The organism is Kaistia geumhonensis, from assembly GCF_030815145.1.
GTDB classification, from domain to species: domain Bacteria; phylum Pseudomonadota; class Alphaproteobacteria; order Rhizobiales; family Kaistiaceae; genus Kaistia; species Kaistia geumhonensis.
This window is the reverse complement of record NZ_JAUSWJ010000001.1, coordinates 1-54113: the sequence shown is the minus strand read 5'-3', so window position 1 is coordinate 54113 and position 54113 is coordinate 1. Positions and strand designations below refer to the sequence as shown.

Annotated in this window: 62 protein-coding genes (1 of these 62 running past the window's edge); 10 read left to right on the top strand and 52 right to left on the bottom strand. The window is 66.7% G+C overall.

Annotation, left to right across the window (positions count from 1 at the left end):
• The 4 genes from glyA to QO015_RS00295 all read right to left on the bottom strand — a co-directional run.
• On the bottom strand, positions 1–438 hold the 5' end (the start) of the coding sequence (glyA, locus tag QO015_RS00310; protein WP_266282229.1) for a serine hydroxymethyltransferase. Its footprint begins 867 nt before the window's first position; the window shows 438 of its 1305 coding nt (coding positions 1–438); it begins with the start codon at positions 436–438; its stop codon lies off the left edge, out of view.
• Positions 439–566: 128 nt separating this feature from the next.
• Positions 567–1874 carry a L,D-transpeptidase family protein gene (locus tag QO015_RS00305; RefSeq protein ID WP_266282230.1) on the bottom strand — a complete coding sequence of 436 codons (1308 nt, stop codon included), beginning with the start codon at positions 1872–1874 and terminating at the stop codon, positions 567–569.
• 377 nt (positions 1875–2251) lie between these two features.
• Positions 2252–2764: a transcriptional regulator LdtR gene (gene ldtR / locus QO015_RS00300; protein ID WP_266282231.1), complete on the bottom strand. Its 513-nt coding sequence runs from the start codon at positions 2762–2764 to the stop codon at positions 2252–2254.
• Positions 2765–2942: 178 nt separating this feature from the next.
• Positions 2943–3365: a DUF6163 family protein gene (locus QO015_RS00295; protein ID WP_266282232.1), complete on the bottom strand. Its 423-nt coding sequence runs from the start codon at positions 3363–3365 to the stop codon at positions 2943–2945.
• Positions 3366–3631: 266 nt separating this feature from the next.
• Between QO015_RS00295 and QO015_RS00290 the strand changes: the two genes are divergently transcribed.
• The 4 genes from QO015_RS00290 to QO015_RS00275 are packed head-to-tail and all read left to right on the top strand — an operon-like array spanning position 3632 to position 8650.
• On the top strand, positions 3632–4936 hold the full coding sequence (locus QO015_RS00290; RefSeq protein WP_266282233.1) for a hemolysin family protein: 1305 nt from the start codon (positions 3632–3634) through the stop codon (positions 4934–4936).
• Positions 4937–4982: 46 nt separating this feature from the next.
• Complete coding sequence (gene hemB / locus QO015_RS00285) at positions 4983–6005, top strand: porphobilinogen synthase (protein ID WP_266282234.1); 1023 nt, start codon at positions 4983–4985, stop codon at positions 6003–6005.
• A 19-nt stretch (positions 6006–6024) separates the two neighbouring features.
• Entirely contained in the window at positions 6025–7386 is a 1362-nt protein-coding gene (locus QO015_RS00280; RefSeq protein WP_266282235.1) for a branched-chain amino acid ABC transporter permease, read from the top strand.
• Positions 7387–7405: 19 nt separating this feature from the next.
• A complete protein-coding gene (locus QO015_RS00275) occupies positions 7406–8650 on the top strand; it encodes a threonine ammonia-lyase (RefSeq protein ID WP_266282236.1) in 1245 nt (414 codons plus the stop codon).
• 24 nt (positions 8651–8674) lie between these two features.
• On the opposite strand, the gene QO015_RS00270 is transcribed toward QO015_RS00275, so the two are convergent.
• The 3 genes from QO015_RS00270 to QO015_RS00260 form a co-directional block, all read right to left on the bottom strand.
• Entirely contained in the window at positions 8675–10345 is a 1671-nt protein-coding gene (locus tag QO015_RS00270; protein WP_266282237.1) for a hypothetical protein, read from the bottom strand.
• A 148-nt stretch (positions 10346–10493) separates the two neighbouring features.
• A complete protein-coding gene (locus QO015_RS00265) occupies positions 10494–12179 on the bottom strand; it encodes a hypothetical protein (protein WP_266282238.1) in 1686 nt (561 codons plus the stop codon).
• 11 nt (positions 12180–12190) lie between these two features.
• The gene (locus tag QO015_RS00260; protein ID WP_266282239.1) at positions 12191–13168 is read right to left on the bottom strand and encodes a glycosyltransferase family 2 protein; all 978 of its coding nucleotides are present in this window, start codon (positions 13166–13168) and stop codon (positions 12191–12193) included.
• 176 nt (positions 13169–13344) lie between these two features.
• On the opposite strand from QO015_RS00260, the gene QO015_RS00255 reads away from it, so the two are divergent.
• Positions 13345–13845, top strand: a complete 501-nt coding sequence (locus QO015_RS00255; protein ID WP_266282240.1) for an RDD family protein — start codon at positions 13345–13347, stop codon at positions 13843–13845.
• Positions 13846–13925: 80 nt separating this feature from the next.
• Positions 13926–14678, top strand: a complete 753-nt coding sequence (locus tag QO015_RS00250) for an arginyltransferase (protein ID WP_266282241.1) — start codon at positions 13926–13928, stop codon at positions 14676–14678.
• A gap of 8 nt (positions 14679–14686) precedes the next feature.
• Here the strand turns inward: QO015_RS00250 and QO015_RS00245 are convergent, their stop codons facing one another.
• From QO015_RS00245 to QO015_RS00190, 12 genes are all read right to left on the bottom strand, one after another.
• A complete protein-coding gene (locus QO015_RS00245) occupies positions 14687–16867 on the bottom strand; it encodes an alginate lyase family protein (protein ID WP_266282242.1) in 2181 nt (726 codons plus the stop codon).
• Positions 16868–19123 (bottom strand): DNA topoisomerase IV subunit A, encoded by a 2256-nt coding sequence (gene parC / locus QO015_RS00240; protein ID WP_266282244.1) that lies wholly within the window; start codon positions 19121–19123, stop codon positions 16868–16870.
• A 130-nt stretch (positions 19124–19253) separates the two neighbouring features.
• Positions 19254–20084: a twin-arginine translocase subunit TatC gene (gene tatC / locus QO015_RS00235; protein WP_266282245.1), complete on the bottom strand. Its 831-nt coding sequence runs from the start codon at positions 20082–20084 to the stop codon at positions 19254–19256.
• The gene (gene tatB, locus QO015_RS00230; RefSeq protein WP_266282246.1) at positions 20081–21001 is read right to left on the bottom strand and encodes a Sec-independent protein translocase protein TatB; all 921 of its coding nucleotides are present in this window, start codon (positions 20999–21001) and stop codon (positions 20081–20083) included. The genes tatC and tatB overlap by 4 nt, the downstream gene beginning before the upstream one ends.
• Before the next feature lie 81 nt (positions 21002–21082).
• Positions 21083–21313, bottom strand: a complete 231-nt coding sequence (locus QO015_RS00225; protein ID WP_266282247.1) for a twin-arginine translocase TatA/TatE family subunit — start codon at positions 21311–21313, stop codon at positions 21083–21085.
• Positions 21314–21413: 100 nt separating this feature from the next.
• Positions 21414–22532 (bottom strand): ABC transporter ATP-binding protein, encoded by a 1119-nt coding sequence (locus QO015_RS00220; protein WP_266282248.1) that lies wholly within the window; start codon positions 22530–22532, stop codon positions 21414–21416.
• 57 nt (positions 22533–22589) lie between these two features.
• On the bottom strand, positions 22590–23264 hold the full coding sequence (scpB, locus tag QO015_RS00215; protein ID WP_266282250.1) for an SMC-Scp complex subunit ScpB: 675 nt from the start codon (positions 23262–23264) through the stop codon (positions 22590–22592).
• Entirely contained in the window at positions 23257–24075 is an 819-nt protein-coding gene (locus QO015_RS00210; protein WP_266282252.1) for a segregation and condensation protein A, read from the bottom strand. The genes scpB and QO015_RS00210 overlap by 8 nt, the downstream gene beginning before the upstream one ends.
• A 10-nt stretch (positions 24076–24085) precedes the next feature.
• Positions 24086–25144: a beta-N-acetylhexosaminidase gene (gene nagZ / locus QO015_RS00205; RefSeq protein WP_266282253.1), complete on the bottom strand. Its 1059-nt coding sequence runs from the start codon at positions 25142–25144 to the stop codon at positions 24086–24088.
• A 135-nt stretch (positions 25145–25279) separates the two neighbouring features.
• The gene (locus QO015_RS00200; protein WP_266282254.1) at positions 25280–26926 is read right to left on the bottom strand and encodes an SPOR domain-containing protein; all 1647 of its coding nucleotides are present in this window, start codon (positions 26924–26926) and stop codon (positions 25280–25282) included.
• A gap of 65 nt (positions 26927–26991) precedes the next feature.
• Positions 26992–28737 carry an arginine--tRNA ligase gene (gene argS / locus QO015_RS00195; RefSeq protein WP_266282255.1) on the bottom strand — a complete coding sequence of 582 codons (1746 nt, stop codon included), beginning with the start codon at positions 28735–28737 and terminating at the stop codon, positions 26992–26994.
• 45 nt (positions 28738–28782) lie between these two features.
• Complete coding sequence (locus tag QO015_RS00190; protein ID WP_266282257.1) at positions 28783–29994, bottom strand: deoxyguanosinetriphosphate triphosphohydrolase; 1212 nt, start codon at positions 29992–29994, stop codon at positions 28783–28785.
• Positions 29995–30090: 96 nt separating this feature from the next.
• On the opposite strand from QO015_RS00190, the gene erpA reads away from it, so the two are divergent.
• Positions 30091–30441, top strand: coding sequence for an iron-sulfur cluster insertion protein ErpA (gene erpA, locus QO015_RS00185; protein ID WP_266282259.1), 351 nt, complete (start codon positions 30091–30093; stop codon positions 30439–30441).
• A gap of 9 nt (positions 30442–30450) precedes the next feature.
• Here the strand turns inward: erpA and QO015_RS00180 are convergent, their stop codons facing one another.
• A complete protein-coding gene (locus QO015_RS00180) occupies positions 30451–31575 on the bottom strand; it encodes an AAA family ATPase (protein ID WP_266282260.1) in 1125 nt (374 codons plus the stop codon).
• Positions 31576–31582: 7 nt separating this feature from the next.
• Positions 31583–32695 carry an S-(hydroxymethyl)glutathione dehydrogenase/class III alcohol dehydrogenase gene (locus tag QO015_RS00175; protein ID WP_266282261.1) on the bottom strand — a complete coding sequence of 371 codons (1113 nt, stop codon included), beginning with the start codon at positions 32693–32695 and terminating at the stop codon, positions 31583–31585.
• Positions 32696–32858: 163 nt separating this feature from the next.
• Here QO015_RS00175 and QO015_RS00170 point away from each other — a divergent pair, with 163 nt between their 5' ends.
• Positions 32859–34340: a DHA2 family efflux MFS transporter permease subunit gene (locus tag QO015_RS00170; RefSeq protein ID WP_266282262.1), complete on the top strand. Its 1482-nt coding sequence runs from the start codon at positions 32859–32861 to the stop codon at positions 34338–34340.
• Positions 34341–34350: 10 nt separating this feature from the next.
• Here QO015_RS00170 and QO015_RS00165 read toward each other — a convergent pair whose 3' ends face one another.
• The 3 genes from QO015_RS00165 to QO015_RS00155 form a co-directional block, all read right to left on the bottom strand.
• Positions 34351–34971, bottom strand: coding sequence for a glutathione S-transferase family protein (locus tag QO015_RS00165; RefSeq protein WP_266282264.1), 621 nt, complete (start codon positions 34969–34971; stop codon positions 34351–34353).
• Positions 34972–35077: 106 nt separating this feature from the next.
• Positions 35078–36388, bottom strand: a complete 1311-nt coding sequence (locus QO015_RS00160; RefSeq protein ID WP_266282265.1) for a replication-associated recombination protein A — start codon at positions 36386–36388, stop codon at positions 35078–35080.
• 1 nt (position 36389) lies between these two features.
• On the bottom strand, positions 36390–37793 hold the full coding sequence (locus QO015_RS00155) for a Do family serine endopeptidase (protein ID WP_266282266.1): 1404 nt from the start codon (positions 37791–37793) through the stop codon (positions 36390–36392).
• 255 nt (positions 37794–38048) lie between these two features.
• Between QO015_RS00155 and QO015_RS00150 the strand changes: the two genes are divergently transcribed.
• Positions 38049–39062 carry a hypothetical protein gene (locus tag QO015_RS00150; RefSeq protein ID WP_266282268.1) on the top strand — a complete coding sequence of 338 codons (1014 nt, stop codon included), beginning with the start codon at positions 38049–38051 and terminating at the stop codon, positions 39060–39062.
• On the top strand, positions 39062–39781 hold the full coding sequence (locus QO015_RS00145; RefSeq protein ID WP_266282269.1) for a hypothetical protein: 720 nt from the start codon (positions 39062–39064) through the stop codon (positions 39779–39781). The genes QO015_RS00150 and QO015_RS00145 overlap by 1 nt, the downstream gene beginning before the upstream one ends.
• A gap of 89 nt (positions 39782–39870) precedes the next feature.
• Here the strand turns inward: QO015_RS00145 and rplQ are convergent, their stop codons facing one another.
• From rplQ to QO015_RS00005, 28 genes are all read right to left on the bottom strand, one after another.
• The gene (gene rplQ, locus QO015_RS00140) at positions 39871–40302 is read right to left on the bottom strand and encodes a 50S ribosomal protein L17 (RefSeq protein WP_266282270.1); all 432 of its coding nucleotides are present in this window, start codon (positions 40300–40302) and stop codon (positions 39871–39873) included.
• Between the two features lie 48 nt (positions 40303–40350).
• The gene (locus QO015_RS00135) at positions 40351–41367 is read right to left on the bottom strand and encodes a DNA-directed RNA polymerase subunit alpha (RefSeq protein ID WP_266282271.1); all 1017 of its coding nucleotides are present in this window, start codon (positions 41365–41367) and stop codon (positions 40351–40353) included.
• A gap of 124 nt (positions 41368–41491) precedes the next feature.
• Positions 41492–41881 (bottom strand): 30S ribosomal protein S11, encoded by a 390-nt coding sequence (gene rpsK, locus QO015_RS00130; protein ID WP_183397541.1) that lies wholly within the window; start codon positions 41879–41881, stop codon positions 41492–41494.
• A gap of 82 nt (positions 41882–41963) precedes the next feature.
• Positions 41964–42332 (bottom strand): 30S ribosomal protein S13, encoded by a 369-nt coding sequence (gene rpsM, locus QO015_RS00125; protein ID WP_266282276.1) that lies wholly within the window; start codon positions 42330–42332, stop codon positions 41964–41966.
• Between the two features lie 141 nt (positions 42333–42473).
• Positions 42474–43079, bottom strand: a complete 606-nt coding sequence (locus QO015_RS00120; RefSeq protein ID WP_266282278.1) for an adenylate kinase — start codon at positions 43077–43079, stop codon at positions 42474–42476.
• Positions 43076–44407, bottom strand: a complete 1332-nt coding sequence (gene secY / locus QO015_RS00115; RefSeq protein ID WP_266282280.1) for a preprotein translocase subunit SecY — start codon at positions 44405–44407, stop codon at positions 43076–43078. Before secY ends, QO015_RS00120 begins: the two co-directional genes overlap by 4 nt.
• A 114-nt stretch (positions 44408–44521) precedes the next feature.
• Positions 44522–45007, bottom strand: a complete 486-nt coding sequence (rplO, locus tag QO015_RS00110) for a 50S ribosomal protein L15 (RefSeq protein ID WP_266282282.1) — start codon at positions 45005–45007, stop codon at positions 44522–44524.
• Between the two features lie 20 nt (positions 45008–45027).
• Positions 45028–45219 carry a 50S ribosomal protein L30 gene (rpmD, locus tag QO015_RS00105; RefSeq protein WP_266282284.1) on the bottom strand — a complete coding sequence of 64 codons (192 nt, stop codon included), beginning with the start codon at positions 45217–45219 and terminating at the stop codon, positions 45028–45030.
• Positions 45220–45248: 29 nt separating this feature from the next.
• The gene (gene rpsE / locus QO015_RS00100; protein WP_266282286.1) at positions 45249–45797 is read right to left on the bottom strand and encodes a 30S ribosomal protein S5; all 549 of its coding nucleotides are present in this window, start codon (positions 45795–45797) and stop codon (positions 45249–45251) included.
• Positions 45798–45847: 50 nt separating this feature from the next.
• The gene (rplR, locus tag QO015_RS00095) at positions 45848–46204 is read right to left on the bottom strand and encodes a 50S ribosomal protein L18 (RefSeq protein WP_266282288.1); all 357 of its coding nucleotides are present in this window, start codon (positions 46202–46204) and stop codon (positions 45848–45850) included.
• Between the two features lie 12 nt (positions 46205–46216).
• Complete coding sequence (gene rplF / locus QO015_RS00090) at positions 46217–46750, bottom strand: 50S ribosomal protein L6 (protein WP_266282290.1); 534 nt, start codon at positions 46748–46750, stop codon at positions 46217–46219.
• Between the two features lie 40 nt (positions 46751–46790).
• Positions 46791–47189 (bottom strand): 30S ribosomal protein S8, encoded by a 399-nt coding sequence (gene rpsH / locus QO015_RS00085; RefSeq protein WP_266282292.1) that lies wholly within the window; start codon positions 47187–47189, stop codon positions 46791–46793.
• A 13-nt stretch (positions 47190–47202) separates the two neighbouring features.
• A complete protein-coding gene (gene rpsN, locus QO015_RS00080; RefSeq protein ID WP_266282294.1) occupies positions 47203–47508 on the bottom strand; it encodes a 30S ribosomal protein S14 in 306 nt (101 codons plus the stop codon).
• 25 nt (positions 47509–47533) lie between these two features.
• On the bottom strand, positions 47534–48091 hold the full coding sequence (gene rplE, locus QO015_RS00075; protein ID WP_266282296.1) for a 50S ribosomal protein L5: 558 nt from the start codon (positions 48089–48091) through the stop codon (positions 47534–47536).
• Positions 48084–48401, bottom strand: a complete 318-nt coding sequence (gene rplX, locus QO015_RS00070) for a 50S ribosomal protein L24 (RefSeq protein ID WP_266282298.1) — start codon at positions 48399–48401, stop codon at positions 48084–48086. Before rplX ends, rplE begins: the two co-directional genes overlap by 8 nt.
• Positions 48401–48769 (bottom strand): 50S ribosomal protein L14, encoded by a 369-nt coding sequence (gene rplN / locus QO015_RS00065; RefSeq protein WP_029075463.1) that lies wholly within the window; start codon positions 48767–48769, stop codon positions 48401–48403. The genes rplX and rplN overlap by 1 nt, the downstream gene beginning before the upstream one ends.
• A gap of 72 nt (positions 48770–48841) precedes the next feature.
• Positions 48842–49090: a 30S ribosomal protein S17 gene (gene rpsQ / locus QO015_RS00060; RefSeq protein ID WP_266282305.1), complete on the bottom strand. Its 249-nt coding sequence runs from the start codon at positions 49088–49090 to the stop codon at positions 48842–48844.
• Between the two features lie 10 nt (positions 49091–49100).
• Positions 49101–49301 carry a 50S ribosomal protein L29 gene (gene rpmC / locus QO015_RS00055; protein WP_266282307.1) on the bottom strand — a complete coding sequence of 67 codons (201 nt, stop codon included), beginning with the start codon at positions 49299–49301 and terminating at the stop codon, positions 49101–49103.
• A 26-nt stretch (positions 49302–49327) separates the two neighbouring features.
• A complete protein-coding gene (gene rplP / locus QO015_RS00050; protein WP_266282309.1) occupies positions 49328–49741 on the bottom strand; it encodes a 50S ribosomal protein L16 in 414 nt (137 codons plus the stop codon).
• 31 nt (positions 49742–49772) lie between these two features.
• A complete protein-coding gene (rpsC, locus tag QO015_RS00045; protein ID WP_266282311.1) occupies positions 49773–50486 on the bottom strand; it encodes a 30S ribosomal protein S3 in 714 nt (237 codons plus the stop codon).
• Positions 50486–50866 carry a 50S ribosomal protein L22 gene (gene rplV, locus QO015_RS00040; RefSeq protein WP_266282313.1) on the bottom strand — a complete coding sequence of 127 codons (381 nt, stop codon included), beginning with the start codon at positions 50864–50866 and terminating at the stop codon, positions 50486–50488. Before rplV ends, rpsC begins: the two co-directional genes overlap by 1 nt.
• 1 nt (position 50867) lies before the next feature.
• Entirely contained in the window at positions 50868–51146 is a 279-nt protein-coding gene (gene rpsS, locus QO015_RS00035) for a 30S ribosomal protein S19 (protein WP_266282315.1), read from the bottom strand.
• A gap of 12 nt (positions 51147–51158) precedes the next feature.
• Positions 51159–51995, bottom strand: a complete 837-nt coding sequence (rplB, locus tag QO015_RS00030; protein WP_266282317.1) for a 50S ribosomal protein L2 — start codon at positions 51993–51995, stop codon at positions 51159–51161.
• A 22-nt stretch (positions 51996–52017) separates the two neighbouring features.
• Positions 52018–52311: a 50S ribosomal protein L23 gene (locus QO015_RS00025; RefSeq protein ID WP_266282319.1), complete on the bottom strand. Its 294-nt coding sequence runs from the start codon at positions 52309–52311 to the stop codon at positions 52018–52020.
• Entirely contained in the window at positions 52308–52928 is a 621-nt protein-coding gene (gene rplD, locus QO015_RS00020; protein ID WP_266282321.1) for a 50S ribosomal protein L4, read from the bottom strand. The genes QO015_RS00025 and rplD overlap by 4 nt, the downstream gene beginning before the upstream one ends.
• Positions 52928–53632: a 50S ribosomal protein L3 gene (gene rplC, locus QO015_RS00015; protein WP_266282536.1), complete on the bottom strand. Its 705-nt coding sequence runs from the start codon at positions 53630–53632 to the stop codon at positions 52928–52930. Before rplC ends, rplD begins: the two co-directional genes overlap by 1 nt.
• 16 nt (positions 53633–53648) lie before the next feature.
• Complete coding sequence (gene rpsJ / locus QO015_RS00010) at positions 53649–53957, bottom strand: 30S ribosomal protein S10 (RefSeq protein WP_018184903.1); 309 nt, start codon at positions 53955–53957, stop codon at positions 53649–53651.
• Positions 53958–54019: 62 nt separating this feature from the next.
• On the bottom strand, positions 54020–54113 hold a 94-nt coding region (locus QO015_RS00005), incomplete at its 5' end, for an EF-Tu C-terminal domain-related protein (RefSeq protein WP_456077695.1).

Genomic DNA, 54113 nt, shown 5'->3' with positions numbered 1-54113 from the left:
GTTGACCGACGACCCGTGCGTCAGGTGTCCGCCCGCCGCGAGGTCGAGGCCCATGAAGGTGTCGCCCGGCTCCAGGAGCGCCAGGAAGACCGCCTGGTTCATCTGGCTGCCGGAATTCGGCTGCACATTGGCGAAGCCGGCGCCGAACAGCTTCTTGGCGCGCTCGATGGCCAGCGTCTCGGCGATGTCGACGAATTCACAGCCGCCGTAGTAGCGCTTGCCCGGATAACCCTCGGCATATTTGTTGGTCATGATCGAGCCCTGCGCCTCGAGCACGGCGCGGGACACGATGTTCTCGGAAGCGATCAGCTCGATATCGCCCTGCTGGCGACCGAGCTCCTTCGCGATCGCATCGGCAATCTCGGGATCGGACTCCGCGAGACTGCGATTGAAGAAGTCGGCCGTGGTGGCCGGGCGCGCGCTATCGATCAGCGACATGGCGATGTTCCTTCTCCTCGGGCAGGCGGAAAGGACGCGCCGCACCGGACGGCGGCACGTACCATATCATGCGGTCGGCGCCAAGGCGCCAACCTATCGATGGTGGGTGTGCGAAGGCGACGCGCGCCCTACTGCAACGCGATCTGGCCGACGCCGTCGCGGTTGTAGATGTCGTTGCGGAAATAGACCGCGCCGTCCGGGGTCGCCCAGGCGGTGATATATTCGAGATAGACCGGAATCTCGGGCTTCAGGTTCACGTCGACCCGCTCGCCGGTCTTGAAGATCTCGTCGATGCGCGAGCGCGGGAACTCCGGATTATCGCGCAGCAGCCAGGCGATGACCTGGCGAACATTCTGCACACGCACGCAACCCGACGAGTCGAAGCGCTCGACATTGCCGAAGATGTCCTTCAGCGGCGTGTCGTGCATGTAGACGTCCTCGTCGTTGTGGAACGAGATGCGCACGGTGCCCAGCGAGTTGAAATCGCCCGGATCCTGCCGGAAGAGATAGCCCTTGGTCGCCTGGTCGGTGTTCCAGTCGATCGCCGTGGGCGGCACCTCGATGCCGGCATTGTCGTAGATGCGGATATGCTTCTTGGTCAGGTAGTCCGGCTGCTTCTGCATCAGCGGGATCAGGTCCTTGCGGATGATCGAGGCCGGCACCGTCCAGTAGGGGTTGAAGCTGATGCGATAGATCTTGGAGTTAAGGATCGGCGTCTCGCGGTCGATCTTGCCGACCACCGCCGTGTGGCGCGAGATGACCCGCAGCCCTTCCACCACCTCGATCGAGGCGGCCGGCACGTTGACCATGACGTAGCGATCGCCGAGCGGGCCGGACATGGCCTTGAGGCGCACCAGATTGGTCTGAAGCTGCGCCAGGCGAACATCCGCCGGCACGTTCATCATGCCAACCGTCGCGAAGCCAAGCACACCGTCGGCCGGCAGCCCGTGCCGCGCCTGGAACCGGCGCAGGGCAGCATCGACATAGGAATCGAAGGTCTCGGACGAGGGAATGCCGGGCGCGAGATCGCCGGAGACCGTGAGGCGCTGGCGCAGGATCACCACGGCCGGATCGCGCATGCCGAGGCTCAGCTTCTGATCGCCCGGAACCTGCGGCCAGCCGCCGGCAGCGACGATTTCATTATAGCGAGCAATGGCACCCTCGACGGCCATCGAGGTCGATGGCGAGAGGATCGGCTCGCTGGTGCGCACCGAGGCGACGCCGCCCGTGCCGGCATCGAAACCGTCCGAAGCCTCCTGGAACGAGCTCTGCAGCATCTGCTGGATCGGATCGACGCCCTGCGCGAAGGCCGAGCCGGCGCCGAGCGCCGACACGGCCGCGCCACCGGCGAGGAATTTCAGCATGTTGCGCCGCGAAAGACCGCGCAGCCCGGAAGTCATGCCATCGAAGGAGGGACGCTTGGAGGAACCGCTCATCAGTCCGATCTCTTCATTGCTGGAACCGGCGCTGCGCCAGGGTTTCGAGGCGCCTGCCCCGCTCCGCACCGCGACATCGGTTCTCGCGGATCACCATCCGCTTTGCTGCACATGCTAACGCGAAAGCACGCCCGACGCGCGCCCCACATCGTTCCGGCTTCGTTTTCACGCCAGTATGGCGCTTTCATGTCACGGGTTCGGCCGGAAGCCCGAGGTTTCCGGCGATGATGGCGGCCGATGGTTACCGCCGGGTTCACGCGCTCCACGCGGTTCGGCAGTCGCGACCGGATGACGTCAGCGGACTGAAAAGGCGAAGGCCCCGCCGCTGTTGCGACGGAGCCTGCCGGCCTGACCCAGGGGTGGGGATATGGGAAACTTCAGAGCCGGTAGAGGATCTGGTCGGTCCAGAAGCGCTCGAGGCGGTGGAGCGACTTGTTGATCAGCTGGAAGTCGTCGATCGCGATGCCGCCGACCTGCTGGATCGAGCGGATGTGGCGCTCGTAGAGATTGCCGACGATGTTGGCGATCTCCTGGCCCTTCGGCGTCAGGCTGACTCGGACCGAGCGGCGGTCCATCCGCGAGCGCTGGTGGTGGATGTAGCCCATCTCGACCAGCTTCTTGAGATTGTAGGAGACGTTCGAGCCGAGATAATAGCCGCGCGAGCGAAGTTCTCCGGCCGTCAGCTCCGAGTCGCCGATGTTGAACAGCAACAGCGCCTGGACGCTGTTCACGTCGGAACGGCCCGAACGGTCGAACTCGTCCTTGATCACATCGAGAAGGCGGCGATGAAGCCGCTCGACCAGCGTCAGCGCCTCCATGTATAGGGGCTTCAGCTCAGCCGGGGTCTGCGGTTGATTGAGCGAATCCACTGTCCGCTTCGCGTTGATCATCTCGAGGCCTCTCTGTTTCGTGGCGAGTATTCTTCCCGCCTCATGAGAAGGGACCTTAAGCGGCCGATTTGAAGATCAGCTTAAACATCACACTTAACAGCCACTTACCTCGGATTTGGGCATTCGAGACGAGTTTTAGCGTTAAAGACTGGTGTCCCGGCGGGGTTCCCGCTGCCGCTCAATCGGCCCTCGCTGCCTGGCGGCGCTCCATGAAGACGAGGCCGAGAAACACCGCGAGCGCCAGCACATGGAAGCCGACGATGATCGGATCGACGCCGAAGGTCTCCGCGAACGCGGTGTGGATCGCGATCTCGAACACCGCCGCATAGACCCAGAGCACGTTCCCCCAGGCGACCCGCATCCACAGTCCGACGGCGGCGACGAGATCGACCACCGCCAGATGGACGGTGACGAAGCGCCAGGCCGTCGTCATGGTCTCGAACGACCAGCCCGCCTCGTCGAAGATTCCGGCGATGTAGAGCCACTGGCGCAGGCCGAGCAAAAGCAGCAGGGCCGCGATGCCCCGCAGATAGATGGTGAGCGCCAGCGCCCACGGATTGTCGGGCTCGCTCGGAAGCTGGGTCACCTCATGGTCCATCATCCGCGATCCCTCGCTGCTGGCTCGTGTCGCTCGCCCCTGCCCTCTCCGGATAGTTGACGGCGGCACCGCCGTCAAAGCCGTGCGACCGACGCTGCAGCGCACTGGCGGTGCGCGCGCGCCTCCGATATCATTGCGTTCATGTCCACGCTTTCGGCGATTGCCAGAATCCGTCCGGCCTCCTCCGGGGCCGCCCTGCCCGCTGCGCTCCGCGCAACAACCGGCGCGTCCCGCGCCGCGACGAACGGGCGCTGAGCGACGAGACAGCCATGCCCTGGGGCGATATCGCCATCATCGCGGTCCTGATCGCGTTCAATGCCTTCTTCGCCATGTCCGAGATTGCCGTCGTCTCGTCGCGCCCGGCGCGGCTTCAGTCGATGGCTGCCGAGGGCGTGCCCGGCGCCAGCGCGGCGCTTCGCCTGTCGGAAGATCCGACTGGCTTCCTCTCGGCGGTCCAGATCGGCATCACGCTGGTCGCCATTCTCTCCGGCGCCTTCGGCGAAGCCGAACTCGCGGCGCCGCTGCGCATCTTCCTTGCCGACGCCTTCCCGGCGCTCGGCGCGCGGGCGGATACGATCGCGACCGTGACGGTCGTCGTCGGCCTCGCCTATTTCTCGCTCATCTGCGGCGAGCTGGTGCCGAAGCGGCTCAGCCTCACCAATCCGGAGCGCATCGCCTGCATCGTGGCGCGGCCGGTGAGTCTCCTCGCCCGCATCGCGCACCCGATCGTCTTCTTCCTGCGCATCTCGACCAACACGGTCATGCGCCTGCTCGGCAAGAACGAGAACGACGAGCGCGGCGTCACCGAGGAAGAGGTGAAGACCCTCATCGCCGAAGGCACGGAGAGCGGCGTCTTCCACAAGGCCGAGCGCGAGATGATCGAGGGCGTCATCCGCGTCGCCGACCGCTCGGTGCGCTCCATCATGGTCCCGCGCCCCGACGTGCTCTGGCTCGACGCCGACGACACGCCGGAAAATGTCGCTAGAGAGATTCTCGAAGGCGGCCATTCGCGCTTCCCGGTCAGCCGCGGCGACATCGACGCCGTGATCGGCATCGTCCATGCCAAGGACCTCCTGGAGCAGCTTCGCAAGGGCGAGCCGATCGACCTCGCCGCCGTCGTGCGCGAGCCGCTCTATGTCGACGAGCGCATGCCGATCCTCAACATGCTCGATCGTTTCCGGACCTCGAACGTGCACATGGCGATCGTCCTCGACGAATACGGCACCTTCCAGGGCGTCGTGACGCCGATGGATATCCTGACCGCCATCGCCGGCGACCTGCCCGAGCGGGCCGGCGACGACGAGCCCGACGCCGTGCAGCGCGAGGACGGCTCCTGGCTGATCGACGGCAGCGCCACGATCGACGTCGTCGAGCGCGTCCTGGGGCTGAAGTCGCTGGCGAGCGACGAGGACTATGCGACCGTCGCCGGCTTCATGCTGCACAAGTTCGGACATATCCCGGCACCGGGCGAGCATTTCGCCCATGACGGCTGGTGCTTCGAGGTCGTCGACCTCGACGGGCGTCGCATCGACAAGGTGCTGGTCTACAGGATCGAGGCGAAGCCGGCCGCGTGAGCCGTCATCGCCGCGGCAGCAGCCGGCCGCGGAAAGGAACTTCATCATGACAAGTGAACAGCGCTTCCAGCGCCACGACATGGACGCCATCCTCGGCGGCCGGCGCATGCGCCGCAACCGCCGGGCCGACTGGACGCGCCGGCTGGTGCGCGAGACCGTCCTGACCGTCGACGACCTGATCTGGCCGATCTTCCTCGTCGACGGCGATGGCGTGCGCCAGCCTGTGCCCTCCATGCCCGGCGTCGAGCGCTATTCGGTCGACCAGGCCGTGATCGAAGCCGAGAAGGCCGCGGCGCTCGGCATTCCGGCGATTGCTCTCTTCCCCTTCACCGAACCGACGCTTCGCGATCTCTCCGGCTCCGAATCGCTCAATCCGGACAATCTCGTCTGCCGCGCCTGCCGTGCCATCAAGGCGGCGGTTCCCGAAATCGGTCTCATCACCGACGTGGCCCTCGACCCCTATACGAGCCATGGCCATGACGGCGTCATGGACGGGCATGTGATCCTCAATGACGAGAGCGTCGCCCTGCTGGTCCGCCAGGCGCTCAACCAGGCGGCGGCCGGCGCCGACGTCATCGCGCCCTCCGACATGATGGACGGTCGCGTCGGCGCGATCCGCGACAGCCTGGACACCGCCGGGTTCGACGACGTGCAGATCATGGCCTACTCGGCCAAATACGCCTCGGCCTTCTACGGCCCGTTCCGCGACGCCATCGGCACCTCGAAGACCCTCGTCGGCGACAAGCGCACCTATCAGATGGACTTCGCCAACAGCGACGAGGCGCTGCGCGAGGTCGAGCTCGACATCGCCGAAGGCGCCGACATGATCATGGTCAAGCCCGGCCTGCCCTATCTCGACATCGTCCGCCGCGTGAAGGACAATTTCGCCATGCCGACCTTCGCCTATCAGGTGTCGGGCGAATACGCGATGATCCGGGCCGCGGAGCAGAACGGCTGGATCGACGGCGAGAGGGCGATGGTGGAGAGCCTGTGGGCCTTCAAGCGGGCCGGAGCGGACGGCATCCTCACTTATTTCGCGCCCTTCGTCGCGCCGCTGCTGAAGCGCTGACAGCGAGGCGGCGGCGGGAATGCGGCGGATCGTTCTCGCAGCGCTCGCCATCGTCGCGGCGCTGGGGCTGGCCGCCTGCAGCGATGTCGACCGCCAGCAGTCGATCGTCTGCGTCGCCATCGCCACAGCGATCGGACCCGACGGCCGTCCCGTCACGATCCGTTCGGTCGAGCCACTGAGCGGCGCCACCAATGCCGTGCGCGTGATCTTCACCGCCGAGGGCGACCCGCGCACGCTCTTCGCGGATTGCGCGTTCGCCGGCGGGTCGTTCAGCGCGGGGCGAACCGACATCCTGGCGGTCCGCGGCTTTTCCGGGCGGATGCCGGAATGGCGGCTCGGCCTCCTGAAGCGCTGGTTTCTGGAACAGCCTGGCGCCGTGCAGGCGGCCGTGTCGGAAGCGGGATGGGCCCCGCCGCGCTACGCCCTCCTCCCGATCGCCCTGCCCGCCTGGGCGGGCTATGCCGTGCAGCAGGTCGTCAACGCCCTCAACGTCGCCGCCTTCTACGTGCCGCTGGCTCTCGCCTATGCGCTCATCTACGGCCTCGTCGGGCGCCTCAACATGGCCTTCGGCGATTTCGCGATGATCGGCGGCTTCGGCGCGGTCTTCGGCGTCGTGACGGCGGCGACCGCCCATGTGCCCTCGCTCGTCACCGTGATGCTGGTCTCCCTCGCCGCCTCGGTCTCGCTCACCGCCCTTTTCGGCTATCTGACGGCGCGTACCGTCGTGATGCCGCTCCTGGCGCGACCGCCCCGCGCCTTCATCGTCGCCACCGTCGGGCTCGGCATCGTCGTTTCCGAGGGGGTACGCATCGCGCAGGGATCGCGCGAGATCTGGCTGCAGCCGATGCTCGGCGATCAGGTGCTCATCGCGGCGGGCCCGTTCCCCGTGGTCGTGACGGTGATGCGGATCGTCATTCTCGCGATGTCCGCGCTCGCGGTCGTCTGGCTGTTCGCGATCCTCGCGCGGTCGGCCTTCGGCAGGGCCTGGCGCGCGGTCGCCGAAGACGCGCTCGCGGCGCGGCTGTTCGGCATCGATGTCGCGGCGGTGACCGGCGTCACCTTCATCCTCGCCTCCAGCCTCGCCTCGCTGTCCGGCTCGATCCTGGCGCTCGGCTATGGCGGCACATCCTTCTCGGCGGGGTTGATGCTCGGCCTCAAGGCGCTCATCGCCTGCCTGATCGGTGGCGGCACGCCCCGCGGGGCCCTTGTCGGCGCGCTGCTGCTCGCAGCCATCGAGACCGGCTGGGCGGCGGTCTTCGGGCCCGGCGAGCGCGACATCGCCGTGCTGGCCATCATCACGCTTCTCTTCCTGCTGCGACCTGACGGACTGTTCGGCCGCAGGGCTGCGCTTGAGGAGGGACGGCCGATCCGTCTATCGTGACGGGTGCCGGAGGGCAGTCATGCATGCGCCAGCAGAGACGGCCGACGCCGTCGCCATTCCCACCATCGACGACATCCGCGACGCCGCCCGCGCCATCGAGGGCAGCGTGCTCAGGACACCGTTCCTCCCGGCGCCCCGGCTCGGCCAGCTCACCGGCGCCGAGGTCTTCGTCAAATACGAGAATCTCCAGGTCACCTCCGCCTTCAAGGAGCGCGGCGCGCTGGTAAAGCTCCTTTCGCTCGATGACGACGAGCGGCGGGCCGGCGTCGTCGCCATGTCGGCCGGCAACCACGCCCAGGCGGTCGCCTATCACGCCGCGCGACTCGGCATTCCGGCGACCATCGTGATGCCGGCCACGACCCCCTTCGTGAAGATCGAGGCGACCCGCTCCTTCGGCGCCCGCGTCGTGGTCGAGGGCGAGACGCTCGCCGAGTCGCAGGCCGTCGCCGCGCGGATCGCCGAGACGACGGGCGCAGTCTGGGTGCATCCCTATGACGATCGCCATGTCATCGCGGGCCAGGGCACGGTCGCGCTTGAGATGATCGAGAGCGGCATCCCGCTGGACTGCCTGGTCGTGCCGGTCGGCGGCGGCGGGCTCATCGGCGGCATGGCGATCGCCGCCAAGGCGCTGTCGCCGCGGCTCGAGGTCATCGGCGTCGAGACCGAGCTCTACCCTTCGATGCGGGCGGCACTCGACGGGACTTCGCAGGAATGCGGCGGCAACTCGCTCGCCGAAGGCATCGCCGTCAAGAATGTCGGGCGGCTCACGCTCGCCATCGCCCGGCAGTTCGTCGATGACGTCCTGCTCGTGCCGGAAAGCGCCATCGAACGCGCGGTGAACGCCTATCTCACGCTGCAGAAGACCATGGCCGAGGGCGCGGGCGCGGCCGGGCTCGCCGCGCTCCTCGCCTATCCGGAGCGCTTTGCCGGCAAGCGCATCGGGCTCGTGCTCTGCGGCGGCAATATCGACCCGCGCCTCGCCGCCTCGATCATGGTCCGCGAGCTCGCCCGCGCCGGCAAGATCGTCGCCGTGCGCCTCACCATTCCCGACCGGCCAGGCGTGCTCGGCGACATCGCGGCGACCATCGGCGCCTGCGGCGGCAACATCCTCGAAGTGCACCACAACCGCACGCTGCTCTCGGTGCCGGCCAAGGGCGCGATCGTCGACGTCACCATCGAGACGCATGGGCCGGCGCATACCGACGAGATCGAGCGGGCGCTCGAGGCGCGCCACTACCGCGTCGACCGCCTCGCGGCGCCGTAGGCCCGTGGCGATGGCCCACGCGCGCTATGGCGAGCTGACAGGCTCGCAATGCGGCTTGACGAATAGCCAATAAGGCTTTTGCCGGTAGGTGCCGACCTCGATCCGCCTGACGCCAGGCTGGTTGCTGAGCCGATCGAAGATCTCGGGCACGAAGGCGGAGATGGGCGTCCAGGTGTTTCTCTGGCTCGCGCCGGGATCGACCATGAGCACGAGATCGGCGAGGTCGATGGTCGCCATCGCCTCGTCGAGGCTGCGTGCCAGAAAATTGTAGTCGGTCGAGAGCTGGATGCCGGCCTTGGCGAGCGACAGTTGCACGGTCTCCGGAGTCAGCGGATCGTAGTTGGTCACGGAGAGACTCATAGCCCTCGCCGAACAGCTGGGGCTGCCGAGCCATTCGTCGCGCCGGAGCGCGACGATGGCGTCTTTCACCTTCGGAAGGAGCCGATTCGCCTCCGAGCCCTCGTCCGCGCGCGGAAAATAGGCGCCGCCGAGCGGCAACGCCACGATCTCGACGGCGAGCACGATCGCGAGCGCGGCTCTGAGGCTCGTCCGCGCAAGCTCGGGCCGAAGCGCGAGCGCGGCCGAGACGAGCCGCACGAAGGCCGCCACCGCCGCCAGCAGGAATGGCAGATAGAAGAAGCTGCCCTGGAAGACGGTCTTCTCGCGGGACACGGACATCGCGACGAAGACGACGACGAGGGTGGCCGTATAGGGCAGCACGCCGCGCTTCCGATAGGCGGGGAAGCGCACATAGACGAGCAGATCGATGACGAGCACCCAGAGGCCGACGCGCCGGAAATGACCGAGGGCCTGGTGGCCGCCGGGGCCGAACAGGTGGTAGTTGAGGTGGAACCAGCGATCCCCGGGGGTCGTCCATATGTCGGCATCGGTGATCAGCACGTCGTAGATGTAGCTGACGGTCTCGCCCGCCAGCAGGATCGCGAAGGGCAGGAGCATCGCGGCATAGAGCGCCACGCTGATCAACGCGCTCCCGATGACTTTCAGCCGGTCCTCCCGCACCAGTGCGCCCTGCGCCACGAGCGTCGCGAGCACCGCGAAACCGAGCGCCGGAATCGTCAGCACCACGGCGCTCGGCTTCATGATGGTGGCGAAGGCGGCGAGCGCGACGATGCCGACACGCCGCCGGACCGTCACCTGCCTGAAATCGATGGTGCAGATCGCCCATAGCGCCAGGGCGAAGACCAGCCCGGCGGCCATGTCGGGCCGAAACTCCGTCACCATCGCATGCGCGACCGGAACGAAGGCGAGCGTCGCGACAAGGAGGACCCTGTCGAACAGCGAACCGAGCGGCCGGGTCAGATAGGTGATGACCACGAAATAAAGCGCCAGCACCCAGCCATTGGCCAGATAAGGCGAGACATCACTCGGCCCGAAGGCCCAGTAGCCCGCCATGGCCGTGAGCGTGCTGACGATCGCATGCGGGGCCAAATGCCAAAAGGATGCGACGACGGAGAAGAGCCCGTTGCCCGGCGCGAAAGCGAGCCGGATATAGGCATCGGCCAGGTAGATGACGTCGTCATAGGTCGGCTCGCTTGCGAACCGGCCGGTGCGCTGGCTGTAAGCGAGATTGGCGAGGAAGACGACCGCGAATATGGCGGCGAAGGGAAGACTGCGCAGGCTCGCGCGAACCAGGGAGGGCCCCTCATACGCCGCGGTCTCAGCGTGGTCTCGCAATCTCGCCGTCAGAGCTGGCAGTCCTCATTGTGATGGTAGCTTCGGAGGCCGTTGCTGGCGCCGACCCTAGGTGGCTCCGATCGGCGCTGCGATGCAGCATATCGCCGCGAATCGTGAGCCTGAGGCGACGCGGACGGGAAGGCCGCCTTCAATCGTGCTTCGCTGCCCCCTCTTGGGCGCAATTCCAATTGATGAAGAGCCAGTAAGGCGAGCCGTAGTAGGTACCGATCTGAACCTTTCGCGTGCCCTGTTTATCGCTCAAGTGCCGGAAGATGTCGGGAATCATTGTCGATATCCGGATGAAGGTGTTGGCATGTCTCGCCTCGACCGGATCGACCGTCAAGACGACATCGGCGTCGTCGACCGCCGTCAGTGCTTCGTCCAAGCTGCGGGGAAAATAGGCATTGAGAGTATCCATTCTGAGCCCCCCGCGCGCGACAGCGTATCGGATCGCGACCGCCGGGAAGGGATCGAGGCTAGTGACAAGCACCGACATCAGCCTGTCCCGACAAGCCGAGCTCGTCGACCACTCGTTCCTGTTCAGAGCAAAAAGCGCATTGGCCACCTTGGGCATCAGCACTGCGGACTCGTTCTGATCGCGATATCGGGGCGTGTAGGCCCCGACCAGCGGGAGCAACAGCACGGAGAGCGTTAGGCCGACGCCTAGTACCCCCCTGATTGCGGAGGGCGCTCCATCCGGCCAGCGTTTCCTGCCTTCGACCGACATGCGCACGAAGGCGTTTGCCCCAGCGAGCAGAAGGGGAAGATAGAAGTAGCTTCCCTGAAAGATCGTCTTCTCGTTGGACATCGACATGGCGCAATAGACGATCGCCAGAGTCGCATACAGCGGGAGGATCTTCCGTTGGCGGTAGGATCGGATGCGCGCATAGACTACGAGGTCGGACGCGACTAGGACGAAGGCCAGAGGTCCAAACGGACCGAGCGCCTTTGTGGCGCCCTCCCCGAACGAGTGATAAGTCCAGTGGAACCAGCGGTCGCCCGGCGTCGTCCAGATGTCCGCATTCGAGAAGAGCACCTGCTCGATATAGCCGACCGTCGGCGCTCCGAGCAGGATCGCGAAGGGAACCAGGGCAACAACATACAGCCCGAGACTGGTCAGCGCGCCACGAACCAGCCGCGACCTGTCTGCGGAGGAAAACAGCCCCTGCGCGACGACGCTGATAACGAAAGCGATCCCGATCCCTGGGATCGCGACGATGATGCCGCTCGGCTTGGCCACGGTCGCCGCGATCGCGATTGCCACCAGGACCAGCTTCGCCCTAAAGTCCATAATCCGGAAGTCGGCGGCGCAGGTAGCCATCAGCGCAACGCCGAAGAGTAGGCCAGCCACCATGTCGGGCCGGAACTCCGTGACCATCACATGGGAGACGGGCACGAAAGCGAGGATCGCCACGAAGAGAATGCGCGGAATCTGCGCCCCGAGTGGCCGGCTTACATAGGTCGCCACCGCGATGTAGAGGGCGAGCCCCCAGGCATTGGCAAGATAGGCAGAGACGGGCTCAGGTCCGAAGATCCAGAAACCCAGCATCGCCGTCAGCGTGGAGGTTGGCGCATGCGGCGGGTTACTCCAGAAGGAGTCGACGAGCGCGGAGAGCCCGTCGCCGGCTCCGAAAGTCAGCCGATCGAAGGCGTCGGCAAGATACGACACGTCGTCATAGTACGGAACGGTCGCAAGCCGGCCCTCTCGAAAGCTGAAGGAGATGTTGGCGACGAAGGTCACGACAAAGATCGCAACATAGGGCAAAGCTGACGCCAGCCTTTCGAGGCGATTGGGAACGGCGCGGCGTCCCGCGTCCGAGATTTCGGATGTCATGTCATCCCCCGCTACGTCTCGGAATCCGTCGACACCCCTGCCCGCCGGACCTCATCGATGATGAAGAGCGGGCGGCGCTTGGTCTCGAGATAGAGGCGGCCGAGATATTCGCCGATGATACCGAGCACGAACAGCTGGATGCCGCCCACGAGGAAGATCGCCGAAAGGAGGCTCGCCCATCCGGCGACGGTGTGGCCGAGCATCCAGGCGACCAGCGACCAGAGAATGGCAAGGAACGAGACCAGCGCCGTCGCAATTCCCGTGAAGCTCGCGACGCGGAGCGGCAGGATCGAGAAGCTGGTGACCGCGTCGACGGCGAAGCGGATCATCTTCTTCAGCGGGTATCCGGTCGTGCCGGCATGGCGCGCCGCGCGATCATAGGCGACCGGCACCTGGCGGAAGCCGACCCAGGAGACGAGACCGCGCGTGAAGCGATACCGCTCCGGCATGGCATTGAGGATGTCGCAGACCCGGCGCGTCATCAGGCGGAAGTCACCCGTGTCGGCGGGAATGTCGACATCGGCGAGACGCCGCAGCACGCGATAGAACAGCTTGGCGCTGCCGAGCTTGAAGGCGGTTTCGCCCGCGCGGGTGCGGCGCTGGCCATAGACGACGTCGGCGCGCTCCGCCTCCATGACGCGGAACATCTCGGAGGCGAGTTCCGGCGGGTCCTGCAGGTCGGCGTCGATCACGAGGATATAGTCGCCGCGGCAGATCGTGAGGCCGGCGCACAGCGCCAGCTGATGACCGAAGTTGCGCGACAGCTTCACCGCCACCACATGGGGATCGCGGTCGGCGAGGTCGCGTGCCATCGCGAAGGTACGGTCGCGGGAACCGTCGTCGATGATGATGATTTCGAAACTGTCGCCGGCAACGGCGCGGGCGGCATCGGAGGCCCGCTGATGGAAGGCCTCCAAGCACCCCTCCTCGTTATAGGCGGGGGCGACGATCGAGAGGCGCGGTTGGGCTGCGGCTGTGATGGAGACCATACGGGAGCATCATTCGTGGCTTGTCGAAACGACCCCGACAACGCGGCCGGGATTGCGCTTTGGCGTGTGTGGTGGACGGCCGCGACGTTAAACTTCGGTGGTCTCGGACCATCGGGCGATCTAGCATCAGTGGATGATACGATGCAAGCTGCGGTAGTAGACGGGAGTAGTTGACGATGGCGATTTCTGAGCCGGACTTCTATGTAGCCGGCGAATTCTATGATCCGGCGCGCGAGCCCGAACTTTATGCGGGCGTTCTCGGGCGGCGGATGCTTGCGTTCATCGTCGACGTGGTGCTGATCGGTGTTTTCGATGTCATCGCCGCCCTGGTGGTGGTCGCCCTCGGACTCGTCACGTTCGGCGTCGGCTGGTTCCTTTTCGCGCTGCCGCTCTTCGCCATCGTCGGCGTGCTGTATGTGGCGCTGACGCTTGGCGGGCCGAAGGCGGCGACGCCCGGCATGCGCCTGATGGGGCTTACGATTCGCGCCTCCGACGGCAGCCGGATCGGGCCGATACTCGCCGGGATCCATGTCATCCTCTACTGGGCGTCGATCTCGCTGCTGACGCCGTTCATCCTGTTGATCGCCCTCTTTTCCAACCGCAAGCGCCTTCTGCACGACATGCTGATCGGCGCCGTCGTCCTCAACCGCGCGCCTCTCCAGGCGACCGGCCGCTGACCTTCTGATTTGCTCTTCCGGGAGATCGTGCCGGCGTATTATCGTCGGCGCGATGGGCCCATTGCCCGGCATGGCGGCTGATGACGCATCACCAGACAGAAACGCCCCAGTTCTTCCTGACGGCGCCCTCGCCCTGCCCCTATCTGCATGGGCAGATGGAGCGAAAGGTATTCACGCATCTCGTCGGTGCCCGGGCTTCGGCGCTCAACGAAATCCTCACCCAGGGCGGCTTCCGGCGCAGCCAGAACATCGCCTATCGCCCGGCCTGCGAAAGCTGCAAGGCCTGCGTGTCGGTGCGTGTCCCCGTCGATCGCTTCGTCCCCGGCCGCGGCTTCCGCCGGGTGGTCGAGCGCAATCGCGACCTCGTCGGCAGCCGCGTCGAGCCGGCCCCGACCTCGGAGCAGTATTCGCTCTTTCGCGACTATCTCGACGCGCGCCACTCCGAGGGCGGCATGGCCGACATGACCATGCTCGACTACGCGATGATGGTCGAGGACACCCATGTCGAGACGATGCTGGTGGAGTATCGGTTCCGCGGCCCGGACAGCGCCCTGACCGGCCGCGGCGACGGCGCGCTGATCGGCACGGCGCTGACCGACATCCTCTCCGACGGCCTGTCGATGGTCTATTCGTTCTACGAGCCGAGCTATGCCGAGCGGTCGCTCGGCAGCTTCATGATCCTCGACCACATCGCCCGCGCCCGGAAGATGGGCCTGCCTTACGTCTATCTCGGCTATTGGGTCGCCGGCTCGCGCAAGATGGCCTACAAGGCCCGCTACCAGCCGCAGGAGCATCTCGGCGCGCAGGGATGGGAGGCCGCGCCGCCGGCCTGAAACAAGCCCTATTCGCCCTCGGCAGCACCGAGGATTCGGGGATCGATCAGCGCCCAGAACGGCAGGAAATCGTCCGTGGCGATGAGGATGCTCGCCCGCTCAGCCAGCGTTTCCCAGCGATCGACCGCCCTCAGCACCGCCAGGATTCTGAGCAGATTCGGGTCGACCTTGGCATCGGCCAACGCCATGCCCGCGACCGCGCCATCGACCGCTGCCCGTCGCCGATCTTCGCAGGCCAGCTGCGCTTCGAGCCCGAGCCGGCGGGCGATTGCTTCCGCTTCGGCCCAGCCGAGCAGGTTGAAGGCGGTGTAGTGAAGCGGCAGCGTCCGCCGTTCCTCAAGCGGCTGTGCGCCATCACGGGCGAACTGCGCATTCGCGCGGACCGAAAGACGGCGAAAGCATCGGACGGTCTCGTCGAAATCGCCGATAAACAGCGATATCGCGAGCATCTCGGTATCATAATAGGTGCCGATATTGTTGCGCGAGACGCGCGCCTCCCGCCCCTGCGGGCTCGATCGCATCCAGTCGGCAAAGGCACCGAACCAGGTCCGCAGCGCTGCGATCTCGCCGGCTGAAAGATGGCCCGAGGCTGCGAGCAGTCGAATGGCATCCAGCAGCGCGCCGACGCGACGCCATTCGATGAGCCCCGCCCCCTGCCCCCGGTCACCGTCATGCCCGGGCCGCACCTGCGCATAGGCGAAATGCGGGTTCATCGCGGTCGCCGGGTCGAGGAACCAGCGCCGGACGAAAGCAGCCGCGAAGTCGGAATAGAGCGGCAGTCCCGTCACCGCGCCGGCGAGCGCGGCGCTGACGGTGCCCGCGAACATGTGGCGGAGGCGATCGCGATCGAAAGCCTCGATCGCCGGATGGCCGGACTGCGCCTCCGCGACGCGCTCGCCGTCGCGGTAGAGATAGGGTCTTCCGTCCGTCTTGGCCGGATCGGGCCAGGAATAGGGTGCCCGCGAGTGGTAGTCGTGCGGATCGCCGCTCTGCGCGATGGCGGTCTTGTCCAGAACGGACATGGTGCCGGCGACCATCGCGGCCTCGGCCGCCGCCACGATGGCAGCCTTGAGAGCCCCTGCAACGGTTCCCGGTTCTCCCGCCGCGACGCGCTCGATCGCTTCCGCGTCGAAGAGGATCGGTCCCTCGCTGTGGCGCGCAGCGATCAGCGCCCGGTCGAGGCCGTCGAGCTTGTCGATGATGCCTGCATTGCGGGCGCGCCAGCGGTCAACGCGCGCGCCCTCCCCGACCTCAAGTCCGGCTGTTCCGGAGGGAAGGCGAGCGACGCGGCCGACGACCAGATGCCGCGACGCGTCGGCGGGCGCGGCGATCTCGTCCAGATCCCAGCGGTCGATCGGTCCCATCACGGCCGGATGGTCGACCTTGAGGCGGGTCAGCAGATCGACCTTCGGCCTCAGACCGTAGCCGAGGCGATCGTCGAACCGGCCGAGCGCCAGTCTGTGCAGCCCGATCTGCGGCTCCTCCGTCGCGTCGTGCGGGATTCCTTCGCCGAGGAGCCGCTCGGGCTGATCGCCGATCCGGACCATGGGGACGACCAGATAGCGCAGCCGCGGATCGCGCCGGACCGCCTGTGCCAGCTCGGCGAACACGTCCTCGGTGAGGAAGATGTTCCCGTCGAAGGGCAGCACCACGTCGGCGATCGCCCGGCCACGATCGAGCGCGGCGTTGCGGGCGCCGTTGTTGTTCATGGCATAGAGATTCTTGGCGAGCCGCAGGCGGTAGGCGATGCGCCAGTTGTGCTCGCCCTCGTCCTCACCGAGCGCGGCGAGAAAATCCTCGTCGCGAAGCGCGCCGACATCCCAGCCGCAGCCCGCATAGGCATCCGGCTCGAAGGGGATGCGGAAGAAATCCTGCCCGCGCTCGGTGAGCAGCGCGACGAGATCGGCCTCGACGGCGGGATCGGTGATCCGGTTCAGCACCCAGTGCTTGGTGCAGTTCGCGAACTCCGGCTCATGATCGAGAATGAACCGGACATTGGTCAGCGTCTGCCCCGCGCTGTGGCGCGGCGGCAGGTCGTTGCCGAGGATGCGATAGAGCGCGAAGCGCGGCGGATGGCGAAGGCCGAGACGGATGCCGCCTTCCGACAGCGCCATACGCAGCAGGCTGCCGATGCGGCCGTCCCGCCCGGGCCGCTGCGGTCGCACCCTGTCGTCTGAGGTCGCGCTCATTCAGAGAGCCGGCGTTCCGAAGCTGTTGGTCTTCGGGAAGCGGTCCGGCGGCAGGCGGCCTGCCTGGCCGCGATCGGCGATGAAATCCTTCAGCTCCTCCATGCTGCGCGTGTAGGAGCGTCCCGAGGAATCCTGCCAGGTCAGGCCCTTCTCGCGCGAGAAGCTGCGGATATCCGAGGGTCCGCCGTCGCGATAGCGCTGCAGCCGGACGCCCTTGCCGCGTCCCATCTCCGGAATCTGCTCCATCGGGAAGGCGAGGAACTTGCGGTTGCGGCCGATGATCGCGACCATGTCGCCGCTGGCATCGACGCAGAAGCCGGCCTCGACCGTCCCCTCGACATTCAGCACCTGCTTGCCCTTGCGGGTATTGGCGACAACCTCCGTCTCGGCAACGACGAAACCGTAGCCTTCCGTCGAGGCGACGAGCAGCTTGCGGCCGGGCTTGTGAACAAAGACGGCGACGATGTCCTGCTCGTTGTCCATGTCGACCATCAGGCGGATCGGCTCGCCATGGCCGCGACCGCCCGGAAGCTTGTCGGCGCCGAGCGTGTAGAAGCGGCCGCCGGTCGAGAAGACGAGGATCTTGTCCGTCGTCTCGGCATGCAGCGCGAAGCGAAGGGCGTCGTCGGTCTTGAAGGTCAGCGTCGAAAGATCGGCGACATGGCCCTTGAGCGCCCGGATCCAGCCTTTTTCCGAAACGACGACCGTGATCGGCTCGCGCTCGATCATCGCCTGCTGGATATCCTCGACATCGTGGACAGGCGCGTCGGCGAAGGTCGTGCGCCGCTTGCCGAGCGGCGTCTCGGGACCGAAGGTCTTGCGGATTTCGCCGATCTGCCAGGCAATGGTCTTCCACTGCTTGCGCTCGGACGCCATCAGCGCCTCGATATCCGCAAGCTCCTTCGTCAGACCCGCGTGCTCGCGGCGCAGTTCCATCTCCTCGAGCTTGCGCAGCGAGCGCAGTCGCATGTTGAGGATTGCCTCGGCCTGCACGTCCGTCAGCTCGAAGGTGCGCATCAGCTCGACCTTCGGCTCGTCCTCCTCGCGGATGATCCGGATCACCTCGTCGAGATTGAGGAAGGCGATGATATAGCCGCCGAGCACCTCGAGGCGCTTGCGGATCTGATCGGCGCGGAAGGCGGAGCGCCGCAGCAGCACCTCGCGGCGGTGGTCCAGCCACTCGCGCAGCACCTCCGAAAGGCTCATGACCTTCGGCACGATGCCCTTCGACAGGACATTCATGTTGAGCGAGATGCGGCTCTCGAGGTCGCTGAGCTTGAACAGCGATTCCATCAGCAGCGCCGCGTCGACCGTCCGGGCACGCGGCTCGAGGACGACGCGGATGTCCTCGGCGGATTCGTCGCGCACATCGACGAGCAGCGGCACGCGCTTGTTCTGAACCAGTTCGGCCAGCTTCTCGATCAGGCGCGACTTCTGCACCTGATAAGGAATCTCCGTGACGACGATGAGATAGGTGCCGCGGCCCTGGTCCTCGATATGCCAGCGGGCGCGCACGCGGAAGCCGCCGCGGCCGGTCCGGTAGGCGTCGGCGATCGAAGCCGGCCCGTCGACGATGATGCCGCCAGTCGGGAAATCCGGGCCCTTCACATGCTGGAGAAGCTCCTCGATGCCAGCATCGGGCTTCTCGATCAGCGCCAGCGCGGCATCGCAGAGCTCGGCCACGTTGTGAGGCGGGATCGACGTCGCCATGCCGACCGCGATCCCGGAGGACCCGTTGGCGAGGAGATTGGGAAAGTTGCCCGGCAGGACGACAGGCTCGCGGTCCTCGCCGTCATAGGTTTCGCGGAAATCGACGGCGTTCTCGTCAATACCCTCCAGCAGGAGGGCGGCGACCTCGGTCATCCGCGTTTCGGTATAGCGCATCGCCGCGGCGCTATCGCCGTCGACATTGCCGAAATTGCCCTGTCCGTCGACCAGCGGGAAGCGGACCGCAAAGTCCTGGGCGAGTCGCACCAGTGCGTCATAGACGGACTGGTCGCCATGCGGATGATATTTACCAATGACGTCGCCGACGACGCGGGCGGACTTCTTGAATCCGGCGTCGGGATCGAGCCGCAGCTGCCGCATTGCATAGAGGATGCGGCGATGAACGGGCTTCAGACCGTCCCGCGCATCCGGCAGCGCGCGGTGCATGATGGTCGAGAGCGCATAGGCGAGGTAGCGCTGCTCGAGCGCCTCTCGCAGATTGATGCCCTCGATGTCGCCGCCGCCGGGCGGAATCAGCGCTTTACCCATGACCTGCCCGACTACCCCGCAAAGGCCACCAATTCAAGGCAGGCAGGCCTCCGCCAATCGTCGGATCAACCTTAAGGTGTCTCGACGTCTGCGGACCTTGCGCGCCGACAGGGGGCAGCCGCTAAAGCGGTCAACCCTCCGCGGCCTCCTCTGCGGCTTCCTTGGCTGCCTCCTTGGCGGCAGCCTCGCGCCTCTGCTTCTCGACCATGCGCACCGAGACGATCGACAGCTCGTAGAGAAGGATCGCGGGAACGGCGAGCGAGATCTGGCTGATCATGTCCGGCGGCGTGAGCACGGCCGCGATCACGAAGGCGATGACGATCGCGTAGCGGCGCTTCGTCTTCAGCATCTCGCTGGTGACGATGCCGGCGCGCCCGAGCAGCGTCAGGACGACCGGAAGCTGGAACACCGTCCCGAAGGCCAGGATCAGCGTCATGATCAGGCCGAGATACTCGTTGACCTTGAACAGCGCCTCGATCGACGCCTTGCCTTCTCCGCCCGTCTGCTGGAACGACAGGAAGAAGTGGAGCGCCAGCGGCAGGATCAGGAAATAGACCAGCGCCGCGCCGATGCAGAACAGAACCGGCGTCGCGATGAGATAGGGAATGAAGGCGTGCCGCTCGTGCTTGTAGAGGCCGGGCGCCGCGAACTTGTAGATCTGGATGGCGATGACCGGGAAGGCGATGAACACGGCGCCGAACAGCGCCAGCTTCATCTGGGTCAGGAAATATTCCTGCGGCGCCGTGTAGATGAGCTTCACGTCCTGCGCCGGACCCACCGCCCACTCATAAGGGATGACGAGGATGTTGTAGATCGTCCCGGCGAAATAGAAGCAGACCAGGAAGGCGACGAGGATCGCGCCGATCGCCCAGATGAGCCGTTGCCGCAGCTCGATCAGATGATCGATCAGCGGCATGCGGCTCGCTTCGATCTCGTCTTCCGGTGTCGACTTCTCGGTCATCGGCTACGCTCTTCGGCCGGCGGAAGAGCGGTGGGGACCGGCTCGGCCGCAGCGGGCTCCGTGGAGATCGGGCGGGGCGGCTCGACCGCCTGCGGAAGGGCCGGCGCCAGCGCGGCGGTCGTCAGCGGCAATTCAGGCGCGGCAGGGTCGGGCGTCGACGAGACAGTTGCCGGAGCAGCTATTGCTGCAGCCCCGTCCGTCATCGTCTTGCGGGCACGCGGCGTCGCAGCCTTCCGCGGCGCAGGCGTCGTTTCGCTGGGCGCATCCGCGAGGCTCACGGCATCGCCAGCGGGCTTCTTCGCCCGGCTCGCGCGCGGCTTCGGAGCGGCTGCCTCAGCGTCCACGACGTCGGCGACAACTTTCGGCGACGCCCGCTTGCGAGCCGGTTTCGGCGCCTCGGCAGGCTTCTCGGACTCAGAGGTCCCCGGCGCCGTTGCCGTGGCACCCGCCGCGACTGCCGTGGTCTCCGGCCCAACCGCAGCGATCTCCGGCGCGACCGCCGTCTTGGGCGCAGCCGGAATCGGAGCGCGGTCGACGGGCATCGGATCTGGAGCCGGCATCAGGTCATCGTCCGACATCGGCTGCGCGAGCTGGGTGGCAGGCGGGGGAACCGGCTCAGGCGCAGGTCGCGCCGCCGGCTCCGGCTTGGCGAGTGCCGCCGTAACCGGATCGAGGCTCTTCTTGATCTCGTTGAGTGGGTTGAGGCCGCGAAGCTCGTTGATCGAGTCCTTGACTCCGTCCAGTTCGGCCTCGCGCAGGGCCTCGTTGAACTGCGACTGGAACTCGCCTGCCGTACGGCGCACCTTCGCCATCATGCGCCCCGCCGCGCGAAGCATCGGCGGGAGATCCTTGGGACCGACGACCACGATCGCCACGACGGCGATCACGAGGATCTCGCTCCAGCCAATATCGAACATCGATTGCCAAGCCTGCCGACACGGCGGAAGGCGCCCGTCAACGACGTGGCGGCTCCCGCATGGATGCGACCTCCGCGGAGGTTAGCTGGTGCGCGTCTTCTCGTCGGTCGTCGGCGTCACCACCTCGGCCGACTTGTGATCGATGCTGCTCCCCGGACGCGAAGCCGTCTCGTCCTCGTCGGAGAGACCCTTCTTGAAGCTCTTCACGCCCTTGGCGACATCGCCCATGACGTCGGAAATCTTGCCCTTGCCGAACAGCAGCAGCACGATCACCAGCACGATCAGCCAGTGCCAGATGCTAAACGAACCCATGTAACCTCTCCGATGCGCCTCCTGCGGCGCGGCCGGTCTGGACTATCGCAGACACGTTTGCCCGCCGCAACATGACCCGAGCGCTAACCCGCATGTAGGGCTATTGTGAGGCCTTATCAAACACGAGAACGTCGCGCTCCTCGAGCGACAGGAAAACCGTGTCGCCCGGCTTGAAGGGCAGCGGGCCGCGGCTGCGAACCTTGACCGGCGTCTCGCTGCCGCCGACGGCCACGTCATAGAGATCGACCTCGCCCAGGAAACGGTGGCCAACCACCCGTCCGGGAACGCCTTCGGCGCCCGGCCGAACGCCCTGCGGACGGATGCCGACCGTCACTTCGGTGCCGTCCGCGCGGCCGCGCGCCGCGACGCTTCCGGCCGGCGTCTCGACGCGTCCATCGCGGACGACGCCGTCGAACTCGTTCATTTCCGAGAAGAATCGGGCGGCGTAGAGATCGACGGGCCGCTCGTAGAGATCGCGCGCCGTGCCGACCTGCAGCAGGCGACCCGCGCGCATCAGCGCGATGCGGTCGCTCATTCGCATCGCCTCCTCGGGGTCATGGGTAACGATGATGCAGGTCGCGCGCGTCTCGCGGATGATGGCGAGCGTCTCGTCGCGCACATGATCGCGCAGACGCTTGTCGAGGCCCGAAAACGGCTCGTCCATGAGAAGGACGCCCGGTCGCGGCGCGATGGCGCGGGCGAGCGCCACGCGCTGCTGCTCGCCGCCCGAAAGTTCATGGGGATAGGAGGCGGCGAAGCCGTCCAGGCCGACCCGCGCCAGCGCCAGATGGCCCTGCCGTTCCGCCTCGGCACGGGGCAACGACGCGAGACCGTAGATTACGTTCCTGAGGATCGTCATGTGCGGGAAGAGCGCATAGTCCTGGAACATGAGGCCGATGCCGCGCTTTTCCGGCGGCATCTGGACCTTGGGTCCTGCGATTTCCCGGCCGTTGACCGTCAATCGACCGCCTGTCGGCGTCTCGAGCCCGGCGGTCACGCGCAGAAGGGTCGTCTTGCCGCAGCCGGAGCGCCCAAGCAGGCTCACAACCTCGCCGGGCTCAACCTCGAGGTCGATGCCGCGCAGCGAGGCCTCGCCGCCATAGTGATGCGTGATGCCCTCGAAGCCGAGGCGGGAAGCGATGGCAACGCCGGCCGTGCCGCGCCGTCCCCAGGCCGTCCGTTCGAGCGTTTGCGTCGTCGTGCTCGTTGTCGTGCTCATGGGAGCCGTTTATCCCGAAGCGTGGCGCCGGTCGACCGTTTTGCGGGGCGAAGCGGCTCAGCCGTCCTCGCCGAGTCCCGAGGGGAGCAGGTCGGCGGGATCGAGAGGGTCCTCGTCCTCGGTCAGCGCCGCCGAATCCCGCGGTTCCGGAACCGTGAAGCCGGGCGGGATACGTCCGTCGAGCAAACCCGCGCCGCGAAGTTCCTCGAGGCCCGGCAGGTCGCCGACCGCCTCGAGGCCGAAATGGACGAGGAAAGCCTCGGTCGTGCCATAGGTGATCGGCCGGCCGGGAACGCGGCGGCGGCCGCGCATGCGCACCCAGCCTGTGTCGAGGAGCACGTCGAGCGTCCCCTTCGACGTCGTGACGCCGCGGATCTCCTCGATCTCGGCGCGGGTCACAGGCTGGTGGTAGGCGATGATCGCCATCGTCTCGAGCGCCGCCCGCGACAGCTTCTTCGGTTCCTCGGCCTCGCTCTGCAGGAGGAAGGCGAGATCGCCAGCTGTGCGGAACATCCACTTGCCTGCCACCTCGACGAGATTGACCCCGCGGCCTGAATAGGCGAGCTGCAACTCGCGCAGCAACGCCTTCACATCGCTGCCGTCGGGAAGCCGCTCGCCGATCTCGGCCGCCGACAGCGGCTCGGCGCTGGCGAAGAGAATCGCCTCCGCCATGCGGAGCGCCATCCGCCGCGCCTCGGGCGCAAGCGAGGTGATCGAGACCGGTTCAACCATCGTCGTCTCCGGCGCCCGCGTCGCGCAGAAGGATCGGCGCGAAGCTCCCTTCCTGGCGCAACGTCAGCTTGTTCTCGCGCACGAGTTCCAGCGCCGCCGCGAAGGCACTCGCCCGGACGCTTGTCCTCGTCTCGGCATTGGCGAGATAGGGCGAGAGGAAGACCTCCATTGGCGTCCACTCGGCGATATCGCCGATGAGCCGCTCCAGGAGCTCGCGCCCCTCCGCCAGCGACCACACCTGGCGCCGACGCACATGGACGATCGACACCATCTGGCGCTGGCGCTGCGAAGCATAGGCGGTCAGAAGGTCGTAAAGCGTGGCATTCCAGCGGGTTCGCCGGGAAATCTCGACCGCTTCCGGAGCGCCGCGCGCATGCACGTCGCGCCCGAGGCGGTCGCGGTTGACGAGCCGCGCCGCGGCGTCGCGCATCGCCTCCAGCCGCTGCAGGCGGAAGGCGAGAGCCTGCGCCAGTTCGGCGCCGCTCGGCTCCTCTCCCGATTGCGGCTCCGGAAGCAGCAGCCGCGATTTGAGATAGGCCAGCCAGGCGGCCATCACGAGATAGTCGGCCGCGAGTTCGAGCCGCAGCTTCCGCAGTTCCTCGATATAGGCGAGATACTGATCGGCAAGGGCGAGTATCGAGATGCGCGCGAGGTCTACCTTCTGCGTTCGTGCGAGCGTCAAAAGGAGGTCGAGCGGCCCCTCGAAGCCATCGACATCGACCGTCAGCGGAGGGCTCTCCTCAGCGGGGCGCCAATCCGGCCGTTCCCAGTCCTCGGCAGCCTTTAGCGTGTCGCGTGCCGGCTCGGCCATCGCCGTCCCTTCAGGCCGAAGGGGGCCAACCGGCCCGCTCGGCGAGGATCGCGAACTCGGCCTCGGCGCCCTCCCGGTCCAGAGGATGCGCCGAAACCCGCGATGCCAGCGCAGCGGTCGCGCGCTCGGCGGAGCGGCCGGCGAGTTCGGGGACGGCGGCGGCGACGCCGCGCATCTCGTCCATCAGACCGTTGCAGTGGAGGACGATATCGCATCCCGCGCCGATCACGGCCCGGGCCCGGTCGCCGGGTTCGCCGCCGAGCGCCTTCATGGAGAGATCGTCGCTCATCAGGAGGCCATCGAAGCCGATCTTCTCGCGAATGACGCCGCCGATCACGGCCTCGGAGACCGTCGCAGGCCGTCCGGGGTCGATCGCCTCGAAGACGATATGCGCGGTCATGCCCATCGGCAGGCCGGACAGCGCGCGGAAGGGGGCGAAATCGGTCTTCATGAGCGTGGCAAGCGACGCCGAGACGGCAGGCAGCTGATGATGGCTGTCGACCACGGCGCGGCCATGTCCGGGCATGTGCTTCATCACCGGCAGGACCCCGCCGGCCATCAATCCTTCAGCCGTCGCCGCGCCGAGCACGGCGACCATGTCGGGGTCATGACCATAGGAGCGGTCGCCGATCGCCTGATGCGTTTCGCTCGTCGCGACGTCGAGCACGGGAAGGCAATCGATGGTGATGCCGAGATCGGCGAGATCCGCCGCGATCAGCCGTGCCTGCAGCCAGGCCATCCGCCGTCCCGCCGCCTCGTCCTCGGCGAAGAGACGCCCCGCATGGCGCGCAGCCGGCCGGCCAGGCCAGTTCGGCGGTACGATGCGCTGCACGCGGCCGCCCTCCTGATCGATCAGGACCGGCCGGTCCGGATCGTCGAGGGCCTCGCGGAAGCTCGCGACGAGGTCGCAGACCTGCTCGGCCGTGCCGATATTGCGCTTGAAGAGGATCAGCCCCCAGGGCCGCTCGTCGCGGAAGAATGCGGTCTCGTCTGCGGTGAGGGTCGCCCCGGCGCAGCCGGAGATGAAGGCCTTTGCCGTCCCAGCCTTGGCCGTCATGCGAGAGGTCATGGTGCGCGCGCTCCTGGTTCCGGCGGCGCTCTGATTCGGCCGCGCCGACGGTCCATGAGAAGCGTTTGCCGCTTCGGCGGGCGAGCGCAACCCCGCCGAGCCCTGTGCGCCTCGCGGCGCACAGGAAGCAGTTCGTCAGTTCTTCTGGACGATGCAGTCGCCGCCGGCAGCCCTAAGCTGCTCGCAGAACCTGACGGCCTCGTCGCGGGTCGCCATAGGGCCGACGCGCGCCCGATAATAGACGCCCTTGGCGCCGAGATCGGCCTTGGCGATGTCGGGCGTCCGGCCGCCGAGCACGCTCGGGAACTTGTTCTGCAGATTCTTGAAGGCGGCGGCCGCCGCCTGCTCGCTGCGCTGCGACGTGACCTGGACCACGAACCCACCGGTTACCGGCGGCGCCGACGCTGCGGCCGGAGGCTCCGGAGCGACCGTCGGGGCGGCGGCGACCGCCGTCTCGGCCGGCTGCGGCGCCGCTGGCGGCTGGAGCTGCGAGTTGTCCTTCGCCGAGGCGACCGGAGCCGTGTCGCTCGACCCGGCGGGCGCCACGTCGTTGGCGGCCATCGAGGGCGGCGCATCGCTCGCCGGCAGAGGCGCATTGTCCGGCACAGTGGCGGTCGCTGTCGGAGCGGCGTCGCTCGCTCCGCGCGGCGCCGCCTCGCTGGAGACAATGGTGCCGTCCGGCTTCACGACGACGGTACGGACCTTGCGCGGCCCGGAATCGTCGGTCGCGTCCTCGGTGCCCGGCACCGCGGGTGCCGTCGACTGGTCGCCGGGGCCACCGGGGAGGATGATCCGCGAGATCTCGCGGCTGGCCTCGCTCTCGTTGGTCTGTGCGGTGTCGGTGGCCGCGCTCGTATCGGGAGGCGCGAGCTGGTCGGGCGAGCCCTGATTGGGATCGGCGCGATCGTAGATCAGCTTGTTCTGCTGCGTGTCCTGCTGCGCCGCCTGGGGCTGGACTTCCGGTTCGACCTTGGTCGGCCCCTCGTCCGCAGCGATGATCTGCGGCGTTCCGCTCGTGCCGCCGCCGCTGCGCCCCATCAGCGCGAAGGCGCCGATGCCGCCCACTATCACGACCGCACCAACGATGCCCGCCGTGATCAGCAGCTTCCGCGAGCGGCGTGGCTTCTCGTCCACGTAGCCGCCCTGGTCCGCATAGCCGGCGTCATCGTCGTCATAGGGCTCGAACTCGTCGTCCTCGAGATAATCCTCGTCGAAGTCGTCGTCGACATCCCGGCGTTCCGCCGCGACAGGCGGCTGCACGGGCGCCGCGGGGCGGCGTGCGACTTCGGGCGGAACGCGGCCACGACCGAAATCGGGCGATGCCACATAGGGTTCGCCCGCTTCCACGGGCGCGGAGGCGCGGGGAGGCGCTACCGGCGATGCCGCACGGATCGGCGGGGCCATCGGGTCCTGGGGGCGCGGCTGCGCTGCCGCCCGAGGCGGCTCCGTGCCGCGGGGGGTCACCGGGGCTGCCGACCGCGCCGGAGCCTCGGCCGGCCGGGCCGAAGGGTCGAACGAGGAATGCAGATCGTTCAGCAGCTCGGCCTCCAGATCGAACGAGAAGTCGCGCTGCTGGGAAGCACGCGGCTGTGCCGCGGCGCGGGGCGGTTCGGCCTGCGGCCGGTAACGCGACCCGAGAATCTCGTCGAAGCTCTCGTTGCCGGACACGATCCGGGCCAGTTCGACCAGCGGATCATCGTCAGGAAGCGTCGCCTCGTCGCGGCGCGGCTGGGGATCAGCCGCGGGACGGCGCGCCAGGGACTTGTCGAAGCGATCTGCCATCGCGCTCCATTCTCCGCCCGTCCATCAGGAAAACGGGCTTATCATCATGCCCGTAGATGCAGCGGTCAGCGCATCTCTTCGGGCGCGCTCACGCCGAGCACATCGAGACCGGATGACAGCACCAGCTTTATGGCGTGAACAAGGGCAAGCCGAGCCAAGGTCGATGCTGGCTGCTCAGGGTTAATAAAGCGTAATTGCGGCATATCCTTGCCCCGGTTCCACTGCTGGTGGAACTCGGCTGCGAGTTCGTAGAGATAGAAGGCGATGCGATGCGGCTCATGTGCTTCCGCCGCGCCCTCGATGATGCGGGGATACTCCGCGAGCCGCCGCTGGAGCCCCTGCTCGCCGCTGTCGTCGAGCAATGAAAGATCAGCGCCGGCAAGGCTTTCCGCCGAAAGGTTGATTCCCGGCATCTCGATTGCCGCGTTGCGAAGGATCGAGGCGGCACGGGCATGTCCGTACTGGACATAGAAGACCGGATTGTCCTTCGACTGCTCGGTCACCTTCTGGAAGTCGAAATCGAGCGGCGCGTCGCTCTTGCGATAGAGCATCATGAAGCGCACCGCGTCGCGCCCGACCTCCTCGACGACGTCGCGCAGCGTCACGAAGTCGCCCGAGCGCTTGGACATGCGCACCGGCTCGCCGGCCCGGAACAGCTTCACGAGCTGGCAGAGCAGCACCTCGACGCTCACGCTTCCGCCTGAGAGAGCCCGGCCAAGCGCCTGCAAACGCTTCACATAACCGCCATGGTCGGCGCCGAGAACATAGATCAGCCGCTCGAAGCCGCGGTCGACCTTGTCCTTCATATAGGCGACGTCGCCGGCGAAATAGGTGTAGCTCCCGTCCGACTTCATGAGAGGCCGGTCGATGTCATCGCCGACATCGGTGGCGCGGAAGAGCAGTTGTTCGCGGTCCTCCCAGTCCTCGGGAAGTTGGCCCTTCGGCGGCGGCAGCGTGCCGCGATAGACGAAGCCGCGCGCCGTGAGGTCATCGATGGTCGACGGAATCCGGTCTCCGAGCGACGCCTCCGAGAAGAACACGTCGTGATGGACGTTGAGCAGGGCGAGATCGTCGCGGATCATCGCCATCATCATATCGATCGCCGTCTTGCGCACGACCGGCAGCCATTCGGCCTCGCTCTGCGACAGGAGCGCAGCGCCGAACCGTTCCGCGAGCGCCGCGCCGACCGGCTTCAGATAGTCGCCGGGATAGAGCCCCTCCGGGATCGCGCCGATATCCTCGCCGAGGGCCTCGCGATAGCGCAGGAACGCGGACCGCGCGAGCACGTCCACCTGACCGCCGGCGTCATTGATGTAGTATTCCTTGGTGACCGCGAAGCCGGCCGCCCCGAGCAGGTTGGCGAGCGCATCCCCGACCACCGCGCCGCGGCAATGGCCGACATGCATGGGTCCGGTCGGATTGGCAGAGACATATTCCACATTGACCGGCCGCCCGCCGCCGATCGTCGAGCGGCCATAGCCGGCGCCGGCCTCGATCAGCGCCTTGAGCGCGCGGGCGCGATAGGCGGCCGACAGCGTGATGTTGATGAAGCCCGGCCCCGCCACGTCCGCGCCGGCGACGTCCTCGTCGTCGCGCAACCGGCCGGCGACGGCCTCGGCGAGGTCGCGCGGCTTCATGCCGAGCGGCTTGGCGAGCACCATGGCGGCGTTGGTGGCGAGATCGCCATGGGCCGCGTCACGCGGCGGCTCGACCACGATGCGCGAAAGATCCGTGCCCGCATGGCCGCCGGCGGCGAGGACGACCTCGACGGCCGAGGTGACGCGCGCGGTGAAATCGCGGAAAATGTTCATGATCGCGGTCGCTTTCGGATGGGCGCTCGAAAAGGATGGTGGCGCCTATCCCAAATCGGGCCAAGCGTCAAACAGGCGCTTGTGTTCGCGCAGCGCATAACGGTCGGTCATGCCGGCGAGAAAATCAGCGATCCGCCGGGCGCGGCGGGCGGGCTCGGCATCCTCCGCTCGCGGCTGCCACTCGTCCGGAAGGGCGGCCGGATCCTCGAAATAGCGTTCGAACAGTCGCTCGACGAGCCGCTCGGCGGCGCGCATGACGCTCATGACCCGCTCGTGCCGATAGACATGGCGCTTGAGATAGGCCTTCACCGCGCGATCAGCCTCCGCGAGAGACGGCGAGAACCCCACCGTCTGGCGACCGAGATGGCGCACCTCGTCGGCCGAGCGCGGATCGGCCGCGGCAATCGTCGCGAGGGATTGCTGGATCACATCCTCGATCATGCGCGTGATGACGCGACGGACGATCTCGTTGACGAGGCGCGGTCCGCTCACGCCGGGATGGAGGCGTGCCACCTCGTCCATGATGCCGGCGAGGAACGGCACCTCCGCGAGGCCGCGCACATCGAGCAAGCCGGCGCGGAGGCCGTCGTCGATGTCGTGGGCGTCATAGGCGATGTCGTCGGCGATCGCCGCGGCCTGGGCCTCTGCCGAGGCGAAGGTCGAAAGCGCGAGGTCCTGCTCCGCGGAATAGGCACGGATCGCCGCCGGCAAGTCGGCCGGATCGCCGTCCGGCGCCATCAGTGGCCCATTATGCTTCACGAGGCCTTCGAGCGTCTCCCAGGAAAGGTTGAGCCCGTCGAAATCGGGATAGCGCCGCTCGAGCCGCGTGACGACGCGCAGGCTCTGCGCATTGTGATCGAAGCCGCCATAGGGCGCCATCGCACGGTCGAGCGCCCGCTCGCCGGCATGCCCGAACGGCGTGTGGCCGAGATCGTGCGAGAGCGCCACCGCTTCGGCGAGGTCCTCGTCGAGCCGCAGGGCCCGCGCCAGCGCCCGCGCGATCTGCGCCACCTCGATCGTGTGGGTGAGGCGCGTCCGATAGTGGTCGCCCTCGTCATAGAGGAAGACCTGCGTCTTGTTGTTGAGGCGGCGGAAGGCGGTCGAATGGATGATGCGGTCGCGGTCACGCTGGAACGGAGTGCGCGTCGGGCTCGCCGGCTCGGGATGCAGCCGCCCGCGGCTCGCCGCCGGATCGATCGCATAGGCGGCCCGGCCCGCAGAGCCGAAACCGATCAGGCCGCCGAATTCGCCCTGCACGCCATCCTCCGCGCCCGGATGCGATTGACACGAAAAATCGCGTTCCTAACTATCGTGAACCGCCAGCCGGTGATAGGCCGGCAATGGAACATGACCATGACGACCGAAACCATGACCGACACCAGCGGCATCACCCTGTCCGACAGCGCGGTGAAGCGCATCGCGCGCATCCTTGCGAAGGAGAGCGAAGGCACGGCGCTGCGCATCAGCGTCTCGGGCGGCGGCTGCTCCGGCTTCCAGTACGGCTTCGACCTCGACAAGACGCGCAACGACGACGATCTCGTCATCGAGCGTGGCGGCGCCACCGTGCTGATCGACCAGGTGTCGATCCCCTACATGGAAGGCTCGGTGATCGATTTCGCCGACGACCTGATCGGCCAGAGCTTCCAGATCCGCAATCCGCTGGCGACCTCGTCCTGCGGCTGCGGCACGTCCTTCGCGATCTGACGGCGGCCTTCACGACTCATCGTCGTCGAAGGTGCCGACTCGCCGGAGCCCCCTGATCCAGGTTGCGCCCTCCTCCTTGATCACCGTGCGCGGTCGGACCCCGCCCTCCTCCGCCAGCGCCGCCGCGAGCGGCTCGGAATGCGTGACGACCCAGACCTGCGTGCGCTCCGCGGCCCTTGCGATGAGCCGGGCCAGCGGGCGGATCAACTCGGGATGGAGGCTCGCCTCCGGCTCATTGAGCGCGATGAAGCCCGGTAACCGGTAGCTGGTGAGCGCCGCCACCAGCGCGAGATAGGCAAGCGTCCCGTCCGAGAGTTCGTGCACGGCGAGCGTCCGCGGCAGGTCGGCGAGCCGCAGGCCGAGCGCCACCTGGCCCCGGCCGAACTCGAACGAGAGCCGCGCGCCGGGAAACGCATCCTCGATCGCGGCCTCGATATCCGGCGCCTCGCCGCGGATGATCCTCACCGTCGCGAGCGCAGCGGCGAGGTCCGATCCGTCCGAGGCGAGCGTCGGCGTCGTGATGGCGAGCGCCGGCACCCTGAGGGCCGAGGCGCGATCGGTGCGGAAATCGTGGTAGAAGCGCCAGTCGGTCAATGCCCGCCGCACGAGTTCCAGCTCGAGAAAGCGACCCTGGTCGCGGAACGCGGCCAGCGCCGTCTCCGACGGGATGAGCGCCTCGCTGTAGCTCTGGCGGGAACCGTCTTCGTCACGGAGCCAGGCCGACGGCCCGCCCCGCTTCATCAAGGTCACAGGCTTGCGGCCGAGCAGCGAGCGCAATTCCTCCGCCTTCGCCATGGGCTCGGCCGCCGTCAGCGCCGCCTCGTCGATCGGCGCCGGCGTCCCGATCTCGATCGCATAGTCGAGTTCGTCGAAGATCGCCCGCAACCTGATCCGCGCGAGGTCTCCGTCCCGCCGCTTGCCGGCCCAGAAGGCGGACTCGATCCCGCCTTCCTCCACCAGCGCCCGCGTGATCGTACCCGCCGCCGCGCGCTGGAGGAGCTCGAGCGCGCGGTAGAGATTGGACTTGCCGACGCCGTTGCGGCCGACAAGAACCGTCAGCCGTTCGACCGGCAGGTGGAGCTTTCGGATCGAGCGGTAGTTCTCGATCTCGATCGCGCGGAGCGGCAGCGCCATGCGGCCGTCAGAAGAGGACTACCGAGCGGATCGACTTGCCCTCGTGCATGAGGTCGAAGGCAGTGTTGATCTCGTCCAGCGGCATGGTGTGGGTGATCAGGTCGTCGATGTTGATCTTGCCGTCCATGTACCAGTCGACGATCTTCGGCACGTCGGTGCGGCCGCGCGCGCCGCCGAAGGCAGAACCGCGCCAGACGCGGCCGGTGACGAGCTGGAACGGACGCGTCGAGATCTCGGTCCCCGAGGGGGCCACGCCGATGATGATCGATTCGCCCCAGCCGCGATGGCAGCATTCGAGCGCCTGGCGCATCGTGTGAACATTGCCGATGCACTCGAACGAGAAGTCGGCGCCGCCGCCGGTCAGATCGACGATCGCCTGCACGACCTTGTCACGACCGACCTCGTCCGGATTGACGAAATGCGTCATGCCGAACTTCTTCGCCATCTCGACCTTGGCCGGGTTGAGATCGACGCCGATGATCTTGTCGGCGCCAACCATGCGGGCGCCCTGGATCACGTTCAGGCCGATGCCGCCGAGGCCGAAGACGACAACATTGGCCCCCGGCCAGACTTTGGCCGTGTAGATGACCGCACCGATGCCGGTCGTCACGCCGCAGCCGATGTAGCAGATCTTGTCGAAGGGAGCGTCCTCGCGGACCTTGGCAACGGCGATCTCAGGGAGAACGGTGAAGTTCGAGAAGGTCGAGGTCCCCATGTAGTGGAACACGGTCTCGCCGTCGCAGGAGAAGCGCGAGGTCGAGTCGGGCATCAGTCCCTGCCCCTGCGTCGATCGGATCGACGTACAGAGGTTGGAACGCCGCGACAGGCACGTCTTGCAGTTGCGGCACTCGGGCGTATAGAGCGGGATGACGTGGTCGCCGACCTTCACCGAGGTCACGCCCGCGCCCACCTCGCGCACGATTCCCGCGCCTTCGTGGCCGAGGATTGCGGGGAACTTCCCCTCCGAATCGAGGCCGGACAGCGTGTAGGCGTCGGTATGGCAGACGCCCGTCGCCATGATCTCGACCAGCACTTCCCCGGGCCGCGGCCCTTCGATCTCGATCGTTTCGATGGTGAGCGGCTTGTTGGCCTCCCAGGCCACGGCGGCGCGGGTTTTCATCCCTCGGTCCTCCCTCATGATCGCAGCGGCGCGATCGATCCCGTTTCCGGCCGACCTTATACGCCGCGGTGCCGGGCCGGAAAGAGGCGCGCGTCATGCCTCGCCTCCCGGTGCACAAAGGCGGTTGCCATGCGATAAAGGCCGCCTTCGAGGGAAGACATACATGACCGAGCCGCAGGCGTCCGGCGCAGCCACCGGGAAGAATCCGATCACGGCGCTGCGCGAGCGCATCGCCGCCCGGCCGAACTATCCCTGGTATGTCGTCGCCGTCACCTGCGTCGGCTCCTTCATGGGCCAGTTCGACGCCAGCGTCGTCCAGCTCGCGCTGCCGGATCTCGCGGTCCGATTCGAGACGCGCGAAACCGTGGTCAGCTGGGTGGCGCTAGCCTATGTCGTCGCGTTCTCCGCTGCCCTGCCGCCCTTCGGCCGCCTCTGCGAGATGTTCGGTCGCAAGCGCCTCTATCTGCTCGGCATGACGATCTTCCTCGTCACCTCGGCGCTCTGCGGCATGGCCGGGTCGCTCGGCGAGCTCATCGCCTTCCGCGTCGTGCAGGGCGTCGGCGCGGCGCTGCTCGGCGCCAACTCGATCGCCATTCTCGTCCATGCCGCCGGCAACGAACGCCGTCCGCGCGCCATGGGCTATTTCTCCGCCGCGCAGGCGGTCGGCGTCAGCCTCGGCCCGATCGTCGGCGGGCTGCTTCTGGGGTCGTTCGGCTGGCCTGCGATCTTCTGGGTGACTGTACCGGTGGGCATCGTCGGCGTCGCCGTCGGCTGGCTGGTCCTGCCGGACGATTCCCCCTCGCCTCGTGAGAATGGCTTCGACTGGCTCGGCATGGTGCTGCTCGGGCCAGCCATCGTTGCGCTCGTCGTCGTCCTCAACCACGCCGCCGACTGGGGCATCGCCTCGGCCCCGTCGCTTTCGCTCCTCGTCGCCGGCGTCGCGCTGCTGGCGCTCTTCATCTGGCGCGAGCGGGGCGCAAAGGCACCGATGATCGATCTGAAGTTGTTCGGCTCGCGCCCGTTCTCGCTCGGCGTCTTCGCCGTCATGCTGAGCTTCGCGCTGCTCTACGGCATGTTCTACCTGATGTCCTATGCGCTGATCCGCGGCCTGCACGAGCCGCCAACCCGCGCGGGACTCAGGATGTCGGCGATCCCGATCGCGCTCGGCATCGCGGCGCCGATCGCCGGCATGCTGGTGAAGCGCTACACGACGGCGACGCTCAGCCTCTTCGGCATGGCGCTCTCCACGACCGCGCTGCTCACCCTGTCGCTGATCGCCCTCGAACCGGTCCCCTCGCGTGCCATCGGCATGGTGGCACTCGCCGTCTTCGGTGCCGGCCTCGGCTTCTTCATGGCGCCGAACAACAGCGCCACCATGGGCACGGCGCCGAAGGGCCTTTCAGGCGAGGCGGGCGCGATGCTCAATCTCGCGCGCATGCTCGGCGTCAGCCTCGGCGTCGCCAGCGCCGCGTCCATGCTGCGCTTCCAGACGGCGCGGATCAGCGCGGAGACGCAGACGGACGTCTTCTTCTACGGCCATCCCATGCTGGGCGCCGTCGAATCGAGCTTCGGACTGATGTTCGGCATCGCGCTCGTTGCGACGGTTGCGACGCTGATCCGCCGCCGCCTCGCGCCTGAGGCCTGACGCCTGATCCTCAGGCCGGCGGCACGAAAGGCTGCGAGATCTCGACGAAGACCGGGAGCGCCTCGCAGCGGGCGGCGTGTGCCTCCAGCGCGGGATGATGACCGTAAAGGTCCGGGTGAACGTCGCTGACGAAGCGAAGCGCCGCCGCGAGCGCGATATCGGCGTGGCTCAGCCGCTCGCCGAAGAAATAGGACGTTGGCGCCGCGGCCCGCTCCTTCTCCAGCACGTCCAGCACATCGGCGATCTGCGCCTTGCAGCGCGCGACCCAGATGTCGGACTTCTCCTTGTGCAGCACGCCCTCGTAGAAGAGGATCACCGCCTTGTCGGCGAGACCGGTGGAGAGGGCGGCGAGACGCAGCGCGCGGCGGCGGTCAGGACCATGATCGGCGATCAGGCGCCTCTCCTCCTCCACCTGCTCGTCGAGCCAATCGAGGATCGCGCTGCTCTCGATCAGCGCCTCGCCGCTGTCGAGCACCAGCGTCGGCACGCGCCGGAGCGGGTTGTAGCGCGCGATCTTGTCGGCATCCCCGAAGCTCGACCACGGCCGATGCTCGAACGGCAGCTCGTAGAGCCGGAGCGCGATGCCAACGCGGCGGACGAAGGGGGAATCGTATTGGCCGATGAGGAACATGCGGTGAGCCCGTGCAAGACCGATCGCTGCATTCTGCCCCGATCGGGGCCAAAGTCATCGGATTTTCCGAAGACCCGGGATTATCCCGCCGAACGGGGGCCCGGCTCTACCCTCCGCCCCTCTCCTTCCTGAGCTTCGCCCAGTACTCCAGCCGCTTCCTGATCTCACGCTCGAAGCCGCGCTCGACGGGCTCGTAGAAGGTCTGCCGCCCGAGCGCCTCGGGGAAATAGTCCTGGCCGGAAAAGGCGTCCGGCTCGTCATGGTCGTAGCGATAGCCTGAGCCATAGCCCTCGGTCTTCATGAGCTTGGTCGGCGCGTTGAGGATCGTCTTCGGCGGCAGCAGCGAGCCGCCCTTCTTGGCGACGTCCGTCGCGGCCTTGAAAGCGGTGTAGACGGCATTCGATTTCGGCGCCGTCGCGAGATAGACGGCGACCTGCGCAAAGGCGAGCTCGCCCTCCGGGCTGCCGAGATAATCGTAGGCGTCCTTGGCGGCATTGGCGATCACCAGGGCCTGCGGATCGGCGAGGCCGATATCCTCGATCGCCATGCGCACCAGGCGGCGCCCGAGATAGAGCGGGTCCTCGCCGGCATCGAACATGCGGGCGAGATAATAGAGCGCCGCGTCGGGATCGGAGCCACGCACCGACTTGTGCAGGGCCGAGATCAGGTTGTAGTGCCCGTCCTGGCCCTTGTCGTAGATCGGCGCCCGCCGCTGCACGATCTCCTGCAGCGCCGCCGCGTCGAACACCTCGCCCGCCCGCGCCGCGCGCCACACTTCCTCGGCAAGCGTTAGGGCCGCGCGGCCGTCGCCGTCGGCCATGCGGACCAGCACCGCCCTCGCCTCCTCGTCGAGCGGCAGCGGGCGCTTCTCCTCCGCCTCCGCCCGTGTCAGCAACTGGCCGATCGACTGCGCGTCATGGGAATGAAAGACGAGCACGCGGGCGCGCGACAAGAGCGCCGCATTGAGCTCGAAGGACGGGTTTTCCGTCGTCGCGCCGACCAGCGTAACGGTGCCGTCCTCCATGACCGGGAGGAAGCTGTCCTGCTGCGCGCGGTTGAAGCGATGAATCTCGTCGACGAAGAGCAGCGTGCCGCGGCCCATCTGGCGGCGCGCGCGCGCCTGCTCGAAGGCCTTCTTGAGATCGGCGACGCCCGAGAACACCGCCGAGATCTGTTCGAAGTGAAGGTCGGTCTCGCCGGCGAGCAGCCGCGCCACCGTCGTCTTGCCGGTGCCCGGCGGTCCCCAGAAGATCATGGAGCCGAGCGAACCGGAATTCAGCATGCGGGTGAGCGCGCCGGTCTCGCCGACGAGATGGTCCTGTCCGACGACCTCGGCGAGACGGGTCGGCCGCATCCGGTCGGCCAACGGCCGCGGCGCCGCCTTCTCCAGCCCCGCCGCCTCGAACAGATTGCTCACCTCATCCTCCGATGGTGGATCGGATCAGCCGGCCGTCCCGCTCGATGGCCAGCCGCCACAGGTCGAACCGCTGGCGGGCGAGATCCTCCAGCGTGCGCGTCGCGTCGACCGGAACGCCATTGACCTCGACGATGACATCGCCGGCCTGGAAGCCGACACCCGCCGCGATCGAGCCCTCCGCGATCTTCTCGATCAGGACGCCCTTGCTGCGACGCCCCTTATAGCCGAGATCGGCGATCACGGCCGGCGAAAGATTGACGACCGTCGCCCCGGCGAAGGGCGACTCGATGCTGATCACCCGCTCGTCGCGCGGCGGCACTTCGGGCGCCGCCTGCAGCGCGATGGTCGCCTTCTCGGCCCGCCCGCCCCGGATGACGCCGAGTTCGACCGTGGAGCCGATGCCTTTCGTCACGAGGCGGTAATTGAGAGAGGGCGGATCGTCGACATCCACGGTATCGGCGCTGACGACGAGGTCGCCGGCTCTGAGGCCCGCCGTCTCGGCCGGGCTGCCATCGGCGACCGAAGCGACGAGCGCGCCGCGCGCCCGGTCGAGCCCGAGCCCAGCCGCGAGATCGGGCGTCACCTGCTGGAAGTCTGCCCCGATCCAGGGAAGTTGCACGCGCTTGCCGGTCAGCGCCGCGGCGACGACGACGCGTACCATGTTGCTGGGAATCGCGAAGCCGATACCGATCGACCCGCCGGAGCGCGAATAGATCGCCGTGTTGATGCCGACCAGCCGCCCCTCCATGTCGACGAGAGCGCCGCCCGAATTGCCAGGGTTAATGGCCGCGTCGGTCTGGATGTAGAACTGGTAGTCGGACGCGCCGATCTGCGTGCGGGCGAGCGCCGAGACGATGCCGCTCGTGACAGTCTGGCCGACGCCGAAGGGATCGCCGATCGCCAGTACCAGGTCGCCGACCGCGAGCGCATCGGAGTCGGCGAAGGCGATGGTCGGGAAATCGCCACTCCCGCCCTTGAGCCGAAGCACGGCGAGGTCCATCCGCTCGTCCTTCATGACGATGTCGGCCGCGAGTTCGCGCTTGTCGGCGAGCGCGACCTTTACCTCGTCGGCATTGGCGATCACGTGATAGTTGGTCACCACGACGCCCGACTTGTCGATGATGACGCCCGAGCCGAGCGACTGCTGCACGCGCGGTCGTGTCGCGAAACCGCCGCCGCCGAAGAACTGGCGGAAGAACGGATCGTCCATGAACGGCGAGACGCGCTGGCGCACCGTGCGCGAGGCATAGACATTGACCACGGCCGGCGAGACGCGCTTCACGAGCGGCGCGAAGGAATAGACCAGCGCCGCCTGCGAGGGCGGGACAACCGTCTCGGCCGCGCGGGCCGGAGCCGCTGTGGCGAGCGTCGCTACCGCCAGGGCCGTCATCACCAGTCGCCGCATGCGTTCCATCTCCTCGGTTTCAGGCTTTCGGCGACGATTCGCCATCAAATGAGGCGACGCCGTGGCCGCAGTGCTCCGTCGCCCCGGCGCGACGCCCGCTCCTCGCATGCCGCGCCGCCGCACTGCGGCCCTAGCGTCGCGCCGATCCCGTCTTGGCTTCGGCACCTTGCCGGTGGAGCATTTCCATTCGCCTGATTCGGCACTTGGCGCCGTTGTCCGCTTCTGGATAATAGCCGCGGGGCGAGAAGGATACCGATGCTCTGGGTTCTGCTCTTCATCGCCGGCCTCGTCTTGCTGCTCGCCGGCGTCATGCCGCTGATCCTGCGCGGTCCGCGGCTCGTCAACAGCGTCTTCACATCGCTCGGCCTGCTCGCGGTCATCGTCGGCGGCGGCGGCGCGATCCTGAAGCCGCGCCTGCCCGGCTTCGACATCGCCGCCCTGCCCTCGCCGCAGCCGATCGTCACCGAGCCCATCGCCGTCGATCCGCAGCCCGCCGAAACGGCCTTCCCGGATCCTGCGCCCGTTGCACCGCCTGCCGCGCAGCCGGCCGCCGATCCCGCCGCCTCCAAGGACGAATCGCAGCTCGCACCGAACAAGATGCCGGCCCCGGTCTCCGTGACAACGACCACCGTCGTCGGTACCGAGACCGATCCCCTCGCCGCGACCCCGCCGGCCGGAGCGCAGCAGCCGGCCTCACCCGATGCGACTGCCGCCGTTCCCGCGCCGCAGCCCGCACCGGAAGTTCCCGCGCCGCCACCCGCTCCGCCGCAGCCGAGCGAGGCCGAGAAGCTCGCCGCCCTCGCCGACAAGCAGTCGCGGGACGAGACTGCGTTCATCAAGGCGGTGGGCGACGCGCGGACGGCCTATGAGAAGGCCGGCGACGACGACCGCGTAGCGCTGCAGTCCTCGCGCGCTGCTGCCATCTGCGCCGCCGTCAAGAAGCCCGAGGTCAATGGCTGGGTCGGCGCGATCAGGGAAGTCGAACGCGATCCCGGCGGCCGCACGATCCTGTCCGTCGCACTGCCGGACGGCACGCTGGTAAAGACCTGGAACAACGCCATGTCCGATATCGAGGACAAGACGCTGATCCTTGCCGGGACGCCGCTCGCCGCCGCGGTCGGCAAGCTGGCGAAGGGCGATGCCATTCGCTTCTCGGGCACCTTCTTCGCCGACGAGCCGGACTGCTATCGCTCGAGCCGCCTGTCGCTCGACCAGTCGATGACGGAGCCGAGCTTCCTCTTCCGCTTCACGTCGCTGGAAAAGCTCTGATGTCCACGTTCGGCCGCCTCGCCGGCGCCATCGCCGGCGTCTCCGTCGCCGTCCTGCTCGTGGCCGCCCCCGCGCTCGCACGCGAGCCGGCGCCGCCCGCCTGGCCGGACACGACCGAAACTCGCCTCGCTGCGCTCGCCCTCATCCAGACGCTCAACGCGACGCTGCTTTCGACGCCTTCGGCAACGCTGACCCTCGATCGCTGGTGTGCCGACCATGCGCTGGCGCCCGCCGGCAGCAAGATCGTCGCGGAACGGGTCAAGGGCACGGAGAAGCCCGCCGACGCCGAGATCCGGTCCGCGCTGAGCGCTGGGCCCGACGAGCGCATCGTGCACCGCCGTGTTCGCCTCACCTGCGGCAGCCGCGTCCTGTCCGAGGCCGACAACTGGTACCGGCCCGGCCAACTCACCGAGGCCATGAACCGCGAGCTCGAGACGACGGACACCGCCTTCGGGCGCGTCGTGAAGCCGCTCGGCTTCTCGCGCACGACTCTCGATGCGCAGCTCGTCTGGCATCCGCTGCCAGGCGGCTGGGAGATGGCGGGCGGCGCAAAGCCAATCTCGCTTCCCAAGGATGGACCCGTCTTGGACATGCCTCGATTCGTGCTCGCGCATCGGGCGGTGCTCAAGAAGCCGGACGGCACGGCGTTCAGCCTCGTGGCCGAGAACTACACCAGCGAGATCCTCGCCTTCCCGCCACCGCTGGCGCCCCGACCCTGAGCGCTGCCTGACCAGTCGGCGGAGCGTTCCCACAAATGAAAAAGGCGGCCCGAAGGCCGCCTTTTTAATTCGATCCGATGACTGGACGATCAGGCCGCGACGGCCTCGCCCTCGGCCTCGGCGGCCGCGGTGCGCGCGCGATCAGCAGCGCCCTTCGCCTCGACGTCGCGATCGACAAACTCGATCACGGCGACGGCGGCGTTGTCGCCATAGCGGAAGCCGGCCTTGAGAACGCGGGTGTAGCCGCCGTTCCGCTCCTTGTAGCGCGGACCAAGCGTGTCGAAGAGCTTCTTCGCCGCCGCGACGTCGCGCAGCTCGGCAATCGCCTGACGACGCGCATGCAGGTCGCCCCGCTTGCCGAGCGTGACGAGCTTTTCGACGATCGGACGCAGGTCCTTCGCCTTCGGCAGCGTGGTGGTGATCTGCTCGTGGGTGATCAGCGCAGCGGCCATATTGGCGAACATCGCCTTGCGATGGCTGGCGGTGCGGCTGAACTTGCGGCCCGAATTACCGTGGCGCATGGCTCTCTCCTACAGAATTGACCGGCGGCTCACGCCGTGGGTGCGATCTCAATAATGGTCTTCGTAGCGCTTGGCGAGCTCTTCGATGTTCTCGGGCGGCCAGTTCGTGACCTCCATGCCGAGATGGAGACCCATCTGGGCGAGAACTTCCTTGATCTCGTTGAGCGACTTGCGACCAAAATTCGGAGTCCGGAGCATCTCGGCTTCGGTCTTCTGGATGAGGTCGCCGATATAGACGATGTTGTCGTTCTTCAGGCAGTTCGCCGAGCGCACCGAAAGCTCGAGCTCGTCCACCTTCTTGAGCAGCGCAGGGTTGAAGGCGAGCTCCGGAATGCTCTCCGTCGTCGTCTCCTTCTGCGGCTCCTCGAAATTGACGAAGATCGACAGCTGATCCTGCACGATTCGCGCCGCATAGGCGACGGCATCGTCAGGACGAAGCGAGCCGTCCGTCTCGACCGACAGCGTCAGCTTGTCATAATCGAGCACCTGGCCCTCGCGGGTGTTCTCGACCCGGTAGGAGACCTTCTTGACCGGCGAATAGATGCTGTCGACCGGGATGAGACCGATCGGCGCGTCCTCGGGCCGGTTACGGTCGGCCGGCACGTAACCCTTGCCGGTGTTGACCGTGAACTCCATGCGGATCTCTGCGCCCTCGTCGAGCGTGCAGAGCACGAGCTCGGGGTTGAGCACTTCGACATCGCCGACGGTCTGGATGTCGCCTGCGGTGACGACGCCCGGACCCTGCTTGCGCACCACCATCCGCTTCGGGCCATCGCCCTGCATCTTGATGGCGATTTCCTTGATGTTGAGGATGATGTCGGTCACATCCTCACGCACGCCCGCAATGGACGAGAACTCATGCAGCACGCCGTCGATCTGGACGGCCGTCACGGCCGCGCCCTGAAGCGACGACAGCAGAACCCGGCGCAGCGCATTGCCGAGCGTCAGGCCGAAGCCCCGCTCCAGAGGCTCCGCAACGACGGTCGCCAGGCGCTTGGGATCCGAGCCCGGCGTAACCTCGAGCTTGTTCGGCTTGATCAGCTCTTGCCAATTCTTGTGGATCACGACCGTATCCTTTCCATCTCAGGCGCCGCCGTTCGGACCGGCGGGCCGTCGCCCGGGTGAAGCCGCGGGCGCAATGCCGAAGCGCAAATGGCCGGCCCCCGTTTCCGGGCGCCGGCGAGAGCCGTCAGACGCGGCGACGCTTGCGCGGACGGCAGCCGTTATGGGCAATCGGCGTGACGTCGCGGATGGAGGTGATCGTGAAGCCGGCGGCCTGCAGCGCGCGCAGCGCCGACTCGCGGCCCGAACCCGGACCCGAAACCTCGACCTCGAGAGTCTTCATGCCGTGCTCGGCGGCCTTGCGGCTCGCATCCTCGGCAGCCATCTGCGCCGCATACGGCGTCGACTTGCGCGAGCCCTTGAAGCCCATCATGCCGGCGGACGACCAGGAGATCGTGTTCCCCTGCGCGTCGGTAATGGTGATCATGGTGTTGTTGAACGTCGAGTTCACATGCGCGACGCCGGAGGAGATGTTCTTGCGCTCGCGGCGGCGTACGCGCGTGGTGTCCTTAGCCATTCTCTATCCTTGGGTTCGATCTCGTCACCGCCGTAATGCCGGCGGCTCCACCGGGGGCATAGCGCCCCTTAGCTCGCGAAAATTACTTCTTCTTGCCTGCGATCGGCTTGGCCGGGCCCTTGCGGGTGCGCGCATTGGTATGCGTGCGCTGGCCACGGACCGGCAGGCCACGGCGATGACGCAGGCCGCGATACGCGCCGAGGTCCATGAGCCGCTTGATGTTCATGGCCACTTCGCGGCGCAGATCGCCTTCCACGACGTAGTCGCGGTCGATCGCTTCACGGATCTGAAGGACTTCGGCGTCCGAAAGCTCGTTGACGCGACGCGAGGGGTCGATGCCGACCTTCTCGACGATGTCCTTGGCGTTCTTCGCGCCGATGCCGTGGATGTACTGAAGCGCGATGACGACGCGCTTGTTCGTCGGGATATTGACGCCTGCGATACGGGCCATTGCCGTCTCCATGTAGGCCACCCTTACGGGCGGCAGTTATGTCCGCGTCCGGTGGAGGCCGGCCCTTGCGGACGTATTGTTAACGGCAAACAGCGCCGTTCCTGATCGAGGGACGGCGCCGGCCGGATTGAGGCGCGACCCTTATCGGCTCGCGACGACCTCGTCAAGAGGCGAGACCGTCTTTTTGATATCGGCCCAGACCTCGTCGATCGACCGCATCCCGTCGATCTCGATGAGGCGCCCGCGTTCCTTGTAGTAGGGAGCGATCGCCGCGGTGTCGCGACGGTAGGCTTCGAGCCGGGTCTTGAAGACCTCCGGATCGTCATCCTTGCGCACCGGCTCGCCGCGCGCCTTGGTCTCCTCGGCGCGCTTCACGATCCGGTCGATCAGCTTGTTCTGGTCGACCTTGAGCTCGACGACGACATCGAGCTTGAGCCCCTTCCCCGCCAGCATCGCCTCAAGCGCATCCGCCTGGGCAATCGTCCTGGGGAAACCGTCGAGGATGAACCCCTTGCGGGCATCCGGCTGGTCGATCCGGTCGGCGACGATACCGATCACCACATCGTCCGAGACGAGATTGCCGGCATCCATGATCGCCTTGGCGCGGAGGCCAACCGGCGTGCCGGCCGCGACTGCAGCCCGCAGCATGTCGCCAGTCGACAGCTGCGGGATGCCATATTCCTGCACGAGACGAGCAGACTGCGTGCCCTTACCAGCCCCCGGTGGTCCGAGCAGGATCAGTCTCATCGCCTCTTCCCCTTCAGCTTCGACCGCTTGACCAGACCCTCATACTGGTGAGCCAGCAGGTGCCCCTGGATCTGCGACACAGTATCCATCGTCACATTGACGACGATCAGGAGCGAGGTACCGCCGAAATAGAACGGCACATGCGTCGCCGAGATCAGGAACTCAGGCAGCAGACAGACGATCACCAGATAGGCAGCGCCGAGCACCGTGATTCGCGTCAGAACGTAGTCAATGTATTCTGCGGTGCGCTGGCCAGGCCGGATACCCGGCACGAAGCCACCATGCTTCTTCAGGTTGTCGGCCGTGTCCGAAGGGTTGAACACGATGGCTGTGTAGAAGAAGGCGAAGAACACGATCATGGCAGCATAGAGCGCCATGTAGAGGAGCGTGCCGTGGCCGAGCAGCGCGACGATCGTGTTGAACCAGCTCGGGCCCTGACCCTGCGTGAAGTTCGCGACGGTCGCGGGCAGAAGCAGCAGCGACGAGGCGAAGATCGGCGGAATCACACCGGCGGTGTTCAGCTTCAGTGGCAAATGTGAGGATTCGCCCTGGAAGATCCGGTTGCCGACCTGGCGCTTCGGGTACTGGATGATCAGGCGGCGCTGCGCCCGCTCCATGAACACGATGAACAGGATAGCGGCGACAGCGACAATCGCGACAAGCGCGATGACCCAGACCGGCATGGCGCCCTGACGCGTCAGGTCGAGCATACCCGCCAGCGCATGCGGCAGGTTCGCGACGATGCCGGCGAAGATGATCAGCGAGATGCCGTTGCCGATGCCGCGCGACGTGATCTGCTCGCCGAGCCACATCAGGAACATCGTGCCGCCCGTCAGCGTGATCACCGCGGTGATGCGGAAGAACAGGCCCGGATCGATGACGATGTTGGTTCCGCCCTCGAGACCCACGGCGATGCCATAGGCCTGCACGACGGCGAGAAGCACCGTGCCGTAGCGCGTGTACTGGTTGATGATCTTGCGGCCGGCCTCGCCTTCCTTCTTGAGGGCGTCGAGGCTCGGGACGATCGACGTCATCAGCTGGATGATGATCGACGCCGAGATGTAGGGCATGATTCCGAGCGCGAAGATCGCCATGCGACCGACGGCACCGCCCGAAAACATGTTGAACAGGCCGAGAATGCCGGACTGCTGATTGCTGAAGGCGCTCGCGAGCGCGTCCGGATTGATGCCCGGCAGCGGAATATACGTGCCGAGGCGGTAGACGATCAGCGCACCCAGCGTGAACCAGATGCGCTTCTTGAGCGCATCGGCCTTGGCGAAGGCGCCGAAATTGAGATTGGCCGCAAGTTGTTCAGCCGCAGAAGCCATTCGCCGCTCCGATCGGGCCCCGAGTCGGGGACCCCATGTCCCGAGAGGGACATAAACTGGGCTTTCGGAGACGCCGCATCAAGCGGCGTCCCGACAACGGATGCGCTCAGCGCGTCACTCGGCCGCGGCTTCGGCGGCCTTCGGAGCGAGAACCTTGAGCGAGCCGCCGAGCTTCTCGATCGCCTCGATCGCCGGCTTCGAAGCGCCCGCGACCTCGAAGGTCACAGCGGCCTTGAGCTCGCCCGAACCGAGGATCCGCACGCCGTCCTTGACGCGGCGGATGACGCCGGCGGCCTTCAGCGACTCGGCAGTGACGACGGCACCAGCCTCGAGCTTGCCCGCGTCGAGCGCGGCCTGGATACGGCCGAGGCCGACTTCGTTGAAGTCGAGCGCGAAGATGTTGTTGAAGCCGCGCTTCGGCAGGCGCCGATGCAGCGGCATCTGGCCGCCCTCGAAGCCCTTGATGGCGACGCCCGTGCGCGACTTCTGGCCCTTGACGCCACGGCCGCCGGTCTTGCCCTTGCCGGAGCCGATGCCACGGCCGACGCGGATGCGCGACTTGCGGGCGCCCGGGTTGTCGTTGATCTCGTTGAGCTTCATCGGACTGGTCCTTCTATGGCTCACGCCTCGTCCACAACGCGGACGAGATGGGCCACCTTGGCGATCATGCCGCGAACCGCAGGCGTGTCCTGCAGCGTCGAACGGCGACGGATCCGGTTGAGGCCGAGGCCGATCAGCGTTGCGCGCTGGTCGACCGGGCGGCGGATGGGGCTGGCGATCTGCTCAATGACGAGCGTCTTCTCATTGGCCATGGTCAGTTCCTCGACTTCCTCGCGGCCGATCAGGCCTCGGCGGCCACTTCGGCGTCGTTCCCGCCACGGCGGGACTGAAGCACGGAGACCTTGATGCCGCGGCGAGCCGCGACGGAGCGCGGGCTGTCCTCAGCCGCGAGAGCGGCGAAGGTGGCACGCACCATGTTGTAGGGGTTCGACGAGCCCATCGACTTCGCCACCACGTCCTGGACGCCGAGCGTCTCGAACACGGCGCGCATCGGGCCGCCGGCGATGATGCCGGTGCCGGGAGGGGCGGCGCGCAGGAAGACGCGGCCGGCGCCATGGCGGCCGAACACGTCGTGATGCAGGGTGCGTCCGTCACGAAGCGGAACGCGGACGAGCGAGCGCTTGGCAGCCTCGGTCGCCTTGCGGATCGCCTCCGGCACTTCGCGCGCCTTGCCATGGCCGAAACCGACCCGGCCCTTCTGGTCGCCGACGACGACGAGGGCGGCGAAACCGAACCGCCGGCCGCCCTTCACCACCTTCGCGACGCGATTGATGTGAACGAGCTTGTCGACGAATTCGCTGTCGCGCTCTTCCCGCTGCTCTCTGGCCATCGAAATCCCAATCGTCCTGTTGTTCCGTTAGACGCGCCCCGAAGGTCGCATCAGAATTCGAGCCCGCCCTCGCGCGCTCCGTCGGCCAGCGCCTTGACGCGGCCATGGAAGAGATACGGACCGCGGTCGAACACGACCGCCGTCACGCCGGCCGCCTTGGCACGCTCCGCGACCAGCTTGCCGACCGCCTCGGCCGCCGCCTTGTCGGCACCGGTCTTCAGCGAGTTGCGCAGGTCCTTCTCGAGCGTCGAGGCGGACGCGAGGGTACGGCCCTCGGCATCGTCGATCACCTGGGCGTAGATATGCTCCGACGAGCGGTGGACCGAGAGGCGCGGACGCTCTCCCGCCACCTTGCGGAGCGCACGGCGGACACGCGCGGCGCGCCGGTCCTTCTGGATGTTGGCCATGACGGGCTCCGTTTACTTCTTCTTGCCTTCCTTGCGGAAGATCGTTTCGGTCGCATATTTCACGCCCTTGCCCTTGTAGGGCTCGGGACCGCGGAATTCGCGGATCTCGGCGGCAACCTGACCGACCTGCTGGCGGTTGATGCCCGACACCAGGATCTCCGTCGGCTTGGCGCACTGAATCGTGATGCCTGCCGGGATCGGATAGATCACATCGTGGCTGTAGCCAAGAGCCAGCTGCAGGTTCTGACCCTGCACCGCTGCGCGATAACCGACGCCGTTGATCTCGAGCTTCTTGGAGAAGCCCTCGGTCACGCCCTTGAACAGGTTCGCGATCATGGTCCGCGACATGCCCCAGGCGGCGCGAGCCTCCTTGGACTGATCGCGCGGCGCGACCGAAACGCCGTTGTCGGAGAGTTCGACCGAGACGTGATCCGTGAAGTTGAAGGACAGCTCGCCCTTCGGACCCTTCACCGACACCGTCTGGCCATTGATGGTGGCCGTCACGCCCTTGGGCACCGCCACCGGCTTCTTACCAATACGAGACATCAGACCAATCCGTCCGGTTCGTGTTGCGCTGGGGGCCGGATCAGAACACCTGGCAGAGAACTTCTCCGCCGACATTCTGTTCGCGGGCGTCGGCATCCGACATCACACCCTTGGGCGTCGACAGGATCGACACGCCGAGGCCGTTCTTGACGCGCGGAATGCTCTTCACAGAGGCATAGACGCGGCGGCCCGGCTTCGAGACACGCTCGATCGTCCGGATCACCGGCTCGCCGTCGAAATACTTAAGCTCGATCTCGATCTCGGCCTTGCCATCGCCATGGTCGACGGTCGCGAAGCCGCGGATATAGCCCTCCTGCTGGAGGACTTCGAGCACATGCTGGCGCAGCTTGGACGAAGGCGTGGAGACCTTCGACTGCCGGCGCAGCTGCGCGTTGCGGATGCGGGTGAGCATATCACCCAAAGGATCGGTCATCGTCATCGGACCGTTCTCCTTACCAGCTCGACTTGACCAGGCCCGGGATAAGACCCAGCGACCCGAGTTCGCGAAGCGCGATGCGCGACATCTTCAGCTTCCGGTAGACGCCACGCGGACGGCCGGTGACTTCGCAGCGGTTGCGGATGCGCGTCGGCGACGAATTGCGCGGCAACTCGGCCAGCTTGAGGCGCGCCTGGAAGCGCTCCTCCAGCGGCAGGCTCTCGTCGTTGGCGACAGCCTTCAGCTTGATACGCCGGCTGGCGTACTGCTTGGCCAGCGCGCGGCGCCGGTTGTTCTTCTCGATGGAGCTCTTCTTGGCCATCTCGTCCTGATCCTTTCCCGGCGACTTACTGGCGGAACGGGAAGTTGAGCGCCTTCAGAAGGGCGCGCGCTTCCTCGTCCGTCTTGGCCGTGGTGCAGACGATGACGTCCATGCCCCAGACCTGGTCGACCTTGTCGTAGTTGATCTCCGGGAAGATGATGTGCTCCTTGATACCCATGGCGTAGTTGCCACGGCCGTCGAAGCTCTTCGGATTGAGACCACGGAAGTCGCGGACGCGCGGCAGCGCGATCGTGACGAGGCGATCGAGGAACTCGAACATCCGCGCCTTGCGCAGCGTCACCTTGCCGCCGATCGGCATCTGCTCGCGGACCTTGAAGGTCGCGATCGACTTGCGGGCGCGGGTGACGGCCGGCTTCTGGCCAGCGATCTGGGCGAGATCCGCGAGGGCCGTGCCGACCTTCTTGGAATCGTTCACCGCCTCGCCGATGCCCATGTTGAGCACGATCTTGTCGAGACGCGGAATCTCCATCTCGTTCTTGTAGCCGAACTCGGCGACAAGCTTCTGACGGACCTCGTCCTCGTAGAACTTCTTGAGCCGCGGCTCGTAAGCTGCCTCAGCCATCGATCACATCTCCCGAACGTTTTGCGACGCGTTGCTTGCGCCCGTCTTCGGTAACCTTGAAACCAACCCGGGTCGGCTTGCCGTCCTTGGGGTCGGCGATCGCGATGTTCGAGAGGTGGATCGTGAGCTCCTTGGAGACGATCCCGCCCTGCTCGCTCGCAGTCTGCTTCTGGTGCCGGCGCGCAAGATTGACGCCGCGCACGACAGCCCGCTCCTCGGCCGGGTGCACGCTGAGCACCTCGCCGGTCTTGCCCTTGTCCTTGCCGGTCAGGACGACGACGTTGTCGCCTTTCTTGATCTTGGCAGCCATTACAGCACCTCTGGCGCGAGCGAGATGATCTTCATGTGGTTCTTCGCGCGAAGCTCGCGCGGCACCGGCCCGAAGATACGAGTCCCGATCGGCTCCTTCTGATTGTTGATCAGCACCGCCGCATTCTTGTCGAAGCGGATGACGCTGCCGTCGGGACGGCGGATATCCTTCGCGGTGCGCACGACGACCGCCTTCATGACGTCGCCCTTCTTCACGCGACCGCGCGGGATCGCCTCCTTGATCGACACGACGATGATGTCGCCGACCGAGGCGTATTTCCGCTTGGAACCGCCGAGAACCTTGATGCACATCACACGACGAGCGCCGGAGTTATCCGCCACGTCGAGGTTAGTCTGCATCTGAATCATGACTGGCCGCCTACTTTCATGGTCACTGCCCGCCCCTCACCAGGGACGAGCCGCGACGAACCTCTTCCGTGCTTACTCGCCCGTCGGCAGTTCGGTGCCGACAACGACCCAGCGCTTGTTCTTCGAGATCGGCTTCGACTCCTCGATGAAGACGGTATCGCCGACCTTGTAGCTATTGGCCTCGTCATGGGCCTGGTACTTCTTCGACCGGCGCACCGTCTTCTTCAGCACGGGATGCGTGAAGCGGCGCTCGACCAGCACGACGACGGTCTTGTCATTGGCATCGCTGACGACGTTGCCCTGCAGAACGCGTTTCGGCATCTTCGTCTCCTCAGCCCTGGTCCGCGGCGCGCTTCTGCGCGGCGATGGTCTTGATGCGCGCGATATCGCGGCGAACCTGCCGCACGCGCGAGGTGTTCTCGAGCTGACCGGTGGCCTTCTGGAAGCGCAGGTTGAACTGCTCCTTCTTCAGATTGGCCAGCTCGGTCTCGAGCTGGTCGGCCGTCTGCAGCCGAACGTCTTTCGCCTTCATGGCTCTGTCCTCGTCCGTTCGCCGCTTCAGTCGGCGATGCGCTGGATGAAGCGCGTCTTGATCGGCAGCTTCGCCGCGCCGAGACGAAGCGCCTCGCGGGCCGTCTCCTCGTCGACGCCGTCCACCTCGAACATGATGCGGCCCGGCTTGATGCGCGCCGCCCAATACTCGGGCGCGCCCTTGCCCTTGCCCATGCGGACTTCGGTCGGCTTCGCGGTGACCGGAACGTCCGGGAACACGCGGATCCAGACACGGCCGGCGCGCTTCATGGCGCGGGTGATCGCGCGGCGAGCCGCCTCGATCTGACGCGCGGTGACGCGCTCGGGCTCGAGCGCCTTGAGCCCGAAACCGCCGAAGTTCAGGTCCGTGCCGCCCTTGGCGACGCCGTGGATCCGGCCCTTGAACTGCTTGCGGAACTTGGTGCGCTTCGGTTGCAGCATTTTGCTTCTCTCTCGGCTTCAGTGGCGCTCGTCAGGCCGCGTTTTCGCGGCGGCGACCGCTGCCCGAGCCCTGCTCGTTGCCTTCCGTCTGGCGACGCTCGGACGCCATCGGGTCATGCTCCAGGATCTCGCCCTTGAAGATCCACACCTTGATGCCGCACGTGCCATAGGCCGTGTGCGCCGTCGCGGTGCCGTAGTCGATATCGGCGCGCAGCGTGTGCAGCGGCACACGGCCCTCGCGATACCACTCCAGGCGGGCGATTTCCGCGCCGCCGAGGCGGCCCGAAGCGTTGATACGGATGCCCTCGGCGCCGAGGCGCATCGCCGACTGAACGGCGCGCTTCATGGCACGACGGAAGGCGACGCGACGCTCGAGCTGCTGGGCGATCGAAGCGGCCACCAGGTTCGCGTCGATCTCCGGCTTCCGGACCTCGACGATATTGATGTGCACTTCGCTGTCGGTCAGCTTGCCGACCGTCTTGCGCAGCTTCTCGATATCGGCGCCCTTCTTGCCGATCACGATGCCCGGACGCGCCGAGTGGATCGTCACACGACACTTCTTGTGCGGACGCTCGATCACGATCTTGGAGACCGCGGCCTGCTTCAGATCCTTGAGCAGGACCTCACGGATCTTCTGGTCCTCGTGGAGCAGCTTGCCGTATTCGCCCTTGTTGGCGAACCAGCGGCTGTCCCAGGTCCGGTTGACGCCGAGGCGCAGGCCGATCGGATTGACTTTCTGGCCCATCAGGCGGCCTCCCCAGCTTCACGCACGACGATCGTCAGATGCGAAAACGGCTTCTCGATCCGGCCGACCCGGCCGCGGGCGCGCGGCGACCAGCGCTTCATGACGAGCGCCTTGCCGACGAACGCCTCGGCGACGACGAGAGCGTCGACGTCGAGATCATGGTTGTTCTCGGCATTGGCGATCGCCGACTCGAGCGTCTTCTTGACGTCGCGGGCGATGCGCTTCTCCGAGAAGGTCAGGTCCGCCAGAGCGGTACTGGCCTTCTTGCCCCGGATCAGCTCCGCGACGAGGTTGAGCTTGCGCGGCGAGACGCGGATCATGCGCGTGATCGCACGAGCCTCGGTCTCCTTCAGCGCGCGTTCGCGCTTCGGCTTGCCCATCTTACTTCCTCTTCGCCTTCTTGTCGGCCGTGTGGCCGTAGTAGGTGCGAGTCGGCGAGAACTCGCCGAACTTATGGCCCACCATGTCCTCGTTGACGAGGACCGGAATGTGCTTCTGGCCGTTATAGACACCGAAGGTCAGACCGACGAACTGCGGCAGGATCGTGGAGCGACGGCTCCAGATCTTGACCACCTCGCCGCGGCCCGAAGAGCGGCTCTTCTCGGCCTTGCGCAGGAGGTATCCGTCGACGAACGGACCTTTCCAAATTGAACGAGACACGGTCGAGCCCTCTTACTTGGACTTGCGCAGGTGACGGCTGCGCGCGATGAACTTGTCGGTCGACTTGTTGTTACGGGTCTTCTTGCCCTTGGTCGGCTTGCCCCACGGCGTGACCGGATGACGGCCTCCCGAGGTACGACCCTCGCCACCACCATGCGGATGATCGACCGGGTTCATGGCGACGCCACGAACGCTCGGGCGCTTGCCGAGCCAGCGGTTACGGCCGGCCTTGCCGATCGAGATGTTGGCATGATCCGGGTTCGACACCGCACCAACCGTCGCGACGCAGGCCTGGCTGACGAGGCGCTGCTCACCCGAGTTGAGCCGCAGGATCGCCATGCCGCCGTCACGGCCGACATACTGCGCATAAGCGCCCGCCGAGCGCGCGACCTGACCGCCCTTGCCGGGCTTCAGCTCGACATTGTGGACGATCGTGCCGACCGGCATTGCGCCGAGCGGCATGCAGTTGCCGGGCTTCACGTCGGCCTGGGCCGCCGAGACGACCGTATCGCCGACCGCCAAGCGCTGCGGCGCCAGGATGTAGCTCAGCTCGCCGTCCTCATACTTGATGAGAGCGATGAACGCCGTGCGGTTCGGATCATATTCCAGGCGCTCGACCACCGCCGTCATGTCGCGCTTGCGGCGCTTGAAGTCGACGAGGCGATAGGTGCGCTTGTGACCACCGCCACGGCCATAGGCAGTGACGCGGCCGAGATTGTTGCGGCCGCCGCTCTGGCGGAGACCAACCGTCAGACCCTTGACCGGCTTGCCGGCATAGAGCTCGGAACGGTCCACGAGAACGAGCTGGCGCTGTCCCGGCGTGGTCGGCTTGTAGTGCTTGAGAGCCATGGCTTCAGCCTATTCTTCTCTCTTAGAGACCGGTCGAGACGTCGATCGACTCGCCCTCGGCCAGCGTCACGATCGCCTTCTTGACGTCGCTCTGCTTGCCGACGACGCCACGGAAGCGCTTCACCTTGCCCTTGCGGACCAGCGTGTTCACGCCCGTGACCTTGACCTTGAACAGCGCCTCGACGGCCGCCTTGATCTCGGGCTTAGTCGCCGTCTTCAGGACGTTGAAGACGACCTTCGACTGTTCCGTCGCGATGGTCGACTTCTCGCTCAGCACGGGGCTGCGGATGATGTCGTAATGGGTCGGGTTGCTCATTTGAACCGCTCCTCGAGCGCTTCGACCGCAGCCTTGGTCAGCACGAGCTTCTCGCGGCGCAGGATGTCGTAGACGTTGATGCCCTGCACCGGCAGCACATCGATATGCGGAACGTTGCGCGCGGCGAGGCCGAACTTCTCGTCGACCGTCGCGCCGTCGATGATCAGGGCATTCGCCCAGCCGAGCTTGGCGAAACGCTCCTTGACGACCTTGGTCTTGGCCTCGGCCATGGTCACGTCGGCGACGATCACGAGATCCTCGCTGCGGGCCTTGGAAGACAGCGCATGCTTCAGGGCCAGCTGACGGAACTTCTTCGTCAGGTCATGCGCATGGCTGCGCACCACCGGACCGAAGGCCTTGCCGCCACCGCGGAACTGCGGCGCAGTCTTGGCGCCGTGGCGTGCGCCGCCGGTGCCCTTCTGCTTGTACATCTTCTTGGTCGTGCCCGAGACCTCGGACCGGCCCTTCGACTTGTGCGTGCCGGCCTGGCGGGCAGCAAGCTGCCAGCGGACCATGCGCTGCAGGATGTCGCCGCGGGGCTCGAGGCCGAAGATCTCGTCCGAGAGCGAGATCTCGCCGGCCGAACCGCCGTCAAGCGTGGTGACCTTCAGGTCCATCACTCGGTCTCCTTCGCTGCGGCCGCGTCACGCGCCTTGAACGCGCCCGGGAACGGCACTTCCTTCGGCAGCGCGCGCTTCACGGCGTCGCGCACCTCGATCCAGCCGCCCTTGGCACCAGGAACGGCGCCCTCGACCATGATCAGGCCGCGCTCCACATCGGTGCGAACGACCTTCAGATTCTGCGTGGTGACGCGGGCGTCGCCCATATGGCCGGCCATCTTCTTGTTCTTGAAGACCTTGCCGGGATCCTGGCGCTGACCGGTCGAACCGTGCACGCGGTGCGAGACCGAGTTACCGTGCGTCGCGCGGCCACCGCCGAAGTTGTGGCGCTTCATGACGCCGGCGAAACCCTTGCCGATCGACGTGCCCGAGACGTCGACGAACTGGCCGACGACGAAATGCTCGGCCGTCAGCTCGGCGCCGACCTCGATCAGGTTCTCCGGCGAGACGCGGAACTCCGCGACCTTGCGCTTCGGCTCGACTTCCGCCTTGGCGAAATGACCGCGCTCCGCCTTGGTCGTGTTCTTGACCTTGGCCAGACCGCTGCCGAGCTGAACCGCCGTGTAGCCGTTCTTGTCTTCCGTGCGATGGGCGACAACCTGGCAGTTGTCGAGCTTCAGCACCGTCACCGGCACCTGCTCGCCCGCATCCGTATAGATGCGGGTCATCCCCAGCTTCTGTACGATCAATCCAGAGCGCATCATGTCCTCGCTCGCCTCAGAGCTTGATTTCGACGTCGACGCCGGCGGCGAGGTCGAGCTTCATCAGCGCGTCCACGGTCTGCGGGGTCGGATCGACGATGTCGAGAAGGCGCTTGTGCGTGCGCATCTCGAACTGCTCGCGGCTCTTCTTGTCGATATGCGGCGACCGGTTCACGGTGAACTTCTCAATCTGAGTCGGCAGCGGCACGGGGCCGACAACGCGGGCGCCGGTGCGCTTGGCCGTGTTCACGATCTCACGCGTCGATGCATCGAGAATGCGATGATCGAACGCTTTGAGCCGGATCCGGATATTCTGACCGTTCATCGATTTCTGTCCTCAAGTCACGAGGGCACGCGTTGCCACGTGCCCTCTCCGGAGCTTCGGCCTTACTTGATGATTGATGCGACGACGCCGGCGCCGACGGTGCGGCCGCCTTCACGGATGGCGAAGCGGAGCTTCTCTTCCATCGCGATCGGGACG

Bases quoted from the DNA above. Each gene is read 5' to 3' on its own strand.
- QO015_RS00305 (WP_266282230.1), bottom strand. From the start codon at position 1,874: ATGAGCGGTTCCTCCAAGCGTCCCTCCTTCGATGGCATGACTTCCGGG.
- ldtR (WP_266282231.1), bottom strand. From the start codon at position 2,764: ATGATCAACGCGAAGCGGACAGTGGATTCGCTCAATCAACCGCAGACC.
- QO015_RS00295 (WP_266282232.1), bottom strand. From the start codon at position 3,365: ATGATGGACCATGAGGTGACCCAGCTTCCGAGCGAGCCCGACAATCCG.
- QO015_RS00290 (WP_266282233.1), top strand. From the start codon at position 3,632: ATGCCCTGGGGCGATATCGCCATCATCGCGGTCCTGATCGCGTTCAAT.
- hemB (WP_266282234.1), top strand. From the start codon at position 4,983: ATGACAAGTGAACAGCGCTTCCAGCGCCACGACATGGACGCCATCCTC.
- QO015_RS00280 (WP_266282235.1), top strand. From the start codon at position 6,025: ATGCGGCGGATCGTTCTCGCAGCGCTCGCCATCGTCGCGGCGCTGGGG.
- QO015_RS00275 (WP_266282236.1), top strand. From the start codon at position 7,406: ATGCATGCGCCAGCAGAGACGGCCGACGCCGTCGCCATTCCCACCATC.
- QO015_RS00265 (WP_266282238.1), bottom strand. From the start codon at position 12,179: ATGACATCCGAAATCTCGGACGCGGGACGCCGCGCCGTTCCCAATCGC.
- QO015_RS00260 (WP_266282239.1), bottom strand. From the start codon at position 13,168: ATGGTCTCCATCACAGCCGCAGCCCAACCGCGCCTCTCGATCGTCGCC.
- QO015_RS00255 (WP_266282240.1), top strand. From the start codon at position 13,345: ATGGCGATTTCTGAGCCGGACTTCTATGTAGCCGGCGAATTCTATGAT.
- QO015_RS00250 (WP_266282241.1), top strand. From the start codon at position 13,926: ATGACGCATCACCAGACAGAAACGCCCCAGTTCTTCCTGACGGCGCCC.
- QO015_RS00245 (WP_266282242.1), bottom strand. From the start codon at position 16,867: ATGAGCGCGACCTCAGACGACAGGGTGCGACCGCAGCGGCCCGGGCGG.
- parC (WP_266282244.1), bottom strand. From the start codon at position 19,123: ATGGGTAAAGCGCTGATTCCGCCCGGCGGCGGCGACATCGAGGGCATC.
- tatC (WP_266282245.1), bottom strand. From the start codon at position 20,084: ATGACCGAGAAGTCGACACCGGAAGACGAGATCGAAGCGAGCCGCATG.
- tatB (WP_266282246.1), bottom strand. From the start codon at position 21,001: ATGTTCGATATTGGCTGGAGCGAGATCCTCGTGATCGCCGTCGTGGCG.
- QO015_RS00225 (WP_266282247.1), bottom strand. From the start codon at position 21,313: ATGGGTTCGTTTAGCATCTGGCACTGGCTGATCGTGCTGGTGATCGTG.
- QO015_RS00220 (WP_266282248.1), bottom strand. From the start codon at position 22,532: ATGAGCACGACAACGAGCACGACGACGCAAACGCTCGAACGGACGGCC.
- scpB (WP_266282250.1), bottom strand. From the start codon at position 23,264: ATGGTTGAACCGGTCTCGATCACCTCGCTTGCGCCCGAGGCGCGGCGG.
- QO015_RS00210 (WP_266282252.1), bottom strand. From the start codon at position 24,075: ATGGCCGAGCCGGCACGCGACACGCTAAAGGCTGCCGAGGACTGGGAA.
- nagZ (WP_266282253.1), bottom strand. From the start codon at position 25,144: ATGACCTCTCGCATGACGGCCAAGGCTGGGACGGCAAAGGCCTTCATC.
- QO015_RS00200 (WP_266282254.1), bottom strand. From the start codon at position 26,926: ATGGCAGATCGCTTCGACAAGTCCCTGGCGCGCCGTCCCGCGGCTGAT.
- argS (WP_266282255.1), bottom strand. From the start codon at position 28,737: ATGAACATTTTCCGCGATTTCACCGCGCGCGTCACCTCGGCCGTCGAG.
- erpA (WP_266282259.1), top strand. From the start codon at position 30,091: ATGACGACCGAAACCATGACCGACACCAGCGGCATCACCCTGTCCGAC.
- QO015_RS00180 (WP_266282260.1), bottom strand. From the start codon at position 31,575: ATGGCGCTGCCGCTCCGCGCGATCGAGATCGAGAACTACCGCTCGATC.
- QO015_RS00175 (WP_266282261.1), bottom strand. From the start codon at position 32,695: ATGAAAACCCGCGCCGCCGTGGCCTGGGAGGCCAACAAGCCGCTCACC.
- QO015_RS00170 (WP_266282262.1), top strand. From the start codon at position 32,859: ATGACCGAGCCGCAGGCGTCCGGCGCAGCCACCGGGAAGAATCCGATC.
- QO015_RS00165 (WP_266282264.1), bottom strand. From the start codon at position 34,971: ATGTTCCTCATCGGCCAATACGATTCCCCCTTCGTCCGCCGCGTTGGC.
- QO015_RS00155 (WP_266282266.1), bottom strand. From the start codon at position 37,793: ATGCGGCGACTGGTGATGACGGCCCTGGCGGTAGCGACGCTCGCCACA.
- QO015_RS00150 (WP_266282268.1), top strand. From the start codon at position 38,049: ATGCTCTGGGTTCTGCTCTTCATCGCCGGCCTCGTCTTGCTGCTCGCC.
- QO015_RS00145 (WP_266282269.1), top strand. From the start codon at position 39,062: ATGTCCACGTTCGGCCGCCTCGCCGGCGCCATCGCCGGCGTCTCCGTC.
- rplQ (WP_266282270.1), bottom strand. From the start codon at position 40,302: ATGCGCCACGGTAATTCGGGCCGCAAGTTCAGCCGCACCGCCAGCCAT.
- rpsK (WP_183397541.1), bottom strand. From the start codon at position 41,881: ATGGCTAAGGACACCACGCGCGTACGCCGCCGCGAGCGCAAGAACATC.
- rpsM (WP_266282276.1), bottom strand. From the start codon at position 42,332: ATGGCCCGTATCGCAGGCGTCAATATCCCGACGAACAAGCGCGTCGTC.
- QO015_RS00120 (WP_266282278.1), bottom strand. From the start codon at position 43,079: ATGAGACTGATCCTGCTCGGACCACCGGGGGCTGGTAAGGGCACGCAG.
- secY (WP_266282280.1), bottom strand. From the start codon at position 44,407: ATGGCTTCTGCGGCTGAACAACTTGCGGCCAATCTCAATTTCGGCGCC.
- rplO (WP_266282282.1), bottom strand. From the start codon at position 45,007: ATGAAGCTCAACGAGATCAACGACAACCCGGGCGCCCGCAAGTCGCGC.
- rpmD (WP_266282284.1), bottom strand. From the start codon at position 45,219: ATGGCCAATGAGAAGACGCTCGTCATTGAGCAGATCGCCAGCCCCATC.
- rpsE (WP_266282286.1), bottom strand. From the start codon at position 45,797: ATGGCCAGAGAGCAGCGGGAAGAGCGCGACAGCGAATTCGTCGACAAG.
- rplR (WP_266282288.1), bottom strand. From the start codon at position 46,204: ATGGCCAACATCCAGAAGGACCGGCGCGCCGCGCGTGTCCGCCGTGCG.
- rplF (WP_266282290.1), bottom strand. From the start codon at position 46,750: ATGTCTCGTATTGGTAAGAAGCCGGTGGCGGTGCCCAAGGGCGTGACG.
- rpsH (WP_266282292.1), bottom strand. From the start codon at position 47,189: ATGACGATGACCGATCCTTTGGGTGATATGCTCACCCGCATCCGCAAC.
- rpsN (WP_266282294.1), bottom strand. From the start codon at position 47,508: ATGGCCAAGAAGAGCTCCATCGAGAAGAACAACCGGCGCCGCGCGCTG.
- rplE (WP_266282296.1), bottom strand. From the start codon at position 48,091: ATGGCTGAGGCAGCTTACGAGCCGCGGCTCAAGAAGTTCTACGAGGAC.
- rplX (WP_266282298.1), bottom strand. From the start codon at position 48,401: ATGGCTGCCAAGATCAAGAAAGGCGACAACGTCGTCGTCCTGACCGGC.
- rplN (WP_029075463.1), bottom strand. From the start codon at position 48,769: ATGATTCAGATGCAGACTAACCTCGACGTGGCGGATAACTCCGGCGCT.
- rpsQ (WP_266282305.1), bottom strand. From the start codon at position 49,090: ATGCCGAAACGCGTTCTGCAGGGCAACGTCGTCAGCGATGCCAATGAC.
- rpmC (WP_266282307.1), bottom strand. From the start codon at position 49,301: ATGAAGGCGAAAGACGTTCGGCTGCAGACGGCCGACCAGCTCGAGACC.
- rplP (WP_266282309.1), bottom strand. From the start codon at position 49,741: ATGCTGCAACCGAAGCGCACCAAGTTCCGCAAGCAGTTCAAGGGCCGG.
- rpsC (WP_266282311.1), bottom strand. From the start codon at position 50,486: ATGGGCCAGAAAGTCAATCCGATCGGCCTGCGCCTCGGCGTCAACCGG.
- rplV (WP_266282313.1), bottom strand. From the start codon at position 50,866: ATGGGCAAGCCGAAGCGCGAACGCGCGCTGAAGGAGACCGAGGCTCGT.
- rplB (WP_266282317.1), bottom strand. From the start codon at position 51,995: ATGGCTCTCAAGCACTACAAGCCGACCACGCCGGGACAGCGCCAGCTC.
- QO015_RS00025 (WP_266282319.1), bottom strand. From the start codon at position 52,311: ATGAGCAACCCGACCCATTACGACATCATCCGCAGCCCCGTGCTGAGC.
- rplD (WP_266282321.1), bottom strand. From the start codon at position 52,928: ATGGACCTGAAGGTCACCACGCTTGACGGCGGTTCGGCCGGCGAGATC.
- rplC (WP_266282536.1), bottom strand. From the start codon at position 53,632: ATGCGCTCTGGATTGATCGTACAGAAGCTGGGGATGACCCGCATCTAT.
- rpsJ (WP_018184903.1), bottom strand. From the start codon at position 53,957: ATGAACGGTCAGAATATCCGGATCCGGCTCAAAGCGTTCGATCATCGC.